This is a genomic window from Pseudomonas sp. KNUC1026 (genome assembly GCF_021650705.1).
Taxonomy (GTDB): Bacteria; Pseudomonadota; Gammaproteobacteria; order Pseudomonadales; family Pseudomonadaceae; genus Aquipseudomonas.
Window position 1 is genome coordinate 1,143,557 of record NZ_CP087138.1, and the last position, 57,671, is coordinate 1,201,227.

Genomic DNA, 57,671 nt, shown 5'->3' on the forward strand with positions numbered 1-57,671 from the left:
CATCATCTATCGCCTGTCGATGCTCGACCTGGTCGAGGGCGGCAGCGACTGGCCGGAGATCGTGCAACTGGCCCAGGCTATCGAGCAGGCCGGTGCGAGCCTGATCAACGCCGGCATCGGCTGGCACGAAGCGCGCATCCCCACCATCGCCACCAAGGTGCCACGCGCCGCGTTCGCTCAGGTGACGGCAAAACTGCGGGGCGCGGTGAAGCTGCCGCTGATCACCACCAACCGCATCAACACGCCGGAGGTGGCCGAGCGGGTTCTGGCCGAGGGCTGCGCCGACATGGTGTCGATGGCCCGCCCGCTGCTGGCCGACCCTGCCTTCATCGCCAAGGCCGCTGCCGGGCGTGCCGATGAGATCAACACCTGCATCGGCTGCAACCAGGCCTGCCTGGATCACACCTTCGCCGGCAAGCTCAGCAGTTGCCTGGTGAACCCGCGGGCCTGCCACGAAACCGAGCTGGTGTATCACCCGGCAAGCCCGGCGCGGCGCATTGCGGTGGTGGGCGCAGGCCCTGCGGGGCTGGCGGCGGCAACGGTGGCCGCCGAGCGCGGCCATCAGGTGGTGCTGTTCGACAGCGCCGCCGAGATCGGCGGGCAGTTCAACGTGGCCCGGCGCATTCCCGGCAAGGAAGAGTTCAACGAAACGCTGCGCTACTTCGGCCGCAAGCTGGCCACCACCGGAGTGAGCGTCCGGCTCGGCCAGCGAGTGGATGCGCAGCAGTTGCTGGCCGAAGGGTTCGACGAAGTGCTGCTGGCCACCGGGATCATCCCGCGCACGCCCGAGATCGAAGGCATCGGCCACCCCAGCGTGCTTACCTACCTTGACGTCATCGTCGGCCAGCGGCCGGTGGGCCAGCGGGTGGCGGTGATCGGCGCCGGCGGCATCGGTTTCGACGTGAGCGAGTTCCTCGTGCAGCAGGGCCCGGCGCCGAGCCTGAACGTTGCGTTGTTCTACAAGGAGTGGGGCATCGACCCCACGCTGCAAGCCCGTGGCGGTGTGGCCGGTGTTGCCGCGCACCCGAGGCGCCGGCGCGCGAGGTGTACCTGCTGCAACGCAAGACGTCCAAGGTCGGCGACGGCCTGGGCAAGACCACCGGCTGGATTCACCGGCTGGGGCTCAAGCACAAACAGGTGCACATGCTTAATGGGGTCGAGTACCTGAAGATCGACGACGCCGGCCTGCATATCAGTGTGCAAGGCAGCGCACCGCAAGTGCTGGTGGTGGACAACATCGTCATCTGCGCAGGCCAGGAGCCGCGCCGCGAGCTGTACGACGCCTTGAAGGCGGCTGGCCAGGCCGTTCACCTGATCGGCGGTGCGGACGTGGCCGCCGAGCTCGACGCCAAGCGCGCCATCGACCAGGGCAGCCGGCTGGCGGCGGTGCTCTGAGCGGTCGAACTGCGCGCCTCACACCGTTCGAGCGCGCCATGTTCCATCTCGCCCCACCGCCCTTGCAGCCCCTTCGCCTGCCGGGGCTAACCGATGCCGCCGTGTTGCGGCTCGACCTGGTCGACCCGCTGATCACCGGCAACAAGGCCTACAAGCTCGAAGGCTACCTGCAGGGGGCCCGGCAGGCCGGGTGCGCCGGGCTGATCAGCCTGGGCGGTGCCCACTCCAATCACCTGCACGCCCTGGCCGCCGCCGGCCAGCGGCTGGGCTTTGAAACCGTGGGCCTGTTGCGTGGTGAGCCCGTCGATACACCTACCGTGCGTGACCTCAAGCGCTGGGGCATGCGCCTGCACTGGCTGGGCTATGGCGGTTACCGGGCGCGCCACCAGCCCGATTTCTGGCAACCCTGGCGCGTACGCTACCCGCAGTTGTACCCGGTGCCGGAGGGGGGCGCCGGCCCGTTGGGCGAGGCAGGCTGTGCGCGGCTGGTTCAGCAGGCGCTCGCGCAGCTGCCGGCACTGGGTTGGGATGATTTCGACGCCTGGTGGTTGGCGGCCGGCACCGGCACCACTGCGGCTGGGATCGCGCGGGCCGATACTCGGCCGGTCTACGCGGCCATGGCCGTGCCGGCCGGGCATGGCGTCGAGCAAGTGGTGCAGGGGCTGCGTGTGACGCTGATCGATGCTGCACGCGCAGGCTTCGGGCGTAGCGATGCAGCGCTGGACGCATTCGTGGCGCAATGCCCGTTGCCGGTGGAGCCGGTGTACACCGGCAAGGCCCTGATGGCGCTGTTGCAGCATCCACTGGCCCGGCAGCGAGTGCTGGTCATTCACACCGGAGGGATTCGAGCGGAGCCATCGGGCACCTGCGAGGGTCTTCTGGCTACTGCCCCTGCTTGAGGTTGCCTGCCACATGCTCCCGAACTGCTCACCAGCCGCCGCCTGTTCTTTGCCCTTGGCGTGCCTGCCCCACAACGCAAGGCCATTGCCCGCTGGCGCGCCGAGCTGCACCTGCGCGCCGGCAAGCCGGTGCCCTCGGAAAACTTCCACGTGACCTTGATGTTCCTCGGCGCGGTGCCGCTGGCCCAGCTCGACGCGATCTGCGACGCCGTCGAGGCGATGGGCAAGCCCGAAGGGCGGGTGACGCTCATGCTCGATCACCTGGACCACTGGCGCGCTGCCGAAGCGCTGGTGCTCGCCTCGCGGCAGCCGCCCAAGGCGTTGTTGCGCCTGGTGTACAACCTTGAGCAGGCATTGCTGCCACTGGGGCTGGGCGACACCCGGCGCGAATACCGCCCGCACCTGACGCTGGCCCGCAAGTACATGGGCCAGGTGCCGGAGGCGGGGGTGGCGCCTGAGTTCATGCTGCGCGCCGGGAGTTCGGGCTGTATGGAGTCGGTGCGTGGGGAATACCGTTTGCTGCGCAGTTGGGCATTGGCCGGTTAAGCCGTTTGCGCCGCCAGTGCCCGCTCCACCGCCGGCCGCTGCGCCGTGGCCTGATGCCAGGCATGCAACCTGGGCCACTGGCTCAACTCCAGCCCCACCAGCTTGAACCACCCCAGCACGGCGAACAGGTAAGCGCCGCTCAGGTCGAACGGCTGCTGCGAGTCCAGGGTGTTCTCCAGATAGTCCACGCGCTTGAACAGTTTCTCGCGCGCTCCTTGCAGCACGGCCTCCGGCCAGTCGCGGTTGAACAGCAGCGCCACCTTGGGGTGCAATTCGCTGCCGATGAAGTTCAGCCGTTCCAGCAGCCGCCAGCGCTCCAGGCTGCCGGCCGGCGGGGCCAGGCCGGCGCCTGGTTTCAGGCTTTCCAGGTACTGCAGGATCACCGGTGCTTCGGTAATCACCTCACCGTCGTCGCGCACCAGCGCCGCTACATGACCTTTGGGGTTGATGGTGAGGTGATCCTCACCGTCGGCGGTGCGCTTGGTCTGGTTGTTCACCTTCACCGCCTGGTGAGGCAGGCCGAGCTCCTCCAGCACGATGTGGCTCGCCAGCGAGCAGGTGTTGGGTGCGAAGTAGAGTTTCATGGCAGTTGGCTCTCATCGAGGATGACGGTTGCGAAACGGTCGTGCAGCGCCGCCAGGGCCGCGCGGTGCACGTCGGTGGCGGCGAGCGCCGGGCCGCCGGTCAGGTCGGGCAGGTCGCGGGTCGCGCAGGCGCTGGCCACCAGGGTTACACGATAGCGCGTGATCCAGCGCCGCGCGCACCGTGGCGCTGCGCGCACCATGTGAGTCTGGAAGCCCGCCACGATCAGCTCCGGCCGGCGCAGAGCCACCAGGCGCCGGGCCAGGTCAGTGCCGGCGAAGCTGTTGGGCAGGGTTTTCTCGACCTGTGCCTCGCCCTCCACTGGTGCCAGGGCTTCGATGAAGCGCCCGCCGCTGGCCGGGTCGAATAGCCCACCGGCAGCGCCTCGGTGGGCCACATGCAGCACCGGCGCGCCGTGCGCTCGGGCCGGCGGCGAGCAGGCGCTGGGCGCTGGCGACGGCGGCGTCCATGCCGCTGAGGGCCAGCGGGCCGCGCAGGTATTCGTCCTGGTGGTCGATCAGCAGCAGCGCAGCGTCTTGCCAGCGGGCGGGGCGCGGCTGGCGCCGGCAAGGTCGAGCAGGGTGGTGGCCATGGGCATCTCCAATGCAGTTGTGCGCTTACGGTAAGCCAGCCTGAACCTGTGCGTGAATTCACTGAACGGAGCACAGCGCCTGTGCAAAAGCGCACTCTCCTGGGACGACCTGCTGACCCTCGCCACGTTGGAGCGCAGCGGCAGCTACACTCAGGCCGCCCGGGAGCTGGGCCTGACGCACGCCACGGTGATCCGCCGCTTGCGCAAGCTCGAAGCCGCCCTCGGCCAGCCCTTGCTCGCACGTGCAGAGGGCGCCTTCGTGCTCACGCCGGCCGGCCACAGCGCGCTGGCGGCGGCCCGGCAGATGGAGCAAGCCGCACGCCAGTTGCAACACCAGTTGGAGAGCGCAGGTGCCGGTGTGGCCGGGCAAATGAGGATTGCGGTGACCGGTGCCCTGGGGGTTGAGGTGTTGGCGCCTGCCTTGCCGGCGTTGTTGGCGCAGCACCCGCAGCTGGAAGTGCGCCTGGAGCTGGACGACCGCATCGCCAGCCTGGCACGCCGTCGCGCGCACATCGGCGTGCGCCTGACGCAGCCTGAAGAACCTGGTGTGGTGGCACGAAGAGTTGGGCAGCTGGGATTCGGCCTGTATCGGGCGCACGCCACCGTTGTGGCGCCGAGCACGCCCTTGTGCGGCCTGATCGACGCGCACCTGCCGCTGCCTGAAGTGGACTGGGCGAAAACCGCACCCCGGCGCCTGGCGTTCCAGGCCAACAGCCTGCTGGCCGTGCGCGAAGCGGTGGCGGCGGGAGCCGGGCTGGCGCTGTTGCCGCATTACCTGGCGGCCGCTGACAGCCGCCTGGCACTGGAGCAGGCGGTGCCGGAGGTGAAACGCGAGCTGTCGGCTGGCCTATCCGCCAGAGTTTCGCGACACCCCGCGCTTCGCGCCGGTGCTGGAGTGGCTGCGCGCCACCTTGGCGCGCATCGTCAGCTGAGCGGCGCGGGCTTGCCGCCGATGCCGGTGCTCACCTGCACATTCAGGCGCGGCGTGGCCAGCTCCATGCCCGCTTCATCCAGCGTGCGCTTGAGCAGCAGGTTGAAGGCACGGGACACTTCGAACTGCTTGAGCGGCGCGGTCTTGAAGCGGGCGCGCAGCATCGCGTTGCCGGCCTCGAAACTCTCCACCCCCTGAAACTCCAGCGGCGACCAGATTTCCCGGCGCAGCAGCGGGTCCTGGCGGATCTTCTGGCTGGCGTCGCGGATCAGCTTCATGGCTGCATCGATGCTCAGGTTGTAGGGGATGGCGATGCGAAAGATCGCGTAGCCGAATTCCCGCGAGTAGTTCTTGATGCTCTTGATTTCGCTGAACGGGATGGTGTGCACGATGCCGTCGATGTCGCGCAGGCGCACGGTACGGATGGTCAGCCCCTCCACGGTGCCCATGTGCCCGCCGACGTCGACGTAATCGTCGATGGCCAGCGAATCCTCGACGATGATGAACAGGCCCGTGATCAGGTCGGCCACCAGCGATTGCGCCCCGAAGCCGATCGCCAGGCCCACCACGCCGAAACCGGCCAGCAGCGGCGTGACGTTCACGCCCATGTTGGCCAGCGCCACGATCGCGGCGATCACGAAGATGGTCACGAACAGCACGTTGCGGATCAGCGGCATCATCGTTTGCGCACGGGCGTTGGCCACGCCCTTGCGCGAGCGGCTCAGCGCATGGTGGATGCCGGTGTCGGCCAGGATCCACACCAGCCAGGCGAACAGCAGCGTGCCGCCCAGGCTCAGCACGCGCAGGCTGATGTCGCGCCCTTCGCCTTCTGCCAGGTGAAAGAACGACAACCCCAGGCGCGCAGGCCCAGCTCGATGAACACGGCCCACACCAGCAGGTGCGCCAGGGTGTAGGTGAAATGCTTGAGCCGCTCGGGGTACAGCGTGTGCCGGCGCGGGCCTTTGGCCGGGCGGCTGGCGTGGCGGCTGACCAGCCCGTTGATGACCATGCACAGCACCAGCAGCACCGTGCAGATCAGCGCCTGGCGCAGCGCCGTGCTGGTGTCGCCCGCCGACACGAAGGTCGACAGCAGCGACACCGCCACCAGCAACAGTGCCGGCACGTACCAGTACAGTGCCCATCACTTCCAGGGTGTCGGTGAACGCGCGCCGTTGCAGGCGCCGCTGCAACGGCTGGTTGCAGATCAGGTGCGCCACCGGCCGGCGGAAGCGCAGGATGAACCAGCCACTGGCCAGCGCCGCCAGCACATTGGCCAGGGTGCCGGCGCTTTGCGCCAGGTGTGGGCCGAGCGCCGAGACCAGCCCGGGGTCGCTCAGCGCCTCGCCGAATGCGGCAAAGCTGCCCACCAGCCACAGCAGCCGGAAGGCCCGGCGCCGCAGGATGTACAGCGCGCGGTGGCGATGCGGGCCATCGAGCAGCGAGAATGCGATCACGCAGATCGCCGAGAAACAGGTGCCCACCACCAGTGCAGTAGGCCAGCGCCACCGCCAGGTCCTTGCCCAGCGAAGAGGGTGCCCAGTAGCCGGCGAACAGCGTGATGACCAACGCCACCAGCCAGGGCCCGAGCTTGCGCAAGGCAAAGCGCAGCAGGTCGAGGGTGCGTGGGTGCTGCGGCAGTTCCTCGGGCAGGCCGAAGCGTTCGCGCAGGCGTTGGCCCAGCCAGATCAGCCCGTAGGCCAGCAGGCTCCAGGCCAGCAGCACCATGGCGAAGATCGCCAGCACCGGCGCCCACTCGCTCACGCTCAGCGAACGCTCCTTGAGCTCGTCACGGGCCAGTGCCAGCTCATCGCTCCAGCGCTTGAACGGGCTGGCCTGGCCGCTGAACTGCTGCTCAAGGCCCTTGATGCCGTTGCCGATCAGGCCCAGCACACCTTGTTCGGGTGTGGGTTGGGCCTTTTGCGTGGCGTCGCGGAGCTTTTCAGGTCATCGAGCAGCTTGGCCCGTTGCTGGTCGTTCTCGAGGCTCTGGATCACCTGGTCCAGCGAAGCGCCCAGCGGCTGGGTGGCTTGCGGCTGGGTGTGCTGCGAGCCGCTGAGCAGGCTCGGCAAGCCTGCGGCGCTGGCCGCCGACGGCAACCACAACAGCAGGCAGAGGGCGGCGAGCAGGCGGCGCATTCAGGGCAGGCTCACGCTGGCGTCGAAGGCCGAGAGCACCTTGACCAGGTGCGCCAGGTCCTGGCTGCCGGCAAGCTCGCGGATCGAGTGCATGGCAAAGGTCGGCAAGCCGATGTCGACGGTGCGCACGCCCAGGTGGCTGGCGGTGATCGGGCCGATGGTGGAGCCGCAGCCCATGTCCGAGCGCACCACGAAGCTCTGCACCGGCACTTCTTCGGCCATGCACAGGTGGCGGAAGAACCCGGCGGTTTCGCTGTTGGTGGCGTAGCGCTGGTTGCTGTTGACCTTGATCGCTGGCCCGGCATTGAGCTTGGGCCCGTGGTTGCCGTCGTGCTTGTCGGCGTAGTTGGGGTGCACGCCGTGGGCGTTGTCGGCGCTGACCATCAGCGAGCGCTGAATGGCGCGCACGTAGTCGGCGTGGTCCGGCAGCAGGCGCTGCAGCGTGTGCTCGAGCATCGGGCCATCGGCGCCGCAGGCCGAGGCCGAGCCGATCTCTTCGTGGTCGGTGCACACCAGCACGCAGGTTTCCTCGCCGTCGGCGTCGATCAATGCCTGCAGCCCGGCGTAGCAGGAAAGCAGGTTGTCGAGCCGCGCGCCGGCGATGAAGTCGGCATTGAGGCCCACCACCGCCGCCGGCTGGGTGTCGTAGAAGGCCAGCTCGTAATCGAGCACCACATCGGCGCTCACGCCGTGTTCGCGGGCGAGTTGATCGGCCAGCAGGGCGCGGAAGTCGAAACGCTCGGTGCCGGCGACCTGCGCCAGGATCGGCGGCAACTCACGCTGGGCATTGATCGCCCAGCCTTCGTTGGCGGTGCGGTTCAGGTGGATGGCGAGGTTCGGGATGATGGCGATGGGCGCCTTGAAATCCACCAGCAGGCTCTCGACCTTGCCGCCTTCGCGGAAGGTGACCCGGCCGGCCAGCGACAGGTCGCGGTCGAACCAGGGCGCCAGCAGGGCGCCGCCATACACTTCAACGCCCAGTTGCAAGAAGCCCTGGGTCTGCAGCTCGGGCTGCGGCTTGACCTTCAGGCACGGGCTGTCGGTGTGCGCGCCGACCAGGCGCAGGCCGGTGCTCACCAGCGGCTGGCGGCCCATGCGCAACGCAATGATCGAGGAGCCGTTGCGGGTCAGGTGATAGCGCCCGCCGGGCTGTACATCCCACGGGTCGCGCTCGTTCAGGCGCTGGTAGCCCGCGGCTTCAAGGCGCTTGGCCAGGCTCGCGGCGGCGTGGAAGGGGGTAGGGGAGGCCTTGAGGAAGTCGATCAGGCCCTGGTTGAGGGTGTCACTCATTGAAGTACTCCAGGCGGCGATTGGGCCGATTTCAGCCCATCGCCAGGGTCAAGGGCTCAGAACGGGGCGGGGCACTCGACGCGCACGCGCGCGCCGGTCACCGGGTGGCCGAAGGCGAGCATGCTGGCGTGCAGGCACAGACGTTCGTGGCGGCCAGCGCCTGTTCGTGGGCATAAAGCCGGTCGCCCAGCAGCGGGTGGCCGATCGAGAGCATGTGCACGCGCAACTGGTGCGAGCGGCCGGTGATGGGCGTGAGCTCGACACGGCAGCCGTATTCGAAACGCTCCAGCACGCGCCAGTAGGTCAGCGCGTGGCGGCCGTGCTCGTGGCACACCACATGGCGTGGCTTGGTCGGCGGGTCGTAGCGCAGTGGCAGGTCGATGCTGCCGCTCTCTTGCTCGGGCTGGCCCCAGCACAGAGCGGTGTAGGCCTTTTCGGTTTCGCGGTCATGGAACTGGCGCGACAGCTCGCGGTGCGCATCGGGGTTGCGCGCCAGCAGGATGATCCCGCTGGTTTCCCAGTCCAGGCGATGAACGATCAGCGCTTCGGGGTAGCCGTTTTGCTGCAGGCGGGTGATCAGGCAGTCTTCGTCGTCGTCGGCCCGGCCGGGCACCGACAGCAGCAAGGTGGGCTTGTCGACCACCAGAAAGGCGGCATCCTCATGCAGGATGCGGATGTTGGACAGCGGCATTGCCAGCCTCTACAAACACGCGCGCCGCGCGCGGGAGGCCCGGGCGCGGCGTGCGATGGGCCGGATCAACGATCCGGCAGGGTGATGTTCAGTTCCAGGATCGAGCAGCTGCCCTGGCTTTCGAGCGCCACATGCACATCGTCGTTGTCGATCGAAACGTACTTGCGGATCACTTCTACCAACTCCTTTTGCAGGGCTGGCAGGTAGTCCGGCGTCGTGCGCTGGCCGCGTTCGTGAGCAACGATGATCTGCAGACGCTCTTTCGCGACCGAGGCCGTGCTGGCCTTCTTGCGGTCCCGAAAGAAGTCGAAAATATTCATTCACGGCCTCCAAACAAACGGGCGATCCAGCCTTTCTTCTGTACATCCAGGAAGCGGTGCGGCAGCTCTTTGCCCAGCAGGCGGTCGACTGCGTCGCTGTACGCCTGGCCGGCATCGCTCTGGTCATCGAGAATCACCGGCACACCGGCGTTGGAGGCCTTGAGCACGGCGGTGGATTCGGGGATCACACCCAGCAGGCGGATCGCCAGGATTTCCTCGACGTCTTCCACGCCCAGCATCTCGCCCTTGCTCACGCGCTCAGGGTGATAGCGGGTCAGCAGCAGATGTTCCTTGATCGGGTCTTCGCCGTTGGCGGCGCGGCGCGACTTGCTGGCCAAAAGGCCGAGCATGCGATCGGAGTCACGCACCGAGGACACTTCAGGGTTGGTGACCACGATAGCTTCGTCGGCGAAGTACATCGCAAGGCTTGCACCTTCTCGATGCCGGCCGGGGAGTCGCAGAGCACGAAGTCGAAATCCTTGGCCAGGTCGTTGATGACCTTTTCCACGCCTTCCTGGGTCAGCGCGTCTTTGTCGCGGGTCTGGCTGGCGGCGAGCACGTAGAGGTTCTCAAGGCGCTTGTCCTTGATCAGTGCCTGTTGCAGGTTCGCTTCCCCGTTGACGACGTTGACGAAGTCATAGACCACACGGCGTTCGCAGCCCATGATCAGGTCGAGGTTACGCAGGCCTACGTCGAAGTCGACGATGACGGTCTTGTGCCCGCGAAGGGCCAGGCCGGTGCCGATGGCGGCGCTGGTGGTGGTTTTGCCCACACCGCCTTTGCCGGAAGTAACCACGATAATCTTGGCCAAGGTGTTTCACCCTAAAAGGACATCAGGGGCATTGGCCCCTGAAACATGACAGTTGAAACTTCTGGCGGCACGTTCTGCCGCTCTTGGAAGTTGCACGTAAAATGGCGGCAGTATCCGTTAAAGGCGGGTGATGTTCAACACATCTTGACTCGAACTGATCTGCACGCTGGCCCCCCAGAGCGGGTCGCGGCGCAGGTCTTCACTGACCTTGTATTGCCCGGCGATGGAAATGAGTTCCGCGCCCAGTTGCTGGCAGAAAATCCTTGCCTTGCTGTCGCCCTTGATACCGGCCAGGGCGCGCCCACGCATTGGGCCGTACACATGGATGTTGCCATCGGCCAGAAGTTCCGCACCACTTGAAACCGAACTGATCACCACCAGGTCGCCGCCCTGGGCGTAGATCTGCTGGCCGCCGCGTACCGGCTGAGTAATCACGCGGGTCGGTTGCACGCTGGGGGTGGGGGTTCTGCAGGTTTTTCCACTGGCTTGGCTTCGGTGGCTGCCGGCAACTCCACCGGGCGCTCGCGCGCATTGGAGGGCGGCAGCACTGGCAGGTCGATGGCGATGGCAGCGGCGATGTCCTCGATGCGGCTGGCGCGGATGGCCAGCGTACGCAGCCCATGGTGGCGGCACACGCGCATCAGGCCGGGCAGGTCGAGGCTGCCTTCGCCGGCCGGCAGTTTGTCGAGTGCCAGCACCAGCGGGGTGTTGCTGAAGAAGTTGGGCGCCTGCGCCACCTTCGCCGCCAGCTGGCGGTCCAGGGCCTCAAGGCTGTTGCGGGCCAGTTCCAGCACCGTGATGGCCAGCATGCTGCCCTTGAGTTGGAACACCGGTTCCTGGTCGACTGATTCGGTTGAGCTCATGTTGGCAAATAGCGTCTTTTCGCGAAAAGTGCCCAGACTTATAACGAGAACGACTGTCGAGTCGCAAGCCGCGTCATACGTTGTACGAACGCACGGCTTTGCTCATCGCCCAGGAATTCCCATGGCCCGCACCCGTTTCCGCCGCGCTTACCTGCACCCGCGTTTCTGGCCGCTGTGGCTGGGTGTCGGGCTGCTGTGGCTGGGTGGTGCAACTGCCCTACGCCGCACTGCTGCGCCTGGGTGCGGGCGTCGGCGGCCTGATGCGGCTGTTCGCCGGCGAACGGCGGATGATCGTCACGCGCAACCTCGAACCGTGCTTCCCGAACCTGCCCGCCGCCGAGCGCGAGCGATTGGTGCGCGACAACTTCGCCTCCACCGGCATCGCCTTTTTCGAGATGGCCATGAGCTGGTGGTGGCCCAAGGCGCGGCTGGCACGGCTGGCGCATGTGGAGGGGCTCGAGCATCTGCAGGCGGCGCAGCAGGCCGGCGAAGGGGTGATCCTGATGGCCGCGCACTTCACCACCCTTGAGATCGGCGCTGCGCTGCTGGGCCAGTTGCACACCATCGACGGCATGTATCGCGAGCACAAGAACCCGGTGTTCGACTTCATCCAGCGCCGTGGCCGCGAGCGGCACAACCTCGACTCGCTGGCGGTCGAGCGCGAGGACGTGCGCGGCATGCTCAAGCTGCTGCGCAAAGGGCGGGCGATCTGGTACGCGCCCGACCAGGATTACGGCGCCAAGCAGAGCGTGTTCGTGCCGCTGTTCGGCATCCCCGCCGCCACGGTCACCGCTACCAGCACCTTCGCCCGGCTGGGCAAGGCGCGGGTGGTGCCTTTCACCCAGCAGCGCCTGCCGGGCGCGCAGGGTTATCGGCTGGTGGTGCATCCGCCGCTCGAGGGCTTTCCGGGTGAGACCGAAGCTGAAGATTGCCTGCGCATCAACCAATGGGTGGAGGCGGCGATCATCGATTGCCCGGCGCAGTACTCGGCGCACCGCCGCTTCAAGTCGCGCCCGGAGGGCGAGCCTCGCCTTTATCCGAAGCGCAAGCGCTGATCGGCACGGGCTCACTGCGTCCGCGCGCTGCGTTCACGCCTGCCTTCCCACATGCCCGGCTGCCAGCCTCGGCCCGGCCCCGAACAGTTTGTGCCGCAGGCTGCCCTCGGCATATTCGGTCTTGAACAACCCTCGGTTCTGCAATTCCGGCACGACGTGCTCGATGAAGTCGGCATAGCTTTCCGGGGTGACGGTGCGGGCCAGGTTGAAGCCGTCGATGCCGGTGTCTTCCACCCAGGCTTGCAGCGCATCGGCCACCTGCACGGCGCTGCCCACCAAGGCCGGGTAACGGCCGCCCAAAGCGTTCTGTTCCAGCAGCCGGCGTACGGTCCACTGGCCGTTGGTGAGCGTTTGCCGTGCTGATTCGATGGCGTTGGTCTGTTCATCGCGGATCGGCTCGTCCAACCCGTAGCGCGCAAGGTCAATGCCGGTAGACGCCGAGTATGCGCCACGCCTGCCTCTGGGCTGGCGTAGCGCAGGTATTCGCCGTGCTTGTCACGCGCTTCGGCTTCGCTGCCGGCGACCACCACGCTGATGCCCATGAACACCTTTATCGCCTCCGGCGTGCGGCCGGCGGCCTGTGCTGCGGCGCGCACCTTGGCCACCTGTGCGGCGGTGGCGGGCGGCGTCTGGCCGGAGATGAACACGCATTCGGCATGCTGCCCGGCAAAGCGCAGCCCGCGCGTGGACGAGCCGGCCTGAAACAGCACTGGGGTGCGCTGGACCGAGGGCTCGCTCAGGTGGTAACCCTGAACCTGATAGAACTCGCCACGATGGTCGATCGGATGCACCTTGGCCGGGTCGGTATAGCGGCGCCCGGTGCGATCGGCCAGCACCGCACCGTCTTCCCAGCTGTGTTCCCAGAGTCTGTAGAGCACTTGCAAATACTCATCGGCCTGATCGTAGCGGCGGTCATGGGCCACCTGCTTCCGCCGGCCCATGGCGCGGGCAGCGCTTCGAGGTAGCCGGTGACGATGTTCCAGCCCACCCGGCCCTCGGTGAGGTGGTCCAGCGTCGAGAAGCGCCGCGCCAGCAGGTAGGGCAATTCATAGGAAAGGTTGGCGGTCAGGCCGAAGCCCAGGTGGGAAGTGACGGCGGCCATGGCCGAGACCAGCATCAGCGGGTCATTGACCGGCAACTGGATGCTCTCGCGCAGGGTCAGGTCGACGTTGCCTTGCCAGGTGTCGTATACCCCGACGATGTCGGCCAGAAACAGCCCGTCGAACAGGCCCTTCTCCAGCAGTTTGGCAAGGTCGGTCCAGTAGCTGAGCTTGTGGTAGTCGCTGGAGCGGTCCCGCGGGTGCGCCCACAGGCCGTGGTTGATGTGGCCCACGCAGTTCATGTTGAAGGCGTTGAGCAGGATCTGTTTACGCTGAGGCATGGTCGGGCTCGCGAGGGGCGCGGCCCGGGAACGGGCCTGGCTGGGTGAAATAAAAGCAGCGAAGTCCGGAGGCCCGGTGCGCAGAGCCTAACCCGCTAGCGAGCAGGCTGCCCAATAGCGCGCGGGCATATGCTTAAGCCCGCAAGGCGCCGCGCTGGCCTGCCCCGTGGGGCTCAGGCAAGATGCAGCCTTTCCCGTCCAAGGCCGCCACCATGCTCATTGCTGCTGCTCGAACTCGCGCCGTTGCCAGGGACCTGGCCGCCAACCTTCAAGCGCACGTGCGTTTGATGCACAAGGCGCATGCTCTGGGCGTTCGATTGCTGGTGTTCCCGGAATTGTCGTTGACCGGTTACGAGCCCGAGGCGGCCGCAGCGCTGGCCTTGGACCAAGAGGACGAAGCCCTGCGGCCGCTGCGCGAGCTGGCCGAGCGCTGCGAGATGGTGTGCATCGTCGGGGCGCCGCTGCGCACGCCAGGCGCTGGCAAGCCGGTGATCGCGGCCTGGATCTTCGGCCTCCCAGGCGGGCCGCAGGTGTACGGCAAGCAGCACCTGCACCCGGGCGAGGAGCGTTTCTTCAGTGCCGGGCAGGGCGGTGCCGGGTTCACCGTGGGCGAGCTGCCCGTGGCGTTGGCGGTGTGCGCGGATTTCTCCCACGCCAGTCACCCGGCCGCTGCCGCCGCTCAAGGCGCCGGCCTGTACGCGGTCAGCGCCTTGGTCAGCGAGGGTGGCTATGGGCACGACAGCGAATTGCTGGCCGGTTATGCCCGTCAACACCGCATGCCTGTGCTGCTGGCCAATCACGGCGGCGAGAGCGGTGGCTGGCACTGCGCCGGGCGCAGTGCGCTGTGGGATGCCGAGGGGCGCTGCGTGTCCGAGGTCCCCGGGCCGGGTGAGGCGTTGCTGCCGGTCGAGATCAGCGGTGGCCTGTGGCGCGCCTTGCCGGTTGTGGTGCTCGGCTGAATCAGTCCTGGTAAAACCGCAGGCGGTTGCCAAATGGGTCGGCCACCTCCAACGTGCGGCCCGAACCCTGGTCGACGATCTCTGGCCGCGCATAACCATAGGCCTTGCCCTGCAGTTCATCGCGCAGGGCCTCCAGGCCCTGCACCGGGATCAGCACCGTTGCCCCGGGCATGCATCGCCGTGGTGCTCGGACAGGTGCAGCACCAGCGGCCCGCGGCGAATGCCCAGGTACAAGGGCAGGGCGGCTTCGTAGCGGTGTTCGGAACTCGACACTGAAGCCAAGAAAGTCCAGGTAGAACTCCCGGGCCTTGGCTTCATCGAACGAGCGCAGCACGGGCACGGCGCGCTCGAAGGCTATGGAAGGGGTGGTTTCGGTAGCGGGTGTTGTCATCGTGTCGATCCCTGATGAGCGTTGACGGAGCTGACAGCCTTTTACTTGAGCCGGGCGGCTCCGGCAACTCATCGCCAGCCGGCAGGCACGCGATTGCGTTGCTCAGGCCCCCATGTTTTCCCTATAACCCCACCACAAATTTGCTGCTTCCGCCCCCCGCGCAGCTTCGGCCAAGATCGGCGCCATTGAGCACGTTCTTCCGAAGGAGGGCTTTCGATGCCCCTGCACGATACTGAAATCGACACCCTCGTCATCGGCGCCGGCCAGGCTGGCATCGCCATGAGCGAGCACCTGAAAAGCCACAACGTGCCGCACCTGGTGCTGGAGCGCAGCCGCATCGCCGAAGCCTGGCGCAGCGGCCGCTGGGATTCGCTGGTGGCCAATGGGCCGGCCTGGCACGACCGCTTCCCGGGGCGCGATTTCGACATCGCCCCGGACGGCTTTGCCGGCAAGGAGCAGGTGGCTGACTATTTCGAAGCCTATGCGGCGCAGATCGATGCGCCGATCCGCACGGGGGTTGAGGTCAAGCGGGTGGCGCGCAATACCGGCCGCCCGGCTTCACCGTGGAAACCTCCGAGGGCACTGTGCAGGCACGCCGAGTGGTGTGCGCCACCGGGCCATTCCAGAAGCCGGTGATCCCGCCCATCGCACCCAAGGATCCTGGCCTTTACCAGATTCACTCGGCGCAGTACTTCAACCCCGAGCAGTTGCCGGAGGGCGCGGTGCTGGTGGTGGGCGCCGGCTCTTCCGGCGTGCAGATCGCCGAAGAGCTGATGCGCGCCGGCAAGCAGGTGTACCTCTCGGTGGGCGCCCGACGACCGCCCGCCGCGTGCCTACCGCAACCGTGATTTCTGCTGGTGGCTGGGGGTGCTGGGCCTGTGGGACACCGAAACCCTGCAGCCGGGCCGTGAGCACGTGACCATCGCCGTGAGCGGTGCGCGTGGCGGCCACACCGTGGATTTCCGCCGCCTGGCGCTGGAGGGCATGGTGCTGACCGGCCTCACCCACGCCTTCGACGGCCACACCGTGCGCTTCGCCCAGGACCTCAACGACAACCTCGACCGGGGCGATGCCAACTACCTGGCCGTGCTCGACGCCGCCGATGCCTGGATCGAGCGCAACGGCATCGACCTGCCGCTGGAGCCGCAGGCCCGCGAGCGCGTGGCCGATGCGGCGTGCATCACCGACCCGCTGCACGAACTGGACCTGGCCGCCGCCGGCGTCAACGCGATCATCTGGGCCACCGGCTATGCCACCGACTACAGCTGGCTGGAGGTCGACACTTTCAAGGACAACGGCAAGCCCCAGCATCAGCGCGGGGTAGGGCAGGAGCCGGGGATCTGATTTCGTCGGCCTGCCGTGGTTGTCGCGGCGTGGCTCGGCGTTCATCTGGGGCGTGTGGCACGACGCCAAGCACGTTGCCGGGCACATCGCCACTCAACGCCAGTACCAGCATTACCGCGCGGCCGGCGAACCTGCCAGCCGCTGACTTCCCCTTTTCGATCAGGAGCGCCGACCATGGCCAGCCCCACTCACACTCGCATTCGCATGTTCAACACCAAGGACACCTACCCCAATCAGACCCTGGACAACGACCTGTGCCAGGCCGTGCGCGCCGGCAACACGGTTTACGTGCGTGGCCAGGTAGGCACTGACTTCGACGGCAACCTGGTGGGCCTGGGCGACCCGGCTGCACAGGCCGAGCAGGCCATGAAGAACGTCAAGCAGCTGCTCGAAGAGGCCGGCAGCGACCTTTCTCATATCGTGAAAACCACCACCTATCTCATCGACCCGCGTTACCGCGAGCCGGTGTATCGGGTGGTCGGCCAGTGGCTCAAGGGCGTGTTCCCGATTTCCACGGGGCTGGTGGTGTCGGCCCTGGGCCAGCCGCAGTGGCTGATGGAAATCGACGTGATCGCCGTGATCCCCGACTGATTCGACGCAGGAGCTTCGCCATGACCTTTTCCATCGCCGCCCGCTGCGAACACACCGGCCAGCTCGGCATTGCCATCAGCTCATCGAGCATCGCCGTGGGCGCGCGCTGCCCGTGGTTGCGCCCGGGTGTGGGCGCGGTCTCGTCGCAGAACATCACCTTGCCCGCGCTGGGCCCGGAAGCCCTCGACTGGCTCGAGCAAGGCCTGGCCCCGGCCGAGGCGCTGAGCAAGGCGCTGGCGCGCAATGGCTTTGGCCAGTACCGGCAGATCACCGCCATCGATCACCTGGGCCGCACCGCGCATTTCAGCGGTGCCAACACCCTGGGCACCCACAACGCCCAGAGCGGTGAGCAATGCGTGGCGGCCGGCAACATGCTGGCCAGCGCCGAGGTGGTGCCGGCGATGGTGCAGGCGTTCGAGAACGCCCAGGGCCACCTGGCCGAGCGCCTGCTGGCTGCGATGCAGGCGGGCATCGCCGCAGGCGGCGAGGCGGGGCCGGTACATTCGGCGGCACTGGTGGTGGTCGGCGAGCTGACCTGGCCGATCGTCAACCTGCGGGTGGACTGGGCCGAGCATGACCCCATCGGCGAGCTGAGCAAACTCTGGGGCGCCTACCAGCCGCAGATGCAGGACTACATCGACCGCGCCCTGAACCCCGCCCAGGCCCCCGGCTACGGCGTGCCCGGGGACGACCGATGAGCCGCGCCCGCCAGTTGCTGGCCGAGCTGGTGGCCTTCGACACCACCAGCCGCGAGCCGAACCTGGCGTTGATTCATTTTGTGCGCGACTACCTGGCAAGCTTCGGTGTTGCCAGCGAGCTGGTGCACAACGACAGCGGCAGCAAGGCCAACCTGTTCGCCACGGTCGGCCCTGTGGATGTGCCCGGCATCGTGCTCAGCGGCCACACCGACACGGTGCCGGTGGACGGCCAGGCCTGGACCCATCCACCCTTCAGCCTGACCGAGGCCGGCGGCAAGCTCTACGGCCGCGGCACCGCCGACATGAAGGGCTACATCGCCTGTGTGCTGGCGTTGGTGCCGGCGCTGGCCAAAGCCGAGTTGCAACGCCCGGTGCACATCGCGCTGTCGTTCGACGAGGAGGTCGGCTGCCTGGGTGTGCGCTCGTTGCTGGAGGTGCTTGGCGGCAAACCGGTGCGCCCCTTGCTGTGCGTGATCGGCGAGCCGACAGAGCTCAAACCGGTGCTGGGCCACAAGGGCAAGCTGGCGATGCGGTGCGACGTGCACGGCGCGGCCTGCCATTCGGCCTATGCGCCGCAGGGGGTGAATGCCATCGAATACGCCGCGCGGCTGATCGCCGAGCTGAGCCGGCTGGGCGAGGCGCTCAAGGCGCCGGCGCTGCACGACGCGCGCTTCGACCCGCCGTTTTCCACGGTACAGACCGGCGTGATCAATGGCGGCAAGGCGCTGAACATCGTGCCGCAGGATTGCCGTTTCGACTTCGAAGTGCGGGCGCTGCCGGGCACCGACCCTTGGCAAGTGGCTGAGCAGTTGCGGGCTTACGCCGAGCAGAGCCTGTTGCCAGCGATGCGTGCGGTCAGCGGGCAGAGCGACATCCGCTTCAGTGAGCTGTCCAGTTATCCGGGCCTCGCCACCAGCGCCCAGAGCCAGGCTGCCGAATGGCTGGCGCAGTTCTGTGGCTCGCGGGAATTCGGCACGGTGGCATTCGGCACCGAGGGCGGCCTTTTCGATGAAGCGGGCGTGCCGACCGTGGTGTGCGGGCCGGGCAGCATGGAGCAGGGGCACAAGCCTGACGAGTTCGTCAGCCTCGCTCAGCTCGAGGCCTGCGACGCGATGCTTGCGCGGGTGCTGGCGTTCGCGTGCCAGCCTAGCCTTTGAGGCGGGCGAACTCGCTCACGCAATGCTCCACGAACAGCTGCGCCGGGCGAGTCAGTTGCGCCCGGCGCAGCCAGGCCGCCGCCAGCCCCGAGCCGGTCACGGTCTCGGCCAGCGGCACGCACACCACTGCGCGGCCATCGTAGCTGTAGTCGGCGAACGGCCGTGTCACCAGGATCGAAAAACCAAAACCCTGCGCGACCATCCCTCGCACCATTTCGATGGAGGGCGAGCTGAAGGTGATGTGCGGCGCCAGCCCGCGTTCGGTGAAGATGCTCATGAAGTAGGTGCGGCTGGGCAAGGTGTCGAGCAGGATCATCGGCTCCAGCACCAGGTCCTGCAGCGACACCTGCGCCTGGTTGGCGAAGCGATGCCCGGCTGGCAGCAGGGCATAGGGCTGTTGCGGTGGCATCAGCGGGGTGGTTTCGATGCTTCGATCGAGGTCGTGCTCGAACAGCATGGCCAGGTCGATGCTGCCGCCGGTCAGGGCCTGGATCAACTCCTGCTGGTCGCCGTCGCGGATGCGCACTTCCACACCGGGCCAGCGTGGCGCGAAAGCCGGCGATCAGCATGGGCAGGTACAACGGCGCCACGGTTTCGTAGCAGCCCACGTCGATCTGCCCGGCCACCACGTCGTCGTCGGCCAGCGCGTTCTGCTCGAACTCGTGGGCCATGCGCAGCAGCTCCTGGGCCTTGCGATAAAGCGCGCACCCGCCGGTGTGAGCGCCATGCCGTTTGCGTGCTGGCGGATGAACAGCTGCACGTTGAAGCTTTCTTCGAGCTGGCGGATGGCGGTGGAAACCGAAGGCTGGGCGACGTACAGCTTGCGTGAGGCCTCGGCCACGCTGCCGCATTCCACGACTGCGGTGAAGTATCGGAGCTGGCGGAGGTTGTAGGCGGCCACATCGTGCCTCGGACGCTGAAGGAGAGACCAGAATGCCCGGTGGGAGGGCGGCTTGCCGCGCGACGCAGCGAAGGTGTGGAGGTTACCTTGGCTAGCTTTTGCAGGTAAACAGCAACTCGGCGGGCAAGCCTGCAGATTCGCGCGTCGCGCGGCAAGCCGCGCTCCTACAGGTGATACCGGAGTGGGCCGCGCGACGCGCCTGTCGCCATCGACTCCTTGGCTTCCTCCAGCGCGAACCGCCGGCAATGGTTCAGGTAGGCGCGCTCATGGTCCCCCACCAGTTGCACCACGCTGGTCCACAACCACGACGGTGCGTCCAGGGTGCGGCTGCGGTTGCCCTGCAGCTCTTTCATCCACGCCACGCGGGTAGCCATGTCCATCTGCCGTGCATGGGCCTGGCCGACCACTTCGGCCAGGTAACCGGCAGCGGCCACGGCTTCATGCTGAGTGAGTTCATCGAGCTCAAGCTTCATGTCCTGAGGCAGCAGCTCGCGCACGAAGAACGAGTTTTCCAGCAGCCGCGTCGCAACCATCCGGTTACCCAGGCCAGGCGACAACCGCCTGGCCCCCTCGAGCCACGCGCTGGCCGTTGTCGCGAGGCATGCGCGCCCGTGGGACGCGCGGGGCCGCCGCGGCGATGGCTTGCTTGACGTCGAGCAGGCAGAAATCCTGCTCGCGCGCATCGCCCACGCCCAGCAATACGGCATAGCGACGCAGGCCCAGCGAGCTGCAGCCCTTGACCCAGTAGCCGAGTCCAGCAGCTCGACTTCGTCCTCCGGGGAACGGCCTTTGAGCGAGGTCACCAGTGCGTGGATTTCCGGCGTCTTGCACAGCGCCTTGATTGCGTTGCGCTCATCCTTGCCCAGCTGCCAGAAATGCTTGCCCAGCTCGATGGTCGGCTTGCCACCTTCGAGCCGCTCCTTGGCCAGGTGCTTCCAGGTACGGCGCACGGCACTGCGCATGCCCGCCTTGACCTGCGCCGGGCGCTCGGGCTCTTCCTCGACGTTGTGTTCGAAGGCCAGCTCATAGCCACGCATCATCTCTTCCAGCATCAGCGCAGTGATTACGCCGGGCAGGTCCGAACCTCGCGCGGCGGTCGCCAGCGACAGCGCCAGGCGTACCAGGTCGTGCGCGGGGTTGCCGATCACGGTCTGGTCCAGGTCGCGGATGTGGATGTCGATCTTGCCCTTCAGGTCGCCGGTCGGCCCGAGTTTCCCGCATGGCAATCGCCGCAGATCCACACCGCCGGCCCCTGCGGCAGGCGCCGGCCGGGCAGGCTGTGCAGCCATTCATAGAACTGCACCGTGCTGCCACGGACATAAGCGTGGGCAGAACGGGCCATCTTCAGGTTGCGCAGGTGGGTGAGGGGGGCGAGGCGTTGATCGGGGCGGGGTGTCTTCATGACGGGACCTTGTGAACTGTGATCGGTTGACCCTGGGCCGTTGCGCTTGTTTCAAATTGTTGCGGAGCTTTCATGTTTCAGATTCGGCCTTCCAGAGCGGGCGTCGAAGCAGCCAGGCGATCAGGCAACTGGCGGCCGCCATCAGCGCCAGCCAGTAACCCAGACACTGATCGCCCCAGCCCAGCAGCGTGGTGGCCACCCAACTCAGGCTGCCTCCTGCGACAAAGGTGACGGTCCCCAAGGTTGCCGCCGCACGTGCGGGCCGTCGGGGCCGGGCGTCCATGGCCAGGCAAGTTGCAGCGGGGCGCACCAGGCACACCCCGCAAACGCTCACCAGCGCCGGCAGCAGGATGGCCAGCACCTGCCAGCGGCCATGGCTTTGCAAAAGCACCATTGCCAGCCCACCGGCCAGCATCAACGCACAACCCCAACCGACCTGCCGATGGGCCGGTATTCGTCCGCAGGCTTTGGCCGCAAGCCAGCCACCTGCGACGTAGCAGGCACCGTAAACCAGCAATAACCAGGCATACGCCCAGGAGCTCAGCGCGTAACGCTCCATGAACAGCAAAGGTGAAGCGACGATGAAACTGAAATGCACGCTGAACGCCAAAGCGCACAACACGCTGTTGAGCCAGAACGCGCCAGTGGCATGCGTGGTGGGCAGGGCAGCCGTTGATGCAGCGACGGGCGGGTGGCCGGAGGGCGCACGGTATGCACACCAAAGCACTACGCCAACCAGTAACGCGTACACCGCAAAGCTCGCGCGCCAACCGGCCAAGCCTTGCAGCATTGCCCCGAACAACGGTGCAGTGGAAATGAAAACCCCGCTGGCCGTCGTCATCACCACGCGCGCCTTGGCCCGCATCGCAGGCTCCAGTTGCACCTGCACCATCGCATTGGAAAGCCCGTAGCCTGCGCAGCCGAGCGCCTGCAAGCCACGCAGCCATTGAAACTGCCAGGCGTGGGTGGCGCAGAGGATGCCGAGGGTGGCCAGCAAGGTCAGCGCCCCGCAACACAGAAACACCGGCCTCAACCCCCAGCGCTCAGCGGCCTGGCCCGCCAGCAACTGGCCAACCGCAACGATGACAGGGAATGCCGCCAACTGAGCGCTGAGTGCCTCAGGGGCTATCTGGAACCGGGAGGCGATTTCAGGAATGGACGTCAACAGCACGTCCAGCGGAAAGACCGCGACCAGGCTGATCAGCAGCAGCAGGTGCATCAGCCTTGGCTGTGTAAGATAGGCCGGTTTCATCGTGTCAGGTGTGCTCGCCAAAAGACTGGAGGCGCGCAAGCGCCGCCGTTGGCTGAGTATTGAAGAGGCGAGTGAAGGGCCCGGCAAGGCAATCCTGCCGGCGATTATTCCGATCTTTGCGTAGGAAAGTTACCCGCATTCACCCCGCTGCCAAAGGCGCCTCCACACTGAGCCAATACGCCTGACATTGCGCCAGCACCTGGGCCGCCTGCGCCGTGTCGCTCTGCCACAGCCGGGCAAAGGCACGCAGGCAGTTGCTGTGGCGCAGGCCCGGGTCGTCGACCTTGTCGATCAGCTTCAGGTGCAGCGCGCTGGCGTTGCCTTTCGCGCGCGCTTCGAACGCCGGGCCGAACAGGGTGATCATTTCGGCGCGTTCGCGCAGCAATTGTTCGCGCTTGTTCAGCTCGAAGAAATCGATGATGACTCGCCCGCGCAGGTGGCCTTCGCCCTCTGCCTGGGTGGGCACGGCGATGTTGGCGACGAAGGTGATCAGCGTTTCCGGGTCTTGGGCACTGTCGCCGATGGGGTAGCAGAGGTAGGGGTGCTCGCTTTCGAGTTCCAGAGGGCTGGCGGGCGGGGCGCCGCGCCCACCGGCGATGGGAAAGTAGTTGAGCTTGAGGATGCTGTTGCACACCTTGCAGGAGGCGGCGTAGTTCAGCGGCTGGTAGGCGAGCCAGTAGTAGCCGCCGGGCAGGCCGGCATCGGGCTGCACATAGTCGACGCCGCTGTGCCGGCGCGCATCCGGCCAGGGCAGCACCGACGACTTGGGCCGGAAGTGCTCGACATCGAATTCGATGGCGCCGTAGTCGGGGGTTTCGAATTGCCGCTCGCAGAAGGCGCATTTGTTGCGCTGCAGGCGGATGTAGACCGGTTTGACCTGGCTCCAGATCGCCGCTTTTTCCTCGAAACGGCCCTGCTTGAGCAATGCCTCGGTACGTTTGGCGGCGTTGGCGGGCCAGCGCGGCACCTGTTCGATGATCGCGGCGTTCAGGGCCTCAAGGCTTGAGCCGTACTTGATCATGCCAGCTCGCTGCCAGGGCCGGTGAGGCGGGCGAGGTAGTCCAGCGCGGCCTGGGTATCGCCCTCGGCGGCCTTGCGCAGCAGTTGCTCGCCTTCGGCCTGGAAGGTTTCGGCGCGTGCTGCGCAGGCCGAAGTAGGACGACAGCAGCAGCTGCTCCATGCTGCGGCCGTAGGCATGTTCTTCGAGTTGCTTGAGGCTGGCGCTGCCGTCGGGCTCGGTTTCGGTGACGAAGATGTTCTCGCGCATCACCGTGCTGGCCACCAGCGGGCTGTGTGAGGTGAGCACGAACTGCAGCAGTGGAAAGGCGGCGGCCAACGAGGGCACTACCGTGCGCTGCCACTGTGGGTGCAGGTGCAGGTCGATCTCGTCCACCAGCACCATGCCTGCGACCTGATCCAGCACGGTGCCTGGCGGTGCCACGTCGCACAGGTGCCCGAGCAGGTCGCCGACCCAACCGATGAAGGCCCGGTAGCCGTCGGACAGCGCACTGAACGGCGTGGGCACCCCGTCGAACAGGAACAGGTATTGCTCGTCCTCTTCACTGTGTTCACCGGCAAAGCGCACGTTATCGGGCAGCACTTTATTCAGCAGTTCCAGCACCTGACTGAAGCGCTCGGGATCACGGGCCTGCAAGCGTTCAAGCCAGGCCTGAAGCGGGCGCAGCGCAACCTGGTCTTCGAACAGCCCGGCAATGCGTTGATAGCGCAGGCCGCGTGAGCGGCGGGCGCTGCCGGAGAGTAATCGGCGGTCTCGACACGCCGGGTGGCGCCGTAGCCTGCCACGAAGAACGCCGGCGAATAGTCGTCATCGAGCAATTCGGTGATCGGCGAGCGCGGCGTGCTGTTCAGGTGCAGCCGGTCCTGGCCGCCGCTCGGGCCCTTGGGCTCCAGGCGCGCCAGCAACTCCAGCTTGCGGCTCTTGCCGGGGGTGATCGAGTGCTCACCGTCGGTTGCCACGGCGTCGAGCTTGAGCAGGCAGGCGCTGGCGGCGCCTGCGCTGTCGCGGCGCACCAGCCGATAGGGCACGAAGCCTGAGTCCAGCAGGGCAGGGGCCAGCGCTGCGATCGCCAGGGCACGCAGCACCGAGGATTTGCCCCCGCCGTTATCGCCCAGGATCAGGTTGACGTTGGCCAGCGCCGAGGTGCCCGCACCTTTGCGGCCGGGATACTGCAAGTGCGCCACGGCCTTGCGATAGCACTTGAACTCATAGAGGTGCAGCGATTTGGCGTACAAGCGGCAGGCCCCCTGGGTGTTGAACGATGCCGGGATTGTGCGGCGCAGCGCCTGGGCGCTGCAAGCACAGAGCCTACTGCGCGAACAGGTCCGCCTGCCGGCAATACTCAATGAACAAACGCGTGGCGCGGGTAGGTTCGGTGTTGCGCAGGTAGGTCATCACCAGCGTGGAGGCGGGCATCCGGTCTTCGATGTCGACCTGCGCCAGCTGCGTGCCGTCGTAGGTGATGTCGGTGCGCGGGCGAGTCACCAGTACCGAGAAACCCAGCTCGCGGCCGACCATGCAACGCACCATTTCGATCGACGGCGAGCTGTAGGCCACCTTCGGGTAGTAGCCGTTCTCGCGGAAGATGTCGATGAAGTAGTTACGGCTGGGCACCACGTCGAGCAGGATCATCGGCTCCTGGCTCAGCTCGCGCAGTGTGACTGTGGGCTGCTGCGCCAGGCGGTGGTTGGCCGGCAGCAGCGCGTAAGGTTTGTGCGGCGCATTGAGAGCTTCCTTGACGATGGAATTGCCCAGCTCCAGGTCGTACATGAACGCCAGGTCGAAGCGCCCGCGGTGCAACCCCAGCATCAGTTCGTGCTGTTCGCCGTCATACAGTTGCAGGGTGATGTCGGGTATTGTTTCTTGAAGCCGGCTACCAACTTCGGCATGTACAACGGCGCGGCCGATTCGAAACAACCAATGGCGATGGTACCCGACACCAGTTCATTTTCGGTGCGTGAGTTCTGCTCAAGTTCTTCCGACAACCTGAGCAACTCCCTGGCTTTTTCATACATGCGCCGCCCGCTGGGCGTCAATGAAACACCTTGTGCATGATGGCGAATAAGAAGTTGCTGGCTGAGCGCCTCCTCAAGGTTTTTTATACCCACGGAAATCGACGGCTGCGAAACATGCAGTTTGCGCGCTGCTTCGACGATACTGTCTTCTTCCACCACGCTCACGAAGTACTTCAGTTGTTTCAAGGTGAAATGCATCGTTAACCTGGTTCATAGCCTGCGCCTTTTCAGGCGGATAATCTGAATAGCCTGTTCGTATGTAAGCGAATGCCGTGCCAATACTGAAAATCCATATAAATCAGTTCATTGGATTCGATTAAAGCTTTTTGATAGCTATCAAAAATGCACCACCAGGCAGCCTCCTCAACCAGGTCGCCCCAAAAGCGTGCGCCCTTTCCCTGCATAGGCCAGTCCTATTCAGAACTCGAAAATTTACTAATTGACGCTTATGCCTTGCGGCTCTCATTCTGGTTTCAATCCGTGAAGCGGCACGTTCAGAAAGCCGCCATGCTGCCCTCCCGATCCCTTTGCCGAGCGATGCGAATATGACCTTCGATTGGAACTACCTGATGGGTCTGCTCAGCTACCAGGCGTTTTGGCTGGCGACCTGGACGGTCATCAAACTGAGCGTTCTGACCTGGTTGATCAGTATTGTCCTGGGCTTTGCCCTGGCCTTGGCGAAACAGTCTCCGCGGTTTTTTCTCAATGCCCCGGCCAGAAGTTACATCTGGTTGTTTCGCAGTGTGCCGTTGTTGGTTTTGCTGATCTTCACCTACAACTTGCCGCAGGCGATCCCGGCCACTTCCGCGCTGCTCAGCGACCCGTTCTGGGCCGGCCTGATCGGCATGGTGATCTGCGAAACCGCCTACGTGGCGGAAATCCACCGGGTGGCTTGCTGGCCATTCCCAAGGGGCAGAGCGAGGCCGCCCGTGCGCTGGGCCTGCGCTTTTTCGGCACCCAGTGGCGGGTGGTGATTCCTCAGGCGCTGCGGGTGGCATTGCCCTCGCTCACCAACGAATTCATCTCTATCGTCAAGCTCAGCTCGCTGGTGTCGGTGATTTCGCTCACCGAGATCCTGATGGTGGGCCAGCGGCTGTATTCGCAGAACTTCCTGGTGATGGAGACCATGGCGGCGGTGGCGTTCTATTACGTGCTGATCGTCACGGTGTTCGATTTTCTGCTCAAGCGGCTGGAAGTGTTCCTCGACGTCGGCCAGCGCAAGCTGCGCAAGGCGCCGGGCGTTGAAGTGCTCGACGGCAGTGCCGTGCCCAGGCCGCGCCCGCTGCCGGCCGGCACCGGCCCTGCGCTGCAGGCCACTCGGCTGCACAAGGCCTACAACAACATCGAGGTGCTCGGCGCGGTGAGCCTGGCGATCCAGCCGGGGGAAGTGGTGTCGGTGATCGGCCCGTCCGGCTCGGGCAAAACCACGCTGATTCGCCTGCTCAATGGCCTGGAGCGCATCGACAACGGCGACATCAAGGTCAACGGCCAGCCGTTCATTCACCTCACTCGCCAGGGCGCGCAAAAGCCAAGGCTGGTCGAGCACAGCAAGCATCGCCTGAACATCGGCATGGTGTTCCAGAGTTTCAACCTGTTTCCGCACCTGAGCGTGCTCGACAACCTGCTGCTGGCCCCGCGTTACCACCGCCTGGCGCCCACCGCCGAGCTGCGCCAGCAAGCCTTCGCGCTGTTGCACAAGGTGGGCATGCTCGAACACGCCTACAAATACCCGCAGCAGCTTTCCGGTGGCCAGCAGCAGCGCGTGGCGATCGCCCGTGCGCTGATGATGCGCCCGCAGATCATGCTGTTCGACGAGCCCACTTCGGCGCTGGACCCGGAGAAGGTCAACGAGGTGCTGCAGGTGATGGAGGCCCTGGCGCAGGAGGGCATCACCATGGTGATCGTGACCCACGAGATGAACTTCGCCTTCAAGGTCTCCGACCGCATCGTGTTCATGGAAAAAGGCCGGGTGGTGTGCGACGACGCTCCCGCTGCACTGCGTGCTGGCCAGCATGCGCGGGTGCAGGACTTTCTCAAGGACGTTTCCCTGGCCTGATCCTTTTCCTTTCAAGGTTGCCCACAGGAGCTCACATGATTTCCCAAGCGCAGATCGATCAGTTTCACGAGCAAGGTTTTCTGGTGGTGGAGGGCGTGCTCAGTGCTGCCGAAATCGCCAGCCTGGAGCAGGATTTCGACCGCTGGGTAGGCGACAGCCGCAGCCAGGTCGCCGCCTGGGGCCAGACCCAGGACGGCCGCCCGCGCTTCGATGTGGAGAGCGACCACCGCGCCGACCACCCTTCGCTGCGCCGAGTGGCCTCGCCCACCGAGATTTCCCCGGCTTACGCCCATGCCGGCCTGCACTCACGCATGGCCGCGGTGGCCGCGCAATTGATTGGCGGCGCCGGTACGCGGTTTCACCACAGCAAGATCAACTCCAAGCTGCCGCACACCGCCACCCAGGTGAAGTGGCACCAGGATTTTCTGTTCACCCCGCACAGCAACGACGACATCGTCACGGCGCTGCTGATGGTCAGTGACGTGACCCCGGAGAACGGCCCCTTGCAGGTCATCCCCGGCAGCCACAAGGGCCCGCTGTGGTCGCACTGGCAGGACGGGCGCTTCACCGGTGCGGTCGAGGCGGCGGTGGAGCAGGAGCATTGCCAGGCGCCGGTCGCCTGCTTCGGCCCCAAAGGCTCGGTGTGCTACATGCACACGCGCCTGCTGCACGCCTCGGCACCGAACGAAACCGAGCATCCGCGCACGCTGTTCATCAGCGTGTACGCCGCCGAAGACGCCTTGCCCTTCGGTGAAAACCCGCTGCCCAGCGAACACGCAGGGATTCTGGTAGCGGGCGAGGAGAGCGGCCTGGTGCGCAGCACCAGCAACCACATCCGCCTGCCGCAGAAGCCGCGCGGCGCCTCGTTCTTCGTGCAACAAGCCGGGCAAGACCTGGCCACTGCCTGACACCTTCGACCGATCGATTAGCGGGGATTCGCCATGAACAGCATCAAACGTATCGCACGCCCTCTGGCCCTCGGCGCACTGGGCGCAGCCCTGGCCCTGGCGGCCCAGGCCTCCCAGGCCTTCCAGCAACCCGGCAAGATCATCGCCGGATCCGACCTGACCTTTTTCCCTTATGAGTACATGGACAAGGACACCCCGGCCGGCTTCGACGTCGAGCTGCTCGATGGCCTGGCCAAAAGCATGGGGCGCACTGCACAGAACATCGACACACGCTTTCCGAACCTGATCACCGGCCTGCAGGGCAATCGCTTCGACATCGTCAACTCCTCGATGTACATCACCGCCGAGCGACTGAAGGTGATCGACATGGTGCCGTACCTCAAGAGTGGCGATTCGATCCTTTCGGTCAAGGGCGCGGCCTACCAGCCCAAGGTGCCGGAGGACTTCTGCGGCCACAAGATCGGTTCGATGGGCGCCACCTCGTGGCTTGCGCAGATTCGCAAGCTGTCGGATGAGTACTGCGTGAAAAACGGCAAGGGTGCGATCGAGGTGAGCGAGTTCGCCACCGACCCGCAAACCACCCAGGCACTGCTGGCCCACGCGGTCGAAGCGCAGATCACTGACGCTGCCGTGGCGCGTGGGGTGATCGACAAGCTCGGGGCCAAGGTGCAGATCTCCTCGGAAACACTGATCTACCCGGTGCTCAACGGCTTTGGGGTGAAAAAGGGCAACGACGAGGTCAAGGCGGCGCTGGAGCAAGCCCTGGCCACTTACAGCAAAACACCGGAGTACGCGGCGCTGCTGAAGAAATACAACTTCCAGGCGCCGACCGAGGCCGACATCGCCGAGATGATGCCCAAACCGTGAGGCGTTGATTTCAGGTAGGGGGCGCCTCTTCAGTGGGAGGGCGGCTTGCCGCGCGACGTGCAGATCTTCGCGTCGCGCGGCACAGCCGCTCTCCTACAGACCGACCCCCGCAGGCCATTACCGGAGTACACCCCATGCCACTGTCCTTTGAAGAACAAACCCGCGTCGACCTGGCCGCCTGCTTTCGCATCATTGCCCAGCAGAACCTGCACGAAGCGGTGGCCAACCATTTCAGCGCTGCCGTGTCGGCCGACGGCAAGCGCTTTCTGCTCAACCCCAAGTGGAAGCACTTCTCGCGCATCCGCGCCAGCGACCTGCTGCTGCTGGACGCCGATGACGCCAGTTGCGCCGAGCGCGACGACGTCGACAGCACTGCCTGGTCGATCCACGGGCAGATCCATCAGCGCCTGCCGCAGGTCAAGGTGGTGCTGGCATCTGCACCCGGTCTACACCACGGCGGTGGCGTGCCTGGCCAACCCGCACATCCCGCCGATCGACCAGAACACTGCGCGCTACTTCAATCGCGTGGCGGTCGACGAGCTCTATGGCGGCATGGCCGACACCGTCGCCGAGGGCGCACGCCTGGCCAGCCTGCTGGGCGATAAGAGCCGCCTGCTGATGGGCAATCACGGGGTGATGGTCACCGCGCCCACGGTCGGTGAGGCGTTCGATGACATCTGGACCCTGGAGCGGGCCTGCCAGATCCTCGTCACGGCCTGGTCCACTGGCCAGCCACTGAAGGTGCTGGGCGATGAGGTGGCGGAGAAAACTGCGCGGGACTGGACGAAGATTGCGGACTTCTCGCGGCGGCATTTCGAGGAGATGAAGGCGATGGTGATCGAGCAGGATCGTTCGGTGCTGGATTGAAGGGTCTTGATCTTCATCTTCCCGTCGCGCGGCAAGCCGCCCTCCCACCGTTTGATCTGCACTCCCACCATCAGCCTGGGGGGCAGTTCATATGGTAGGCAGATCACTTGGTGGGAGGCCGGCTTGCCGGGCGACGTTTAACGGGCGACGCTGACGCTTCGGGCTAATGGAGCCTGTCGCGCGGCAGGCCGCCCTCCCACCAGAAAGTTCAGCGGCATGCCCCGCGCGACGCATTGCCGTTTCAGCTCGCGGTTTCGCGCTTCAGGCGCTGGACCACTGCCTGCGCGGCCGCTTCGGACGAGGCCGGGTTCTGCCCGGTGATCAGGTGGCCGTCTTCCAGCACGTGAACAGCCCAGTCATCACCTTTGCTGTAGGCACCGCCCAGCTCCTTGAGCGAATCCTCCACCAGAAATGGCACCACGTCGGTCAGGCCGACGGCATCTTCTTCGGCATTGCTGAAACCGGTGACTTTCTTGCCCTTGACGATGGAATCGCCGTCCGGCGCCTTGGCGTGCTTGAACACACCCGGTGCGTGGCACACCGCAGCCACCGGCTTGTTGGCTGCATAGAAGGCCTCGATCAGGGTTTTGCTGTCGGTGCTTTCGGCCAGGTCCCACAACGGGCCATGGCCGCCGGGGTAGAACACTGCGTCGAAATCGTACGGGTCGATCTCGCCCAACGGCAGGGTGGAGGCCAGCGCTTTTCTGGCATCGGCATCCTGGCTGAAGCGGCGGGTCGCGTCGGTCTGCGCGTCGGGCTCGTCGCTCTTGGGGTCCAGCGGTGGCTGGCCGCCCTTGGGCGATGCCAGGGTGACGGTGGCGCCAGCGTCGACGAACACGTAGCAGGGGGCTGCGAACTCTTCCAGCCAGAAGCCGGTTTTCTTGCCGGTGTTGCCGAGCTGGTCGTGCGAGGTGAGGATCATCAGAACATTCATCGAAGCCGATCTCCGTTGGGCAGTGGCAGGAAAATGCGAAAACGTACCCAAGTGAGAAAGCTCACCTGGGCAGACGTTCCTCTTTTCAAACCTTGCGTAAACGGCGGGCCAATGCGGCTCAGTAGTTGTAGGTCACCGACATCAGCGCCGTGCGGTCGTCGCCCAGTGCTACGGCGCTAGCCAGGCCGCCGGCGTAGTAGTGCTGGTCGAACAGGTTCTTGACGTTCAGTGCGGTGCGCCAGTGCGGGGTGGCGTAGGCCACGCCGACGTTGGCCACGGCGTAGCCCGGCAGGTAGTAGCCATTGGTGTAGCGCTCGCTTGCGGCATTGAAGCCACCGTTGAGTTCCCAGCCCAGCGGGGTGCCGTTGAAGCGATAGCGGGCGAACAGGTTGGCGGTGTGGCGCGGCACGTTGGCCAGGCGGTCGCCTTCGGTGGTCGCGGTTTGCCCGCCGTCATCGGTGATGGTGGCCCAGGTGTAGGCGTAGCCGGCGATCAGGCTGAGCTTGTCGGTCAGGTCGCTGTTGAGCTCGACCTCCAGGCCCTGGCTGCGTTGCTCGCCCACCGCGATGCTGGAACCGGTATTGGCCGGGTCGGCTTGCAGCACGTTCTTGCGGCGCAGGTCATAGGTGGCCACCGTCAGCAGGGTGCGGCCGGGCACCAGGTCGAACTTGATACCGGCTTCCCACTGTTCACCTTCTTCAGGCTTGAACGTATTGCCGTTGATGTCGGTGCCGCTGTTGGGGAAGAACGAGGTGGCGTAGCTCAGGTAAGGGCGCACGTTGGGCACTACTTCGTACATCACCGCCACGGCGCCGGTGGTGGCGTTGGCGGAGGTCGCGATGCGCGAGGGCCTGTTCAGCGGCAGGTGGTTCACGCCGTAGGTGTCGGTGACGTCGCGGCGCAGGCCGGCGGTCACCAGCCAGCGGTCGTTGAGCTTCCAGTTGTCGCGCACGTACACACCGGCCATGCGCGTGGTGATGTCGGTCCAGGTGCGCGGCGTGCTCGGGCAGTTGATGCGCTGGCCATACACCGGGTTGTAGGCATTGAGGTTGCCGACGGTGCAGGTGTAGTTCAGGTTGCTCTCGCGCATGCGCAGGTAGTCCACGCCCGCCGTCACGTCATGGCTGCCGAAAGCCGTGTCGAAGACGTTCTGCAGGTTGTTGTCCAGGCTCAGGGTGTCGCCGTCGTAGTGCTGGTCCTGTGCACTGCGTCGCAGGGTGGTGTTGTTGTTGGTGAACGCGGTGTTGCTCACCAACTGCCCATCCAGCCGGAAATCCTGCCAGCGCAGGTTCTGGTTGAAGGTCCAGCCGTCGCCGAAGCGGTGCGCCAGGCTGTAGCCCACGCGGTTCTCGACGCCATGGTAAGGGCTCTGATCCGGCTCGCCGGTGAAGCGCGAGCGCGGCAGGCTGCCATTGGGGTTCGGGTTGATCGAGCCGGACAACGGCAGGCCTTGCTGGCGGATGTAGGAGCGGTCCTGGTGGCTGGTCAGGATCGTGAAGTCGGTGTCTTCGCCCAGGTCCAGCGACAATGACGGAGCGATGTAGTTGTTCTTGAACCAGACGTGGTCGGTGGCGTCGTTGGAATCCGACAGCAGCCCGTTGACCCGCAGCGCGGCCTTGCCGTTGTCCGATAGCGGCGTGCCGACATCGAAGGTGCTCTGGCGCAGGTCGTGGCTGCCGTAGGTCACGCCCAGGCGGGCGAAGGCCTCGGCCTGCGGGCGCTTGCTGACCATGTTCACCACCCCGCCCGGCAGCACCAGGCCGTACTCCATCGACGCCGGGCCCTTGAGCACTTCGACCTGCTCCAGGCCGAACACCTGCTCGGCGACACGGTTGGAGCTGGCGGTGCGCAGGCCGTCGAGAAACAGCGAGTCGGAGGCGACTTGCCCGCGGATGATCAGGTCGTCCCAGCCACGCCGCCCGTACTGGCCCGCAGTCACCCCCGGCACATTGTTCAGCGCATCGGTCAGGCTCTGTGCCTGGGCGCTGTCGAGCACCGCGCGCGACACCACCTGTACACTGCGCGGCGTTTCGGCCACCGGCAGGTTGCTCTTGCCTACCTGAGCGTGAGTGGGGGCGAAGGTTTCCTGGGCGCTGGTTTCACCCTGGCCGCTCACCTGGGTGGTGGGCAGGGTCATTGTGTCGTCGGCAACGGCTAGGGCAGGGGTGAACAGAACCGCGCAGAGCGTGGCTGCGCGGGTGGCGGAAGGATTCATGGAGAGCCTTGGCGTGAATGGGAAGCTGTGGCGGATGATAATCTTTCTCTGATGCGACAGCTAGCATCATCCCGACACATTTTCAAGCCCATTCACGCGGGCATCATTGGCTCATTGGGCCTTGCCCAGCTCAACGAGCATGCGCGTGAGCAGGTACGCCCTTGGGGCGATGCTGTCGACCTCGGCGTATTCCTCGGGCGTGTGGGTATTGCCGCCGACCATGCCGAAGCCGTCCAGCGCTGGCACGCCTTCGCCGGCGGCAATGCTGATGTCGGCCGCGCCGCCCGTGCCGATCAGCTCCAGCTTGCGCCCCAGTTCCCCGTAAATGCCTTGGGCCTGCGCCACCAGCTTGTCGGTGGCCGGTGTCTGCGGCATCGGCGGCAGGCCGCGCTCCAGCCGGGTGCTGACCTCGACATCGGGCACCAAGGTGTTGGCCGAGACGCGCTTGAGATCCGCCTCGACGCGGTCGAACTCTTCGGGGTTGCGGCGCGCACGTCGGCCTTGGCAACGGCGTGGTCAGGGATCACGTTGATGCGGTCGCCAGCTTCGATGCGGGTGAAGTTCACCGTGGTCTTTTTCCTTCATCGCCCAGCTTGCCCAACTGCAGCACCTGGTGCGCGACCTCAGTGGCGGCGTTGCGGCCCAGCTCGGGGGCGACGCCTGCGTGCGACGCCTTGCCTTTGACTTCCACCACGGCGTTGGCGCTGCCTTTGCGCCAGATCACCAGGCCATCGCCAGGCCGGCCGGGTTCGAGGTTCAGCGCCACATCGTGCTGTTTGGCGGTGCTGGCGATCAGTGCGGTGGCTGCTTGCGAGCCGGTCTCCTCACTGGCGTCGAGCAGCAAGGTGATTTGCCCGTAATCCTTGAGGTCCAGGGCTTTCATGATTTTCAGCGCGGCCAGGGCGATGACGATACCACCCTTGTCGTCAGCCACGCCCGGCCCGTAGGCGCGGTTGCCTTCGACGCGGAAAGGCCGCTCCTTGGCCGTGCCTTCCTTGAACACGGTGTCCATGTGCGCCAGCAGCAGGATGCGCGCCTTGCCGGTGCCCTTGAATGTGGCGACCAGGTGCTTGCTCGGGTCCGGCGCGCTGTTGGGCACCTCTTGTACGCTGGCGCCGAGCTTTTCCAGCTCGGCCTTGACCAGCGCGCTGACCTGGCCGATGCCCGGGGCGTAGCCGGAGCCGGAATCGATGTTCACCAGTTGTTCGAGCAGGGCCATCGAGGGGGCCTGGGCCTGGTCGGCGGCGGCCTTGATGCGCTCATCGAGCGCGGCGTAGGAAGGGAGGGCGATGCAGCAGCCAATGAGAGTGGCGAGCAGCGTACGGGGCATTGGAGCGTCCTTATCGTTTTGCATGAGTGCCTTGGCCAGTAAAGCAGCTCTTATCGGTCAGGCGGCCATAAAGCTCCGTCAGCTGCCGCCGATAGCCCACATGCAGGGCCGCGAATCAGCGCAGCCCATCACTTGCCGGGTCGCCCTCCATGAGCTGGTTCAAAAATCTCAAGCTAAAGCCAAAATTGCTCTCTGCCTTCGGCCTTTGTGCCCTGATCACCTTGGGTGTGGCCGGGCTGGGTGGCTCGGGCATTTCCACGCTGTATGGCCAGTTGCAGGACATCGTCAGCAACAACCTGTTCTCGATCCAGAAGACCGACCTGGTCAAGGCCAACGTCATCGCCACCAACCGCGACCTCTACAAGGCCGTGGCGTTAGCGTCGGTGAAGGCTGACCCCAAAGACATCGACGCCGCCATCGCGTCGTTCAAGGACAACCAGGCCGAAGCGCTGAGCAACTTCAAGCTCTACCGCGCAACCCCCCTGGAGCCGGACGAGCGCGCGGCAGGTGATGCTTTTGAAAATGACTGGCCTGCCTACGTGGCCCAGACCGACAAGGTGTTCCAGGCCCTGCAGGCCGGCGACATGCCACGCGCCACTGAGTTGCTGATGACGGCCGTGACCCCGGCGTACAAGACCGCCGTTGCCGAAGTGAAGGTGATGACCGAATCCAACGCGCGGCAAGCGGGTGAGGTCGCCACCGAGTCTGACCAGACCAGCGCCAGAGTCACCCGTGCGCTGGTCATCGGCAGTGCCGTGGCAGTGTTGCTGGGCATGATCCTCGGGCTGTTGATTACCCGCGCCATCACCCGCCCGCTGTACCAGTCGGTTGAAAGCGCCCGCCATGTGGCCAAGGGTGACCTGACCCAGACCATTCCGGCCGGTGGTAAGGACGAGGTCGGCATGCTGCTGCGTGCGCTGGGCGAGATGCAGGGCAACCTCAAGAACCACCGTTCGGCAGATCGCCGATGCGTCCGATCAACTGGCCTCGGCTGCTGAAGAGCTCACCGTGGTGACCGACGACAGCAGCCGCGGCCTGGTGCGCCAGAACGACGAGATTCAGCAGGCGGCCACCGCCGTCAACGAAATGACCGCAGCCGTCGAGGAAGTCGCGCGCAACGCCGCTGGTGCCTCGCCAGGTGTCGACCCAGACCGCCGAGGAGGCGCTCCAGGGCCAGCGCAAGGCGCGTGAGGCAGTCGACGCCATCGATAGCATGACCCACGGTATCAATGACTCGACCCAGCGGATCGAAGCGCTGGCCGGGCAGATTCGTGGCATCAGCAAGGTGCTGGACGTGATTCGCGGCATCGCCGAGCAGACCAACCTGCTGGCGCTCAACGCTGCTATCGAAGCCGCCCGGGCGGGCGAGCAGGGCCGCGGCTTTGCGGTGGTTGCCGATGAAGTGCGGGCGCTGGCGCACCGTACCCAGTCCTCGACCGGCGAGATCGAGAGCATGATCAATTCGGTGCAGAGCAGCGCAGACGGCGTGGTGCAAGCCATGGCCAGCAGCCGCAGCACGGCACAGTCGACCCAGGCGTTGGCCGCCGAAGCGGGCAGGGCACTGGAGCGCATCAGCGAAGGCGTCGGCCAGATCAACGAGCGCAACCTGGTGATCGCCACGGCTGCCGAGGAGCAGGCCCAGGTGGCCCGCGAGGTGGATCAGAACCTGGTGAACATCCAGGACCTCTCGACCCAGACGGCCGCTGGCGCCAACCAGACCAATGCGTCGAGCCAGGAGCTGTCGCGGCTGGCGGTATCGTTCGGGGCGATGGTGGGGCGGTTCAAGCTCTGATCGGTGCCTGCCAGGCCTGGGCAGAAAATACGCCCAGGCCTTACCCTTGTGTCATCTGGCAATGACACAAGGAAATACCCCATGACCCTGCATATCCGCCCGGCCACACCTTCCGACGCCGCGACCATCCTGCACCTGATCACTGAACTGGCGCGCTACGAAAAGGCCGAGCACGAGGTCAAGGCCAGCGTCGCCGACATCGAGCGCGACCTGGCAGACGACACCTCGGCCGCCAAGGCATTGATCTGCACCTTCAACGGCGAGCCGATCGGCTATGCGCTGTATTTTTTCAGCTATTCCACCTGGCTCGGGCAGCACTGCATGTATCTGGAAGACCTCTATGTTTCCAGCGAGCATCGTGGCGTGGGTGCAGGCAAGGCGATGCTGCAGCACCTGGCGCGCATTGCGGTGGAGCGTGGCTGCGGCCGGCTGGAGTGGAGCGTGCTGGACTGGAACGAGCCGGCGATCAAATTTTACGAGAGCATCGGTGCGCGGGCGCAGGATGAGTGGGTGAAGTATCGGTTGGCGGGGGTGGAGTTGGTGGCGTTGGCTGAGGGGACCTAGGTCCGCGCTTTTCAATGAGGGGCTGCACGTCGCCCGTTGCACGTCGCCCGGCAAGCCGGCCTCCACTCCTTGATCTACGCCGCTGGTCTGAAGTGGGAGGCCGGCTAGCCGGGCGACGTGCAACGGGCGACGTGCTACGGGGGACTTTCAACATCCAGGCTTCAATGAACCTGATTGCGAGATGCCGCCTCTGTGCCACCTGAAACCTGAGCGATCACCTCATCGGCCGACATCACCTCGGCATATTCCCCACCCAGAATGGCCAAGGTCATGTCATAGACCGTCTGGGCGTCCCAGTGCAGGCCGTGCTCATATTCGAAATAAATGAAATTAGCAATATTCGAAACGAAGCGGTCCCAACTCGCTCGGCCACTGCGCAGAACCGCCCTTCAAGAGCCGGCCGTTGTTTCCTGCCGGCGGCACCTGCCCGGATTTTCGGTATGCCATCCCCACCGAATGCGGCGCCGTCTGGGTGAAGCCGAATTGTGCGTAGAGGTGTTGCGCCGGGCCATCGGCAATCAGGCTCACATACCCGCTTTCAGGAACTTGGGCGTCGATGTACTTAAGGATCTCGGCCATGATTCGCTTGCCAAGGCCTTTGCCCTGATGGTCGGGGAGCACAGCGATGTCCACTACCTGAAAAAAACAGCCCCCGTCACACCCCAAACAACGCCTCGATATCCTCCGCCTGCCAGCGCCACTCACCGGCCTGGCCACCCTCCAGCACTCCAGCCGCCAGTGCAGCCTTCTCCCGTTGCAACTGGGCGATCTTCTCTTCCACCGTGCCGCGGGTGATGAGCTTGTAGACGAACACCGGTTTGTTCTGCCCGATGCGATAGGCGCGGTCGGTGGCTTGCTGTTCGGCAGCGGGGTTCCACCAGGGGTCGTAGTGGATCACGGTGTCGGCGGCGGTGAGGTTAAGGCCCACACCGCCGGCCTTGAGGCTGATCAGAAACACCGGCAGCTCGCCTTGCTGGAAGGCCTTGACCGGCGCGCTGCGATCGCGAGTGGCGCCGGTGAGCAGGGCGTAGCGAACCTGGCGCGCCTGCAGTTCGCGCTCGATCAGCGCCAGCATCGAGGTGAACTGCGAAAACAGCAGCACGCGCCGGCCTTCGCTGAGCAGGCGTTCGAGCATGTCCATGAGGCTGTCGAGCTTGCCCGACGCGCTGCCCTCGGTCGGCGCCTGGCCGGCCAGGCGCAGGTCGCAGCACACCTGGCGCAGCTTGAGCAGCGCTTCGAGGATGACGATCTGGCTGCGCGCCATGCCTTCGCCTGCGAATCTCCTCGCGCACCTTGTGGTCCAGGGCCAGGCGCACGGTTTCGTATACGTCGCGCTGGGCGTCGTTGAGTTCGACCCGATGCACGATCTCGGTCTTGGGCGGCAGCTCGGTCGCCACCTGGTCCTTGGTGCGACGCAGCAGGAAGGGGCCGATGCGGCGGTTCAGGTCGGCCAGGCGCTGGTCGTCGGCATGGCGCTCGATGGGCACGCGATAGGTGGCGGTGAAGGCCTTGGCGTCGCCCAGCCAGCCGGGCATGAGGAAGTGGAACAGCGACCACAGCTCGCCCAGGTGGTTTTCCAGTGGCGTGCCGCTCAGGCACAGCCGCTGGCGCGCCTGAAAGCGTCGCGCGGCCTGGGCGGCCTTGGTGTTGGCGGTCTTGATGTACTGCGCCTCATCGAGCACCAGCAGGTGCAGCTGCAGGCTGGCGATCTGCTCGATGTCCTTGGGCAGCAGGGCATAGGTGGTCAGCAGCAGGTCGTAACGGTGCAGGTCGGCGAAATGCTGCTTGCGGCCGGTGCCTTGCAGGGCCAATACCTTCAGTGAAGGGGCGAAGCGTGCGGCCTCATCGAGCCAGTTGGGCACAAGGCTGGTGGGCATCACCACCATGGCCGGGCGATCGAGGCGGCCGGCTTCCTTTTCACACAGCACGTGGGCCAGGGTTTGCAACGTCTTGCCCAGCCCCATGTCGTCGGCCAGCACACCGCCAACGCCCAACGCGCGCAGGTTCTGCATCCAGGCCAGGCCTTGCAGCTGGTAGGGGCGCAGGGTGGCGTGCAAGCCCTGCGGCGGCGCCTGGCTATCGCCCAGCGGTGCGCGCAGGCGCTCGGCCAGTTCGCGCAATTGCTCGCCGCCTTGCCACTGCAACGGCAGGGCATGAAGCGCGCTCAGCTGGGGGCGTCCGGGGTTGCCAGGCGCAGCTTCTGTTCGTGGCCTTCCAGGCGGTAGAGGTCGCCGAGTGCGGCCACCACGGGTTTGAGCCGGCCCCAGGGCAGCGCCACCTGGCGAACCCGGCCATTGCCTGCGCCGTTGCCGGGCAGCGGCACGATCAATTGCTCGTCGTCACGCCGCCGCGCCACGCTCGCCGGGCGCAACAGCTCGGGGTTCAGGCGCAGCAGGTTAAGCAGGATCGGCAGCAGGCTCAGGCGCTGGCCGTCCACCTCGATGCCCAGCTCCAGTTCGAACCAGTCGCGTTCGCTGGCGTCTTCTACCGTGGCGTACCAGCCCTGAACCGGCATCAGGTCGAAGGCGAAGTTTTCTGCGTATTCGATCTGCCAGCCCTCGCCGCGCAGGCGCGGCAGCTCGCTTTGCATGAAGCGCAGCCAGGCGCCGTCACCGGCCAGCTCGTACAGTTCGCCGGCGCTTTCAGGCAACGCCTTGCTCTGGCGGGTCGCCAGTTTGAAGCCAAAGCTTTGAAGCACCTCGCGCAGCTGGCGCTCGCGTGCCGGTTGCCGTGCGACCGCCGAGCCGCGCGCGGTGATGCTGCCACTGACGAACTGGCCGTCATAGCCGAACGCCAGGGCTGCACGGTGCTGCACCTGGCGCTGCATGCGGCCGTTGCGCGGCTCGAAGGCGCTGAATTCAACGCTGCCCAGCCACAAACGTGGCTGGGGGCAAGGGCGCGAAGGGCTTAGCGGTTCGTCCATGGGCGCTTAGCCGGCTTCGGGGGCCAGGCGTTCGAGCAACGCCTCAAGGGTATTGAAGCGCTCGTCGGCGCGCTCCATCGGCACGCTGAAACGGAACAGCGTGGCACCTTCGAACTTGTAGCGGTTCGGCTGGCCCTGGATGAGCTTGATCAGCACCAGCGGGTCGACCGGAGTTTGCGCACCGAACTCAATGCGACCACCCTGCGGGCCGGCGTCGATCTTGACGATGCCCAGTTGCCTCGGCCTTGAGCTTGAGCAGCGTCAGGCGCATCAGGTTCTTGGTCGGGTCCGGCAGCAGGCCGAAGCGGTCGATCATTTCCACCTGCAGGTCCTTGAGGCCTTCTTCATCGGCGGCCGAGGCAATGCGTTTGTAGAGAATCAGCCGCGCATGCACATCGGGCAGGTAGTCGTCGGGGATCAGCGCCGGCAGGCGCAGGTTGATGTCCGGCCCGCCGCCCAGCGGTTGCTCAAGGTTGGGCTGTTCGCCCTTCTGGATGGCCTTGACCGCGCGCTCGAGCATTTCCATGTAGAGGGTGAAGCCCACCGCCTGGATCTGCCCGCTCTGGCCGTCGCCGAGCAATTCGCCGGCGCCGCGGATTTCCAGGTCGTTGGTGGCCAGCACGAAGCCTGCGCCCAGGTCCTGGGTGTTGGCGATCGCCTCCAGGCGCTTTTCGGCGTCCGGGGTGATGGCCTGGCGCGACGGGGTCAGCAGGTAGGCGTAGGCCTGGTGGTGGCTGCGGCCCACGCGCCCGCGCAACTGGTGCAACTGGGCCAGGCCGAACTTGTCGGCGCGCTCGATGATGATGGTGTTGGCGCTGGGCACGTCGATGCCGGTTTCGATGATGGTCGAGGCCACCAGCACGTTGAAGCGCTTGTGGTAGAAGTCGCTCATCACCTGTTCGAGCTCGCGCTCGCGCATCTGCCCGTGGCCGATGCCGATACGCGCTTCGGGCACCAGTTCGGCGAGGTCTGCCGCGCATTTCTCGATGGTTTTCACATCGTTGTGCAGGAAGTACACCTGGCCGCCACGCAACAGCTCACGCAACAGCGCCTCCTTGATGGTGCTCTTGTTCTGCTCCATGACGAAGGTGCGCACCGACAGGCGCCGGGCCGGCGGGGTGGCGATGATCGACAGGTCGCGCATGCCCGACATGGCCATGTTCAAGGTGCGCGGGATGGGCGTGGCGGTCAGGGTGAGGATGTCGACCTCGCTGCGCAGCGCCTTGAGCTGCTCCTTCTGGCGCACGCCGAAACGGTGTTCTTCATCGATGATGGCAAGGCCCAGCTGCTTGAACTTGACGTCTTCGGACAGCAGCTTGTGGGTGCCGATGACGATGTCGATCTTGCCCTCGGCCAACTCCGCCACCGCAGCGTCGACTTCCTTGGCCGACTTGAAGCGGCTCATCACCTCCACCCGCACCGGCCAGTCGGCGAAGCGGTCGCGGAAGCTGTTGTAGTGTTGCTGGGCGAGCAGGGTGGTGGGCACCAGCACTGCCACCTGGCGGCCGCTGTGCACGGCGATGAACGCTGCGCGCATGGCCACTTCGGTCTTGCCGAAGCCGACGTCGCCGCACACCAGGCGGTCCATCGGCCTGGGCGCAAGCATGTCGGCACGCACGGCTTCGATGGCGCTGTACTGGTCGGGGGTTTCCTCGAAGGCGAAGCCTGCGCTGAAGGTCTGGTAGTCCAGCGCCGGGTCGGCGAAAGCGTGGCCTTTGCGTGCAGCACGGCGCGCATAGATGTCGAGCAGCTCGGCGGCCACGTCGCGCACCTGCTCGGCCGCCTTGCGCTTGGCCTTTTGCCAGGTTTCCGAGCCCAGCCGGTGCAAGGGGGCCAGGGCATCGTCGCTGCCGGTGTAGCGCGCGATCAGGTGCAGGCTGGCCACCGGCACGTAGAGCTTGGCTTCGTCGGCGTAGGCCAGGGTGAGGAATTCGGCAGCCTGGCCATCGATCTCCAGAGTCGCCAGGCCCAGGTAGCGGCCCACGCCGTGGTCGATGTGCACCACCGGGGCGCCTTCGCGCAGTTCGGTGAGGTTCTTGATCACCGCGTCGCTGCTGGCGTCGTTGCGCTTGTCGCGGCGCCGGCGCTGCATCACTCGTTGGCCGAACAGCGGGCTTTCCGGAACCAGCGCAAGGGCCGGCTCGTGCAGGCACAGGCCTTCTTCCAGCGGTGCGAGGGTGATGGCCAGGCGATCATCGCTGCTGACGAACTCTTCCCAGCTGTCTACGCCCTTGGGCCGCAGCTTCAGGCGTTCGAGCAGTTCCAGCAGCACCTCACGGCGGCCAGCCGACTCGGCGGTGAACAATACCCGGCCAGGGAACTGGTCGAGAAAGGTCGCCAGCGCACTCATGGGCTGGCTGGCCTTGGCTTCGATGGCCAGGTTCGGCAGCGGCTCGCAGGGCACGCTTGCCTTGCCGCCTTCGACTTCGCGCCCTGCAACTACCCGCGGCCAGGCTTTGAGGCGAGCGAAGCAGTCTTCGACCGGAAGAAACAATTCAGCAGGCGGTAATAAAGGCCGCATGGGGTCGATCCGGCGCTCTTCGAAGCGGCCGCGCACATCGCTCCAGAACTGCTCGGCCGCCTGCTCGATACCAGGCAGGGAAATCACCTGCGTGCCTTCAGGCAGGTAGTCGAACAGCGTTGCGGTGCTTTCGAAGAACAGCGGCAGGTAGTACTCGATGCCGGCCGGGGTGATGCCGCTGTTGAGATCCTGGAAGATCGGGCTCTTGCGGAAGTCCACGTCGAAGCGTTCACGAAAGCGCGCCTTGAAGCGGGTGACCGCGTCTTTCTGCAGCGGGAACTCCCGCGCCGGCAGCAGCCGCACCGACTCGACCTTGTCCACCGAGCGCTGGGTCTCGGGGTCGAAGGTGCGCAGGGTTTCGATCTCGTCGTCGAACAGGTCGATGCCGGTAGGGCAGGCGGCTGCCCATGGGGAACAGGTCGATCAGCGCGCCGCGCACGGTGAATTCGCCGTGCTCGTAGACTGTGTCCACGTAGCGGTAGCCGGCCGCTTCCAGGCGCGTGCGAGTCTGCTCCACGTCGAGTTTCTGGCCCACGTCCAGCACCAGGCTGCTGCCCAGCAGGAACTGCGTCGGTGCCAGGCGATGGAGCGCCGTGGTGATCGGCACTACAAGCACGCCGTGGGCGAGTTCAGGCAGGCGATAAAGGCTGGCGATGCGCTGCGAGACGATGTCCTGGTGCGGGGAGAACAGGTCGTACGGCAGGGTTTCCCAGTCGGGAAAGTGCAATACCGGCAGCTGCGGTGCGAAGAAGCGCAGCTCCTGCTCGAGGCGGTCGGCGCTCTGGCTGTCGGCGGTGAGCAGCAAGGTGAAGCGCTGCGCAGCACTTGCAGCTTCGGCGATGGCCAGGGCAGGGCCGCGCCGTGCAGGCCGCTCCAGGTCTGTTTGCCAATGGACGCGGCAGCGGCCGCAGTGGGCAGGGGCGGAAGGCGCAATACAGGCACGGTCAGGGTGCACTCCTGGCGAACGAACGGGCTTTCAGAAGAGATCAACCACTATACCGGCCAGGAGTGCCGGCTGTCAGGCCTGGCAGGCGCATGCGAGCTTCCGCGGCCCTGGCGCGGTCTATGCAGCCGTCGTCAGTGCGGTAGATTGCTATTCAAACAGGGGCACGTTCATAATGTAGCCCCGTTTTTCATCCCCTACATGTGGAAGGTTCCCCGTGACTCAGAAGCCCGACCAGTGCCTTGGTGAATGGATTGATCGTGAAGCGCTCGCGGAGGCGATGATCCCGCTCATTGGCCAGCTTTACCGCAACAACAACGTGGTGAGCTCGATTTTCGGCGTAAGCCTGATCAACCGCTCTGTCATTCAGATCCTCAAGGCCCACCCGCTTCGCCCGCCACCGCCAGGCTGACGAGCACGAGCTGTCGGTGCATGAAACCTTCCCGCTGATCAAAGCGATGAGCGAGCTCAAGCTCGGCGCCGCCTCGGTCGACCTGGGCAAGCTTGCAGAAAAATTCAAGGCCGAAGGCAACGGCCGCAGCGCCGACCAGTTCGTGCGTGAAGAGCTGGCCGAAGTCGTCGGCAAGCAGACCACCACCCTGGGCGTGCGCAAGGGCCAGGACGTCGTGCTGTACGGTTTCGGCCGCATCGGCCGCCTGCTGGCGCGCATCCTGATCGAAAAAACCGGCGGCGGCGACGGCCTGCGCGTTCGCGCCATCGTGGTTCGCCAGGGCTCCAAGGACGACCTGGCCAAGCGCGCCAGCCTGCTGCGCCGCGACTCGGTCCACGGCACCTTCGAAGGCACCATCCAGGTCGACGAAGAGCACAACACGCTCAACGTCAACGGCAACCTGATCCAGGTGATCTACGCCAAGAGCCCGGCCGAGGTGGACTACACCCAGTACGGCATCGAGAACGCGCTGATCGTCGACAACACCGGCGTATGGCGTGACGCCGAGGGCCTGCAACAGCACCTGGCCTGCCCAGGCGCTGCCCGCGTGGTGCTCACCGCGCCAGGCAAGGGCAAGCTCAAGAACATCGTGCACGGCATCAACCATGGCATCATCGAAGACAGCGACCAGATCATCTCGGCGGCGTCCTGCACCACCAACGCCATCGTGCCGGTGCTCAAGGCAGTGAATGATCAATATGGCATCGTCAACGGCCACGTCGAAACCGTTCACTCCTACACCAACGACCAGAACCTGATCGACAATTTCCACAAGGGGTCGCGCCGTGGCCGCAGCGCCGCGCTGAACATGGTCATCACCGAAACCGGTGCTGCCACCGCAGCCGCCAAGGCCCTGCCTGAACTGGCCGGCAAGCTGACCGGCAACGCCATTCGCGTGCCCACGCCGAACGTGTCGATGGCCATCCTCAGCCTGAACCTGGAAAAGGCAACCAGCCGCGAAGAGATCAACGAGTACCTGCGCGATGTGTCGCTGCACTCGGAGCTGTCCAAGCAGATCGACTACGTGGATTCCAGCGAAGTGGTTTCCACTGACTTCGTCGGCTCGCGTTACGCCGGTGTGGTCGATGCCCAGGCCACCATCGTCAACGACAACCGCGTGAACCTGTACGTGTGGTACGACAACGAGTTCGGCTACAGCTGCCAGGTGGTGCGCGTGCTCGAGGACATGGCGAAGGTCAACCCGCCAGCGTTCCCGCATTGATGCACGGCTGATGCAATGACGGCGCCCCGGTCATTGACCGGGGCGTTTTCGCTTCTGGTCAGGCGTCGCCCGTTACACGGCCTCCCGCTGGTTTTTTGTGGTGTGATGGTTTTGCTCCGTCGTCGCGCGGCAAGCCGCCCTTGTATGGTGATACTTGAAGGGGGAGGAGGGACAAGCCGCCCATCTGATTGCTCTGACCAGCAATACAGCCAGTGAGAGAAAACGTCCCTCCCCCTTCACCCAAGCGCCGATAAAGAATGCTTCGGTCGTAAACGACGATAGCGACAAGGCTGCGCCACTGGGTGCCCCCTTCAAGTATCGTCAAAGCTAACCGGAGTGGCCGACCATGGCAAACCGTGTGCAACGTACCGAGTTGGGTGTCGATGTCGCCAAGGACGAACTGGTGATCTACCGCAGCGATTGCGACAGCCTGACGCGCATCCCCAATACAAAACCTCAAATCAAGGCCTGGCTCAGATCACTGCCCGCCCAGGCCGTGATCGCACTCGAGCCTACCAATGCCTATCACTACGATGTGACGGAACTGGCTCATGCAGCCGGCTTCGACGTGTTTGTGATCGACGGCTACCGCTTGAACAATTACCGTAAGGGAATCGGCCAGCGGGCCAAGACCGACCCTTGCGATGCGCGTTTGCTGGCGCGTTATCTGAAAAACGAAGGTGACGAACTGCGCCCCTGGTCGCCACCCCCACCGGCCTACCGCAAGCTTCAAAGCCTCTTGCGCCGGCGCGCGGTGGTGGTTAAAAGCCTGCAGTGCATGCAGCTGAGCCTGGACGGCGAGCCGGCACTGAAAGCCGAACTTGCGCAGATCAAGCGGCAGCTGGGGCTTGCGCTTCGCAGCATGGAAAAGAAGATCCACGAGGCGCTCAGAGAGGCCAACCTGCTGAGTCACGCCAAACGTATTCAGGCCATCGAGGGCATAGGCCCGTTGACGGCTGCTGGCTTGATCATGGCCTTCATCCGCGGCGACTTGACGTCTTCCGACGCCTTCATCGCCTTCCTCGGCCTGGACTTGCGCGTGTCGGACTCAGGCAGGAAACAGGGCCAGCGATGCCTGAGCAAGCGAGGCTGTGGTGAGATCAGACGCCTGCTCCACAACGCTGGAATGAGTGCCAGCCGCACCGCACAGTGGAAAGGGTTCTACGAACATCACCGGGCCAGAGGGCTGGCAACGACACAGGTACTGGTCATGCTCGCGCGAAAGCTGGCGCGTGTGGCATTCGCGTTGATGAAGGGTGGCACCGAGTACCAGGCCGTCACGAGAAGTTATGGGGCCACCGTTAGCGCCTGAAAAAGCTGCTGGAGGTTCGAAGCGGTGATGAACCAACCGAGGCGATTCTGTCACCTCGGCGCTTACGGCTGGGCGCGAGTACAGCTGTGGGCCCCGCATCGCCCGGCAAGCCGGCCTCCCACGCATTGGCAGCGTGACCCCGGCGCTACGCCGGGGCTGCAAGATGGTCAGAGACAGGGGTTGCAAAAACCATAGAATCTCCCACCAAAGCTTCGGAATCACGCCTCAAAGTGGGAGGGCGGCTTGCCGCGCGACATAGCAACAGCTTTCAACTACCTCTTTATTGATACTTTTAAAATATCCCTTTCCTATCTTTTATATATTTTTAATTATTACCCCCGTTCCGTAATCTCCGGCCAAGGGCCACCCGTGCCCCATCTGCACCCCTCCAATAACAACAGGCGATCCCACGACAGTGACCATCGCCAGCCCCCTCGGAGCCTGAAATGCCCTACAAAAGAGCCTGCTTCGCCTGGCCGTGGTATTGGCGCTGTTCAACAGCCAGGTAACCCTCGCAGCCAACACCGCCGACCTACCCTGCAAGACCACCGAGGAGTGCGCCGCGCAGGCCGCGAAGATCGGTGCCACGGTCGACAAGCCCAAGCCCCGAGGCAACGCAGGCGACAGCCAGTTCGCCTGGCTCAACCGGATCAACAAAGCCTCGATCGTAATGCTCACCGAAGAGGGCATCGTCAAACCCGAGATGGGCCAGAAGATCGCGACCGGGGTGCGCTATGCCATCGACCAGGGCGAGCAGCCCAATGGCAAGCGGCCCAGCGATGTGTTGCAGCTCGAAGAGATCATGATCGAAAAGATCGGCCCCGAAGCCTCGCTCATCCACTCCGGCCGCAGCCGCCAGGACATGCTCGCCACCTACCGCCTGGCGACGCTGCGTTCCGATGTGCTCGCCTACAGCCAGGCGCTGAATGCCACGCGCGGGCGGCTGCTGGCGCTGGCCGACAAGAACATCGACACTCTGGTGCCGGCCTACACCAACGGTGTGCAGGCCATGCCCATCACCTACGCCCATTACCTGCTCGCGTTCGAGGCCGCCTTCGACCGTGACGGCCAGCGCATCCGCGAGCTCTACGCGCGGCTGAACCAGAGCCCGATGGGCACGGCAGTGCTGGCCAACTCGGCTTACCCGCTCAATCGCGAACGGCTGGCCGAGCTGCTGGGGTTCGACGGTGTGCGCGAGAACTCCCTGGATTCCAGCCAGGTGTCGACCTATGACATCTCTATCGAGGCGGCCGACATTGCGTCGTCCTCGGCGATCCGCGTGGGCGCGCTGATGGGCGACATCCACACGCAGTACCACCAGATCCGGCCCTGGCTGCTGCTGGACGAAGAAAAAACCTATACCAGCAGCGCCATGCCGCAGAAGCGCAACCCTGGCCTGTTGATGCGCGCCCGCGAAAAAGCCTCCGATGTGGTGGGCCTGGCGCAGGCGGTCACCGTGCGTGCGCACAATGTGACCACCGGCATGACCGACTACAAGTTCGCCTTCGACTCGCTGGGCGTGTTCGACTCGGCCAAGGACATGTTCGCCGCAACCGATGCGGTGTTCGATGCGCTTCAGGTCAACCCGCAGCGCGCCCGCGAGGAGCTGGAAAATGAGTGGACCACCTCCATGGAACTGGCCGACACGCTGGAGCGCACGCACAAGGTGCCGTTTCGCATCGGCCACAGCTTCGCCTCGCTTATCGTGGAGCAGGCACGCGACCAGGGCCTGACGCCCAAGACCTTCCCCTATACCGATGCACAGAAGCTCTATGCCCAGGCTGCGGACAAGTACCAATGGAAGCCCAACAGCCTGCCGCTGGATGAAGCGACCTTCCGCGCCTCGCTGTCCCCGGAGAACATGATCAAGACCCGCAAGGGCACTGGCGGGCCGCAACCTGAAGAGGTCAAACGCATGCTGGCCGAGGCGCACGGGAACCTTGAGGCGGATCAACGCTGGCTGGCCGAGCGCCGGCAGAAGCTGGCGCAGGCCGACGGCACGCTGGATCAAGCGTTCGGCAAGCTGCTGCAAGGCAAGGAGTAGCCGCTCGGCACCCGCCGCTGTTCGGCCAAGCCTGCCAGCGCCAGCAGCCTGTGCCGCCTGGGCATCGACGTTGCGTTGGTGTTGTGGTTATTGTGCGGCCACCATCAAAACTTGCAGCGGGATCGATCACCATGGAGCTTCGTCATCTGCGCTATTTCGTGATGGTGGCCGAGGAGCGGCATTTCACCCGAGCAGCGGCGCGGCTGAACATGCAGCAGCCGCCCTTGAGCCAGCAGATCCGGGCGCTGGAAGACGAACTGGGTTTCGAGCTGTTCAGGCGCCACCCCAAAGGCGTAGACCTGACCGCAGGGGGCCAGGTGTTCCTGCACGAGGCGCAGGGGATCCTCGCTCGTGTGGAGGAGGGGGCGCAAAAGGCCGCGCGCGCGGCCCACGGCATCGAGGGCCAATTGGCGGTGGGCTTTACCAGTTCCGCTGCGGCGCACCCGCTGATCCCGCGGATCATCCGCGCCTACCGTGAACGCTTCCCGGGCGTGGCGGTGTCGCTCAAGGAAGGCAGTGCGCAGGAACTTACCGAGGCGGCCATCGAAGGTGGGGTGGATGTGGGCATCCTGCGGGCGCCGGTGAGCCGGCACCCGGGCATCGAATTCCATCGCCTGCTCAATGAACCCATGCTACTGACCCTGCCGGTGGGGCACCCCTTGCTGGCCGGGCATCAGCCCGTCGGCGAGGCCCCGGTCATCTCGCTCAAGGCCCTGGCCTGCGAGAGTTTCATCTGGTGCGCAGGCCCGGTGCTCCGGGCATGTACGCCAACCTCATCAAGGCCTGCCAGCACGCCGGCTTCAACCCCCGCATCGCCTTCGAAGTCGAGCGCATGCTCACCAACGTCAGCCTGGTCGCGGCGGGGGCGGGGGTGTCCATCGTGCCGGCGTCGATGAAGGGTGTGCACAAGGACAGCGTGGTGTACTGCCCCATCGCCGATGCGCGGCCTCGTTTGCAGGCGCCGATCACGCTAGTGTGCCGTGGCTTCAATCAGCTGCCACCGCTGCGCAATTTCGTAGCGCTTTCCCGTGAGCTGTGTGGGCGACGTGCTGCAGCCCCTGAAACACAAATGCCAGTCAGCAGAGCTGACTGGCATTTGTGTTAGCGGCCGGGTACTTCGCTCAGGCGTTGGCCGGGTCAGCCATGCGCAACTGATGGCGGTTGCCGCGGAACAGCACCAGGGTCGCGATCAGGCCCATGATCGCCGCGCCGGTGAGCCACAGGCCGGGGGCTGCGTCGTTGGCCAGGGTGTGGATCAGCCAGGTGCAGGCCGCAGGCGTGAAGCCGCCGAAGGTCGCGGTCGCCAGGCTGTAGGCCAGCGAGAAACCAGTGGTGCGCACGTCACGCGGCATCACTTCGGTCAGCGCCACGACCATCGCGCCGTTGTACGAGCCATACAGGAACGACAGCCATAGCTCGACCATCAGCAGGTGGGCAAAGCTCGGCGAGCTGGTCAGCCAGCTCAGCAACGGGTAGGCGGTGAGAATCGCCAGCACGGTGGTGGAAACCAGCAGCGGCTTGCGGCCGATACGGTCGGACACCGCGCCCATCACCGGCAGCCAGATGAAGTTGGAAATGCCCACGCACACCGTCACCAGCAGCGCATCCAGGTCAGTCAGGTGCAGCACGGTCTTGCCGAAGGTCGGGGTGTAGGCTGTGATCAGGTAGAACGACACGGTGGTCATCACCACCATCGCCATGCCGGCGATCACCAGGCCGAAGTTCTGGCCGATCGAACGCATCACTTCGGAGAAGCTCGGGCGGTGGGTGCGCGCTTCGAACTCGGGGTTTCTTCCAACGAGCGGCGGATGATGAAAATCGCCGGCACGATGGCGCAGCCGACCAGGAACGGCACGCGCCAGCCCCATTGGGTCATGTCTTCAGGGGTGAGCCAGTGATTGAGTGCCACGCCCAGCAAGCCTGCGAACACCACGGCCACTTGCTGGCTGGCCGATTGCCAACTGACGAAGAAGCCCTTGCGGCCCGGGGTCGCGATCTCGGAAAGGTACACCGACACACCGCCCAGCTCGACGCCTGCGGAAAAGCCCTGCAACAGGCGGCCCGCCAACACCAGCAGCGGCGCAGCCACACCGAGCGTTGCGTAGCCCGGCACCAGCGCGATCAACAACGTTCCCGCAGCCATCAGCGCAAGCGTCACGATCAGGCCTTGACGGCGGCCGTGTTTGTCGATGTAGGCACCGAGGAAAATCGCACCCAGCGGGCGCATGAGAAAGCCGGCACCGAAGGTGGCCAGCGAGAGCATCAGGGATGCGAATGGATCGTCGGAGGGGAAAAACGCCTTGGCGATGGCGGTGGCGTAGTAGCCATACACCATGAAGTCGAACATTTCCAGGAAGTTGCCGCTGACAACGCGAAAGATCGCCTTGCCCTTGCCGGTGGTTGAGGCCATGAATGCACCTTGTTTGTAGTTGTTTGGCGGGTTCGAATCCCTGAACCAGACAGCCCGGTAGGCCGGTGCGCGCTCACGCGCAGTTTGCGACGACGCTGATCGACGGTATTTGTAACGATATGCGTATCGAAGGTGGCAAGCAAGCCGAATCCGTTCAGCGGTGCTCTGCGATGAGGGCTGGCGCACATTCCCGTGGCACGTTGTCGCAGCAAGAAATGGCATTTCTGTCGACCAAGGGGTAATGTGCGCGTCACTCGCTGTTCATTAAAATGCACAAGCCAGCTTTAAATAAGTGCCGCCCATGGCATGTGAAGCCCGGCGCAAACCGTGCGCCAGGGCCTGTTCTGAGGAGTACGCATGGCTGTCTATAACTACGACGTAGTGGTGCTGGGCTCGGGCCCGGCGGGTGAGGGCGCGGCAATGAACGCCGCCAAGGCCGGGCGCAAGGTGGCCATGGTCGACAGCCGCCGCCAGGTCGGCGGCAACTGCACCCACCTGGGTACCATTCCGTCCAAGGCGTTGCGCCATTCGGTCAAGCAGATCATCCAGTTCAACACCAACCCGATGTTCCGGGCCATCGGTGAGCCGCGCTGGTTCTCCTTCCCCGATGTGCTGCGCAGCGCCGAGCGGGTGATCGCCAAGCAGGTGGCTTCGCGCACCAGCTACTACGCCCGCAACCGGGTCGACGTGTTCTTCGGCACCGGCAGCTTCGAAGACGAACAAACCGTGAGCGTGGTCTGCGCCAACGGCGCGCAAGAGCGCCTGGTGGCCAACCAGATCGTCATCGCCACGGGCTCGCGCCCCTATCGCCCGGTCGATATCGACTTCAGCCACGACCGCATCTACGACAGCGACACCATCCTCAGCCTCACCCACACCCCGCGCAAGATCATCATCTATGGCGCCGGCGTGATCGGCTGTGAATACGCCTCGATCTTCAGCGGCCTGGGTGTGCTGGTCGAGCTGGTCGATACGCGCGACCAGTTGCTCAGCTTCCTGGACTCGGAAATCTCCCAGGCGCTGAGCTACCACTTCAGCAACAACAACGTGATGGTGCGCCACACCGAGGAGTACGAGCGGGTCGAAGGCACTGAGCACGGCGTGGTGCTGCACCTGAAATCCGGCAAGAAGATCAAGGCCGATGCCTTGCTGTGGTGCAACGGCCGCACCGGCAACACCGACCGCCTGGGCCTTGAGAACATCGGCGTGAAAACCAACAGCCGTGGCCAGATCGACGTCGACGAGGCTTACCGCACCAGCGTGCCGAACATCTATGGTGCAGGCGATGTGATCGGCTGGCCGAGCCTGGCCAGCGCCGCGTACGACCAGGGCCGCTCGGCCTCGGGCAGCATCGTCGAGAACGGCAGCTGGCGCTTCGTCAATGACGTGCCGACTGGCATCTACACCATTCCGGAGATCAGCTCTCTGGGCAAGAACGAGAGCGAACTCACTCAGGCCAAGGTGCCCTATGAAGTGGGCAAGGCGTTCTTCAAGGGCATGGCGCGGGCGCAGATTTCCGATGAGCCGGTGGGCATGCTGAAGATCCTCTTCCACCGCGAAACGCTGGAAGTGCTCGGCGTGCACTGCTTCGGTGACCAGGCCTCGGAGATCGTGCACATCGGCCAGGCGATCATGAGCCAGCCGGGTGAGCAGAACACGCTCAAGTACTTCGTCAACACCACCTTCAACTACCCGACCATGGCCGAGGCTTATCGGGTGGCGGCGTACGACGGGCTCAACCGGCTTTTTCGAGCGGCTCCGGCTGGCGGCCTGAGCCGGCCGGAGGTATGCCTTTCAGCGATTCCCGAGGGTGGCGCTGGCCAAACCGGGAAAGTCTGTGATCAGGCTGTCGGCGCCGAAATCGGCGAGCCGGCGCATCAGCGCCGGTTCGTTCACCGTCCACACCGACACGTGCAGCCCCTGGCGCTGCGCTTTTTGCAAGCGTTCGGGCGTGCACAGCGTCCAGTTCAGCGCCAGCAACTCGCAGCCGTAGCTCTGGGCGACCTTCAACGGGTCGAGCCAGGCATATTCGGCCACCAGCCCGCGGCTGATATCCGGCACCAGCTCTTGCGCGGCGCGCAGCACCACGCGCGAGCTGGAGGTAATGGTGACTTTGCCCAGCAGGCCGTGGCGCTGAGCCAGCTCACGAATCGCCAGCACCGTCGTGGTGGCGCGCACCCGCGAGGCGCTCTTGACCTCAAGCTGCCAGTGCTCGAACGGGCAGGCCTCGAACAGCTGCTCCAGCGTCGGGATCGGGCAGGGGCTTACCCAGCCCGGCCCACCCTGGCGCGCGTCCATGGCAGTGAGTTCGGCAGCGGTGTAGGCCGCGACCTTGCCGCGGCGCTCGGTGGTGCGCTGCAAGGTAGGGTCGTGGATCACCATCAGTTCGCCGTCGCGTGACAGATGCAGGTCGAGCTCGCAACGGGTTACCCCGTGGCTCAGGCATTGCTGGAAGCTGGCGAGCGTACTCTCAGGGGCTTCGCCTTCGGCGCCCCGATGGCCGTAGAGAAGGGTCACGGTCTGTCCTTGGTCGCGGGAGGAAAGGGCAGCGCTCAGGAAAGGGCCTGCAGCGCCTGGGTCTCGTTGAGCTTTCTACGCTCGGCGGCCTGATGCTGCAAGACGTAACGCGCCAGCAGTTGCCGCTGCGCGTCAGTGGCGTTCTCGAATTCGGTCCCCACGTCGAAAGTGCCCTCGGCGTTGCTGTCGCAGCGCACCACCCGTGCGCGCAGCATCACACCCAGCGCCTGCGGCATCAGTGCCATCTTCACATCCAGCGTGCTGCCGACCGCCAGCGGGCGAGGGTAGCTGAACTCAAGGCCTGCCTCGGACATCACCACCGGCTGCGGCGCGCCGATGCTGCCCAGGATCGACTGCGCCATCACCTGAGTCAGCAGGTCGATGCGTTTGTTCTGCGCGCGCAAAAAAGCCGCCAGCGCGCGATTGCCTTCACCCACCTGGCGCAGCAGGTGCTGCGATTCGAAGTCTGAAAGGTGCAGTTCGCAGAGCATGGCGAACAGCGGCGCCTGCTGCGAGGCTGAATCGGCAGAGGGGGTTAAACCTGTTTCATAGGGGGTGATTTCCAGTGCGACCCGGTCACTGATGCGGTAGTATTCGCGGCGTTCCGCGTCGTCTGTCGTCTGCATGGCGAACCCAATCTGGCAGTGATGGTCCGAGTGTAAGGTCGCGCGGGCAGCCACGCCACACGGGCGACCTCTACCACTGCGAACAAGCCCCTTACATGTTCAGACCTCTTTTCGTTTACATCGGCGCTCGTTACACCCGCGCCAAGCGTCGCAACCACTTCGTGTCGTTCATTTCCCTGACTTCCATGATCGGCCTCGCCCTGGGCGTGGTGGTCATGATCGTGGTGCTCTCGGTAATGAACGGCTTCGACCGCGAGATGCGTACCCGCGTGCTCGGCATGGTCCCGCACGCCACCATCGAATCGCCCACGCCCATCGACAACTGGCAGGCCCTGGCGAGCAAGGTGCAGGCCAACCCGCAAGTTGCCGCGGTTGCGCCGTTCACCCAGATGCAGGGCCTGCTCACTCATGATGGGCAGGTACAGAAAGTGCTGCTCAACGGTATAGAGCCTGCGCTCGAAGATAAGGTTTCGATCATCGATGCCTTTATTCGCGAGGGCAAACTCAGTGACCTGGCACCGGGTGAGTTCGGCATCATGATCGGCGACAAGGCGGCCAGCAAACTGGGGGTGAAGGTCGGCGACAAGGTCACCTTCGTCGCCCCGGAAGTCGCGATCACACCCGCTGGTGTGTTCCCGCGCATGAAGCGGTTCACCGTCGCCGGCATCTTCCACGTCGGCGCCGGTGAGATCGACGGCTACCTGGGCGTGACCAACCTGGAAGACCTCGGCCGCCTGCACCGCTGGAAACCCGGCCAGGTGCAGGGCATCCGCCTGAAGTTCGACGACCTGTTCCAGGCGCCCAAGCTTGCCTGGGAGCTGGCAGGGCAGCTGCACGGCGATTACTACGCCCGCGACTGGACCCGCACCCACGGCAACCTCTACCAGGCCATCCGCATGGAAAAGAACATGATCGGCCTGCTGTTGCTGCTGATCGTGGCGGTGGCGGCGTTCAACATCATTTCGACCCTGGTGATGGTGGTCAACGACAAGCGCGGTGACATCGCCATCCTGCGCACCCTTGGCATGACACCCCGGCAGATCATGGGCGTGTTCATGGTGCAGGGCACCGTGATCGGCGTGGTCGGCGTGGCGGTGGGGGCGGTGCTGGGCATTCTGGCTGCGCTCAACGTCAGCAGTGCGATTGCCGGGCTCGAGCGCCTGATCGGGCATGAATTCCTCAACCCGGACGTCTACTTCATCGACTACATCCCTTCGCAGGTCATCGCCCAGGACGTTTACCTGGTCTGTGGCGCGGCGCTGGTGCTGAGTTTCTTCGCTACCCTCTACCCGGCCTGGCGCGCAGCGCGCACGCAGCCGGCGGAGGCGCTTCGCTATGAGTGAGCCACGCATGAACGATAAAGCCGTGCTGAGTTGCCGCAACCTGGGCAAATCCTACGACGCAGGGCCCGGCGTCGGTGACGGTGCTGCACAACCTGCAGCTGGAACTGCACGCGGGTGAGCGTGTGGCCATCATCGGCAGCTCCGGCTCGGGCAAAAGCACGTTGCTGAACCTGCTGGGCGGCCTCGATACGCCTACCACCGGCAGCGTCTGGCTGGCCGGCGAAGAGCTCTCGGCGCTCAACGAGCGCGACCGTGGCCTGTTGCGTAACCGCGCCCTGGGCTTCGTCTACCAGTTTCACCACCTGCTGCCGGAATTCACGGCACTTGAGAACGTCTGCATGCCCTTGGTGATCGGCAAGGTGGCCATCCCCGAAGCCCGCCAGCGCGCCACCGCGCTGCTGGAGCGCGTCGGCCTGGGGCATCGCCTTTCGCACAAGCCGGCCGAGCTGTCCGGCGGTGAGCGCCAGCGCGTGGCGATCGCCCGCGCACTGGTCAACCGCCCGGGGCTGGTGATGCTCGACGAGCCCACCGGCAACCTCGACCAGCACACCGCCCAAGGCATCCAGGAGCTGATGCTGGAGTTGAGCCAGTCGTTGCGAACCGCCTTCCTGGTGGTCACACACGACACGGCGCTGGCGCGGCAGATGGACCGCACGCTCAAGCTCGACGACGGCCACCTGGTCGCGCTCTGATCCCGAGGCATTCATGTTCAGACCCTTGATCTTCTTCATCGGCGCCCGCTACACCCGCGCCAAGCGGCGCAACCATTTCATCTCGTTCATCTCCATGACCTCGATGATCGGCCTGGCGCTGGGCGTGCTGGCGATGATCGTGGTGCTGTCGGTCATGAACGGCTTCCAGCGGGAAATGAGCTCGCGGATCCTCGGCATGGTGCCGCATGCCACGGTGGGCGCTACCGCCCCGCTCGATGACTGGAAGCCAGTCGCCGCCGCCGCATTGAAGAACCCTGAAGTGCAGGCTGCAGTGCCCTTTACCCAGCTCGACGGCATGTTCTCCTATAAAGGCTCGATGCAGCCGATCCAGGTCAGCGGGATCGAGCCGGGCGAGGAGGGCAAGGTGTCCATCGCTGCGTCGCACATCGTGGCCGGTAACCTGCAGGCGCTCAAGCCGGGCGAGTTCGGTGTGGTGATCGGTGAAATCACCGCCCGGCGCTTTCGCCTGGCACCGGGCGACAACATCACCCTGATCGTGCCGGAAGTCAGCAGCGCGCCCGGGGGCATCACCCCGCGGTTGCAGCGGCTGACGGTGGTGGGCATCTTCAAGGTGGGCGCCGAGCTCGACAGCAGCCTGGCGCTGATCAACGTACAGGATGCAGCCAGCCTGCAGCACTGGGCGCCGAACCAGGTGCAGAGTGTGCGCCTTAAAGTGCGAGACCTGTGGATGGCGCCCGAGGTTGCCAAGGACGTGGCGCAAGGCCTCGGCCCGCAGTACCGGGCCGATGACTGGACCCACACTCAAGGCAGCCTGTTCGCCGCCATGAAGATGGAAAAGACCATGATCGGCCTGTTGCTGCTGATGATCGTGGCAGTGGCAGCGTTCAACATCATCGCCACACTGGTGATGGTGGTGAACGACAAGGGCACCGATATCGCCATCCTGCGCACCATCGGTGCCACGCCGCGGCAGATTCTCGGGATCTTCGTGGTGCAGGGCTCGCTGATCGGCGTCGTCGGCACCTTGATCGGTGGCGTGCTCGGGGTGTTGGCCGCGCTCAACGTCAGCCAGATCGTCGGCTGGCTGGAGCGGGTGAGCGGGCAGCATATCTTTACCTCGGATGTGTATTTCATCAGCAACCTGCCGTCCGAGCTGCAATGGGGCGACGTCGGCATGATCTGCTTCGCAGGCCTGGTGATGAGCTTTCTGGCAACGCTGTACCCTGCCTGGCGTGCCGCGCAGGTGGAGCCTGCACAGGCGCTTCGCTACGAGTGAGGCGGCAGGCGCAGCTCGAAGCGCGCGCCGCCCGCCCAGGGCACGCAGGCAAGTTCGCCGCCATGGGCACGCAGGATCGAGCGGGCGATCGCCAGGCCCAGCCCTGCGTGCTCCGCGCCGCCTTCGTTGCGAGCGCTGTCGGCGCGGTAGAACCGGTCGAACAACCGCTCGCAGTGCTCGGGTGAAATGGGCGCTCCGCTGTTGCTCACGGCCAGGCGCCCATTGCTCACCTCGATCACGATTTCTCCCCCGCTGGCAGTGAAACGCAGAGCGTTGTCGAGCAGGTTCGCCAACGCTCGGCGCAGCAGCATTCGGTCACCCAGCCCCTGGCCTTGCCCTTTGCGCGTGAGCCGCACGCCAGCATCCTCGGCGAGCAGGGCGTAGTAGTCGAGCAGGGCGTCTGCTTCAACCTCCAGCGCCAGGGGTTCGGCCTGGGTAGGCAGCAGGCCGTTGTCAGCCTTGGCCAGCAGCAGCATGTCGTTCACCAGCTGTGCAAGTTGCTGCAGTTCCTCAAGGTTGCCGTGCAGCGCTTCACGGTAGTCGGCCAGCGCCCGAGGCTGGCTGAGGGTCACTTGAGTGTGAGTGAGCAGGTTCGACAGCGGCGTGCGCAATTCGTGGGCGATGTCGGCACTGAAGCTGGAAAGCCGCTCGAACGCG

Annotated in this window: 31 protein-coding genes and 22 pseudogenes (2 of these 53 running past the window's edge); 27 read left to right on the forward strand and 26 right to left on the reverse strand. The window is 65.3% G+C overall.

The window, feature by feature from the left end; all coding sequences use genetic code 11:
- The 4 genes in view from LN139_RS25430 to thpR are tightly spaced (at most 38 nt apart) and all read left to right on the forward strand, a layout consistent with a single transcriptional unit that may run on beyond the window.
- Positions 1-1,168, forward strand: the 3' portion of a protein-coding gene (locus LN139_RS25430; RefSeq protein WP_442964412.1) for an oxidoreductase. Its footprint begins 470 nt before the window's first position; only the last 1,168 of its 1,638 coding nucleotides appear in the window; the start codon falls outside the window, past its left edge; the stop codon is at positions 1,166-1,168.
- A complete protein-coding gene (locus LN139_RS25435) occupies positions 1,144-1,395 on the forward strand; it encodes a hypothetical protein (protein ID WP_442964382.1) in 252 nt (83 codons plus the stop codon). The genes LN139_RS25430 and LN139_RS25435 overlap by 25 nt, the downstream gene beginning before the upstream one ends.
- Positions 1,396-1,433: 38 nt before the next feature.
- Positions 1,434-2,294 carry a 1-aminocyclopropane-1-carboxylate deaminase/D-cysteine desulfhydrase gene (locus LN139_RS05060; RefSeq protein WP_236359034.1) on the forward strand — a complete coding sequence of 287 codons (861 nt, stop codon included), beginning with the start codon at positions 1,434-1,436 and terminating at the stop codon, positions 2,292-2,294.
- 6 nt (positions 2,295-2,300) lie between these two features.
- Positions 2,301-2,840: an RNA 2',3'-cyclic phosphodiesterase gene (gene thpR, locus LN139_RS05065; protein WP_442964413.1), complete on the forward strand. Its 540-nt coding sequence runs from the start codon at positions 2,301-2,303 to the stop codon at positions 2,838-2,840.
- Here the strand turns inward: thpR and LN139_RS05070 are convergent.
- Both LN139_RS05070 and LN139_RS05075 read right to left on the reverse strand, forming a co-directional pair.
- The gene (locus LN139_RS05070) at positions 2,837-3,424 is read right to left on the reverse strand and encodes a glutathione S-transferase N-terminal domain-containing protein (protein ID WP_236359036.1); all 588 of its coding nucleotides are present in this window, start codon (positions 3,422-3,424) and stop codon (positions 2,837-2,839) included. The genes thpR and LN139_RS05070 overlap by 4 nt on opposite strands.
- Complete coding sequence (locus LN139_RS05075; RefSeq protein ID WP_236359037.1) at positions 3,421-3,828, reverse strand: isochorismatase family protein; 408 nt, start codon at positions 3,826-3,828, stop codon at positions 3,421-3,423. The genes LN139_RS05070 and LN139_RS05075 overlap by 4 nt, the downstream gene beginning before the upstream one ends.
- 238 nt (positions 3,829-4,066) lie before the next feature.
- Between LN139_RS05075 and LN139_RS05080 the strand changes: the two are divergent.
- Positions 4,067-4,888, forward strand: a pseudogene (locus tag LN139_RS05080) (LysR family transcriptional regulator); the annotation flags it as partial.
- Between the two features lie 50 nt (positions 4,889-4,938).
- Here LN139_RS05080 and LN139_RS05085 read toward each other — a convergent pair.
- The 6 genes and pseudogenes from LN139_RS05085 to minC form a co-directional block, all read right to left on the reverse strand.
- Positions 4,939-7,080, reverse strand: a pseudogene (locus tag LN139_RS05085) (mechanosensitive ion channel domain-containing protein).
- Positions 7,081-8,370 carry a M18 family aminopeptidase gene (locus LN139_RS05090; RefSeq protein ID WP_236359038.1) on the reverse strand — a complete coding sequence of 430 codons (1,290 nt, stop codon included), beginning with the start codon at positions 8,368-8,370 and terminating at the stop codon, positions 7,081-7,083.
- Positions 8,371-8,426: 56 nt separating this feature from the next.
- Positions 8,427-9,061 (reverse strand): annotated as a pseudogene (locus tag LN139_RS05095) (RluA family pseudouridine synthase).
- Positions 9,062-9,126: 65 nt separating this feature from the next.
- A complete protein-coding gene (gene minE / locus LN139_RS05100) occupies positions 9,127-9,381 on the reverse strand; it encodes a cell division topological specificity factor MinE (protein ID WP_097084881.1) in 255 nt (84 codons plus the stop codon).
- Positions 9,378-10,192, reverse strand: a pseudogene (minD, locus tag LN139_RS05105) (septum site-determining protein MinD). Before minD ends, minE begins: the two are co-directional and overlap by 4 nt.
- A 117-nt stretch (positions 10,193-10,309) precedes the next feature.
- Positions 10,310-11,055 (reverse strand): annotated as a pseudogene (gene minC, locus LN139_RS05110) (septum site-determining protein MinC).
- 121 nt (positions 11,056-11,176) lie between these two features.
- Here minC and LN139_RS05115 point away from each other — a divergent pair.
- Positions 11,177-12,110, forward strand: a pseudogene (locus tag LN139_RS05115) (lipid A biosynthesis lauroyl acyltransferase).
- Between the two features lie 33 nt (positions 12,111-12,143).
- On the opposite strand, the pseudogene LN139_RS05120 reads toward LN139_RS05115, so the two are convergent.
- A pseudogene (locus LN139_RS05120) lies at positions 12,144-13,491 on the reverse strand (LLM class flavin-dependent oxidoreductase).
- A gap of 212 nt (positions 13,492-13,703) precedes the next feature.
- On the opposite strand from LN139_RS05120, the gene LN139_RS05125 reads away from it, so the two are divergent.
- Positions 13,704-14,450 (forward strand): carbon-nitrogen hydrolase family protein, encoded by a 747-nt coding sequence (locus LN139_RS05125; protein WP_236359039.1) that lies wholly within the window; start codon positions 13,704-13,706, stop codon positions 14,448-14,450.
- Between the two features lies 1 nt (position 14,451).
- Here LN139_RS05125 and LN139_RS05130 read toward each other — a convergent pair whose 3' ends face one another.
- Positions 14,452-14,841, reverse strand: a complete 390-nt coding sequence (locus LN139_RS05130) for a glyoxalase superfamily protein (RefSeq protein ID WP_442964383.1) — start codon at positions 14,839-14,841, stop codon at positions 14,452-14,454.
- Positions 14,842-15,057: 216 nt separating this feature from the next.
- Between LN139_RS05130 and LN139_RS05135 the strand changes: the two are divergent.
- From LN139_RS05135 to argE, 4 genes and pseudogenes are all read left to right on the forward strand, one after another.
- A pseudogene (locus tag LN139_RS05135) lies at positions 15,058-16,330 on the forward strand (flavin-containing monooxygenase).
- A gap of 29 nt (positions 16,331-16,359) precedes the next feature.
- On the forward strand, positions 16,360-16,776 hold the full coding sequence (locus LN139_RS05140) for a RidA family protein (RefSeq protein ID WP_236359040.1): 417 nt from the start codon (positions 16,360-16,362) through the stop codon (positions 16,774-16,776).
- A gap of 20 nt (positions 16,777-16,796) precedes the next feature.
- The gene (locus tag LN139_RS05145; RefSeq protein ID WP_236359041.1) at positions 16,797-17,474 is read left to right on the forward strand and encodes a DUF1028 domain-containing protein; all 678 of its coding nucleotides are present in this window, start codon (positions 16,797-16,799) and stop codon (positions 17,472-17,474) included.
- The gene (gene argE, locus LN139_RS05150; protein WP_236359042.1) at positions 17,471-18,631 is read left to right on the forward strand and encodes an acetylornithine deacetylase; all 1,161 of its coding nucleotides are present in this window, start codon (positions 17,471-17,473) and stop codon (positions 18,629-18,631) included. The genes LN139_RS05145 and argE overlap by 4 nt, the downstream gene beginning before the upstream one ends.
- Here the strand turns inward: argE and LN139_RS05155 are convergent.
- The 6 genes and pseudogenes from LN139_RS05155 to LN139_RS05180 all read right to left on the reverse strand — a co-directional run bounded on the left by LN139_RS05155 (position 18,621) and on the right by LN139_RS05180 (position 25,417).
- Positions 18,621-19,532, reverse strand: a pseudogene (locus tag LN139_RS05155) (LysR family transcriptional regulator). The gene argE and the pseudogene LN139_RS05155 overlap by 11 nt on opposite strands.
- 299 nt (positions 19,533-19,831) lie before the next feature.
- Positions 19,832-20,934 (reverse strand): annotated as a pseudogene (locus LN139_RS05160) (DUF2252 family protein); the annotation flags it as partial.
- Positions 20,935-21,004: 70 nt separating this feature from the next.
- Positions 21,005-22,153 (reverse strand): MFS transporter, encoded by a 1,149-nt coding sequence (locus LN139_RS05165; RefSeq protein ID WP_236359043.1) that lies wholly within the window; start codon positions 22,151-22,153, stop codon positions 21,005-21,007.
- Positions 22,154-22,325: 172 nt separating this feature from the next.
- On the reverse strand, positions 22,326-23,840 hold the full coding sequence (locus LN139_RS25095) for an AAA family ATPase (RefSeq protein WP_329611012.1): 1,515 nt from the start codon (positions 23,838-23,840) through the stop codon (positions 22,326-22,328).
- The gene (locus LN139_RS05175) at positions 23,792-24,439 is read right to left on the reverse strand and encodes a hypothetical protein (protein WP_236359044.1); all 648 of its coding nucleotides are present in this window, start codon (positions 24,437-24,439) and stop codon (positions 23,792-23,794) included. Before LN139_RS05175 ends, LN139_RS25095 begins: the two co-directional genes overlap by 49 nt.
- Positions 24,440-24,512: 73 nt before the next feature.
- A pseudogene (locus LN139_RS05180) lies at positions 24,513-25,417 on the reverse strand (LysR family transcriptional regulator).
- A gap of 347 nt (positions 25,418-25,764) precedes the next feature.
- Between LN139_RS05180 and LN139_RS05185 the strand changes: the two are divergent.
- From LN139_RS05185 to LN139_RS05200, 4 genes and pseudogenes are all read left to right on the forward strand, one after another.
- A pseudogene (locus LN139_RS05185) lies at positions 25,765-27,275 on the forward strand (amino acid ABC transporter permease/ATP-binding protein).
- A gap of 35 nt (positions 27,276-27,310) precedes the next feature.
- The gene (locus LN139_RS05190) at positions 27,311-28,183 is read left to right on the forward strand and encodes a phytanoyl-CoA dioxygenase family protein (RefSeq protein WP_236359045.1); all 873 of its coding nucleotides are present in this window, start codon (positions 27,311-27,313) and stop codon (positions 28,181-28,183) included.
- Positions 28,184-28,216: 33 nt separating this feature from the next.
- On the forward strand, positions 28,217-29,050 hold the full coding sequence (locus tag LN139_RS05195) for an ABC transporter substrate-binding protein (protein ID WP_236359046.1): 834 nt from the start codon (positions 28,217-28,219) through the stop codon (positions 29,048-29,050).
- Between the two features lie 134 nt (positions 29,051-29,184).
- Positions 29,185-29,917, forward strand: a pseudogene (locus LN139_RS05200) (class II aldolase and adducin N-terminal domain-containing protein).
- 241 nt (positions 29,918-30,158) lie between these two features.
- Here the strand turns inward: LN139_RS05200 and LN139_RS05205 are convergent.
- The 3 genes and pseudogenes from LN139_RS05205 to LN139_RS05215 all read right to left on the reverse strand — a co-directional run bounded on the left by LN139_RS05205 (position 30,159) and on the right by LN139_RS05215 (position 34,396).
- Positions 30,159-30,851 (reverse strand): type 1 glutamine amidotransferase domain-containing protein, encoded by a 693-nt coding sequence (locus LN139_RS05205; RefSeq protein ID WP_236359047.1) that lies wholly within the window; start codon positions 30,849-30,851, stop codon positions 30,159-30,161.
- A 118-nt stretch (positions 30,852-30,969) separates the two neighbouring features.
- The gene (locus LN139_RS05210; protein ID WP_236359048.1) at positions 30,970-33,066 is read right to left on the reverse strand and encodes a TonB-dependent siderophore receptor; all 2,097 of its coding nucleotides are present in this window, start codon (positions 33,064-33,066) and stop codon (positions 30,970-30,972) included.
- A gap of 111 nt (positions 33,067-33,177) precedes the next feature.
- Positions 33,178-34,396 (reverse strand): annotated as a pseudogene (locus LN139_RS05215) (glutamate carboxypeptidase).
- A 149-nt stretch (positions 34,397-34,545) separates the two neighbouring features.
- Between LN139_RS05215 and LN139_RS25440 the strand changes: the two are divergent.
- The 4 genes from LN139_RS25440 to LN139_RS05225 all read left to right on the forward strand — a co-directional run bounded on the left by LN139_RS25440 (position 34,546) and on the right by LN139_RS05225 (position 36,752).
- Complete coding sequence (locus tag LN139_RS25440) at positions 34,546-35,394, forward strand: MCP four helix bundle domain-containing protein (RefSeq protein ID WP_442964384.1); 849 nt, start codon at positions 34,546-34,548, stop codon at positions 35,392-35,394.
- 10 nt (positions 35,395-35,404) lie between these two features.
- On the forward strand, positions 35,405-35,587 hold the full coding sequence (locus LN139_RS25445; protein ID WP_442964385.1) for a hypothetical protein: 183 nt from the start codon (positions 35,405-35,407) through the stop codon (positions 35,585-35,587).
- The gene (locus LN139_RS25450; protein WP_442964386.1) at positions 35,535-36,188 is read left to right on the forward strand and encodes a methyl-accepting chemotaxis protein; all 654 of its coding nucleotides are present in this window, start codon (positions 35,535-35,537) and stop codon (positions 36,186-36,188) included. The genes LN139_RS25445 and LN139_RS25450 overlap by 53 nt, the downstream gene beginning before the upstream one ends.
- A gap of 81 nt (positions 36,189-36,269) precedes the next feature.
- A complete protein-coding gene (locus LN139_RS05225) occupies positions 36,270-36,752 on the forward strand; it encodes a GNAT family N-acetyltransferase (RefSeq protein ID WP_236359049.1) in 483 nt (160 codons plus the stop codon).
- 330 nt (positions 36,753-37,082) lie between these two features.
- Here LN139_RS05225 and LN139_RS05230 read toward each other — a convergent pair whose 3' ends face one another.
- From LN139_RS05230 to mfd, 3 genes and pseudogenes are all read right to left on the reverse strand, one after another.
- A complete protein-coding gene (locus LN139_RS05230) occupies positions 37,083-37,385 on the reverse strand; it encodes a GNAT family N-acetyltransferase (RefSeq protein WP_236359050.1) in 303 nt (100 codons plus the stop codon).
- 22 nt (positions 37,386-37,407) lie between these two features.
- Positions 37,408-39,675: pseudogene (locus tag LN139_RS25455) on the reverse strand (DEAD/DEAH box helicase).
- A 6-nt stretch (positions 39,676-39,681) separates the two neighbouring features.
- Positions 39,682-43,138, reverse strand: a pseudogene (gene mfd / locus LN139_RS25460) (transcription-repair coupling factor).
- A 218-nt stretch (positions 43,139-43,356) separates the two neighbouring features.
- Between mfd and LN139_RS05255 the strand changes: the two are divergent.
- From LN139_RS05255 to LN139_RS05270, 4 genes and pseudogenes are all read left to right on the forward strand, one after another.
- Positions 43,357-44,812 (forward strand): annotated as a pseudogene (locus tag LN139_RS05255) (glyceraldehyde-3-phosphate dehydrogenase).
- Between the two features lie 346 nt (positions 44,813-45,158).
- Positions 45,159-46,124, forward strand: a complete 966-nt coding sequence (locus LN139_RS05260) for an IS110 family transposase (protein ID WP_236359052.1) — start codon at positions 45,159-45,161, stop codon at positions 46,122-46,124.
- Positions 46,125-46,602: 478 nt separating this feature from the next.
- Positions 46,603-48,168, forward strand: coding sequence for an argininosuccinate lyase (locus tag LN139_RS05265; RefSeq protein ID WP_236359053.1), 1,566 nt, complete (start codon positions 46,603-46,605; stop codon positions 48,166-48,168).
- A gap of 131 nt (positions 48,169-48,299) precedes the next feature.
- A pseudogene (locus LN139_RS05270) lies at positions 48,300-49,273 on the forward strand (LysR family transcriptional regulator).
- Between the two features lie 16 nt (positions 49,274-49,289).
- Here LN139_RS05270 and LN139_RS05275 read toward each other — a convergent pair.
- Positions 49,290-50,578, reverse strand: a pseudogene (locus LN139_RS05275) (MFS transporter).
- A 357-nt stretch (positions 50,579-50,935) separates the two neighbouring features.
- Between LN139_RS05275 and sthA the strand changes: the two are divergent.
- Positions 50,936-52,327: pseudogene (gene sthA, locus LN139_RS05280) on the forward strand (Si-specific NAD(P)(+) transhydrogenase); the annotation flags it as partial.
- Between the two features lie 45 nt (positions 52,328-52,372).
- On the opposite strand, the gene LN139_RS05285 reads toward sthA, so the two are convergent.
- Both LN139_RS05285 and LN139_RS05290 read right to left on the reverse strand, forming a co-directional pair.
- A complete protein-coding gene (locus LN139_RS05285) occupies positions 52,373-53,095 on the reverse strand; it encodes a glycerophosphodiester phosphodiesterase (protein ID WP_236360278.1) in 723 nt (240 codons plus the stop codon).
- Between the two features lie 35 nt (positions 53,096-53,130).
- On the reverse strand, positions 53,131-53,721 hold the full coding sequence (locus LN139_RS05290; protein ID WP_236359054.1) for a PilZ domain-containing protein: 591 nt from the start codon (positions 53,719-53,721) through the stop codon (positions 53,131-53,133).
- A 95-nt stretch (positions 53,722-53,816) separates the two neighbouring features.
- Here LN139_RS05290 and LN139_RS05295 point away from each other — a divergent pair, with 95 nt between their 5' ends.
- The 3 genes and pseudogenes from LN139_RS05295 (at position 53,817) to LN139_RS05305 (ending at position 57,014) form a co-directional block, all read left to right on the forward strand.
- Positions 53,817-55,064, forward strand: coding sequence for a lipoprotein-releasing ABC transporter permease subunit (locus tag LN139_RS05295; RefSeq protein WP_236359055.1), 1,248 nt, complete (start codon positions 53,817-53,819; stop codon positions 55,062-55,064).
- Between the two features lie 7 nt (positions 55,065-55,071).
- Positions 55,072-55,756 (forward strand): annotated as a pseudogene (lolD, locus tag LN139_RS05300) (lipoprotein-releasing ABC transporter ATP-binding protein LolD).
- Between the two features lie 13 nt (positions 55,757-55,769).
- Positions 55,770-57,014, forward strand: a complete 1,245-nt coding sequence (locus tag LN139_RS05305) for a lipoprotein-releasing ABC transporter permease subunit (protein WP_236359056.1) — start codon at positions 55,770-55,772, stop codon at positions 57,012-57,014.
- Here LN139_RS05305 and LN139_RS05310 read toward each other — a convergent pair.
- Positions 57,005-57,671, reverse strand: a pseudogene (locus LN139_RS05310) (heavy metal sensor histidine kinase) (it continues 667 nt past the right edge of the window). The gene LN139_RS05305 and the pseudogene LN139_RS05310 sit on opposite strands and share 10 nt — an antisense overlap.

What these genes read in the sequence shown, in the direction of transcription:
- LN139_RS05060 (WP_236359034.1), top strand. Translation starts at nt 1,434, where the DNA reads ATGTTCCATCTCGCCCCACCGCCCTTGCAGCCCCTTCGCCTGCCGGGG.
- LN139_RS25435 (WP_442964382.1), top strand. Translation starts at nt 1,144, where the DNA reads ATGCTTAATGGGGTCGAGTACCTGAAGATCGACGACGCCGGCCTGCAT.
- LN139_RS25440 (WP_442964384.1), top strand. Translation starts at nt 34,546, where the DNA reads ATGAGCTGGTTCAAAAATCTCAAGCTAAAGCCAAAATTGCTCTCTGCC.
- LN139_RS05090 (WP_236359038.1), bottom strand. Translation starts at nt 8,370, where the DNA reads ATGAGTGACACCCTCAACCAGGGCCTGATCGACTTCCTCAAGGCCTCC.
- LN139_RS05195 (WP_236359046.1), top strand. Translation starts at nt 28,217, where the DNA reads ATGAACAGCATCAAACGTATCGCACGCCCTCTGGCCCTCGGCGCACTG.
- LN139_RS05140 (WP_236359040.1), top strand. Translation starts at nt 16,360, where the DNA reads ATGGCCAGCCCCACTCACACTCGCATTCGCATGTTCAACACCAAGGAC.
- LN139_RS05125 (WP_236359039.1), top strand. Translation starts at nt 13,704, where the DNA reads ATGCTCATTGCTGCTGCTCGAACTCGCGCCGTTGCCAGGGACCTGGCC.
- LN139_RS05210 (WP_236359048.1), bottom strand. Translation starts at nt 33,066, where the DNA reads ATGAATCCTTCCGCCACCCGCGCAGCCACGCTCTGCGCGGTTCTGTTC.
- LN139_RS05190 (WP_236359045.1), top strand. Translation starts at nt 27,311, where the DNA reads ATGATTTCCCAAGCGCAGATCGATCAGTTTCACGAGCAAGGTTTTCTG.
- LN139_RS05130 (WP_442964383.1), bottom strand. Translation starts at nt 14,841, where the DNA reads ATGACAACACCCGCTACCGAAACCACCCCTTCCATAGCCTTCGAGCGC.
- LN139_RS05145 (WP_236359041.1), top strand. Translation starts at nt 16,797, where the DNA reads ATGACCTTTTCCATCGCCGCCCGCTGCGAACACACCGGCCAGCTCGGC.
- LN139_RS05165 (WP_236359043.1), bottom strand. Translation starts at nt 22,153, where the DNA reads ATGCACCTGCTGCTGCTGATCAGCCTGGTCGCGGTCTTTCCGCTGGAC.
- argE (WP_236359042.1), top strand. Translation starts at nt 17,471, where the DNA reads ATGAGCCGCGCCCGCCAGTTGCTGGCCGAGCTGGTGGCCTTCGACACC.
- LN139_RS05205 (WP_236359047.1), bottom strand. Translation starts at nt 30,851, where the DNA reads ATGAATGTTCTGATGATCCTCACCTCGCACGACCAGCTCGGCAACACC.
- LN139_RS05295 (WP_236359055.1), top strand. Translation starts at nt 53,817, where the DNA reads ATGTTCAGACCTCTTTTCGTTTACATCGGCGCTCGTTACACCCGCGCC.
- LN139_RS05070 (WP_236359036.1), bottom strand. Translation starts at nt 3,424, where the DNA reads ATGAAACTCTACTTCGCACCCAACACCTGCTCGCTGGCGAGCCACATC.
- minE (WP_097084881.1), bottom strand. Translation starts at nt 9,381, where the DNA reads ATGAATATTTTCGACTTCTTTCGGGACCGCAAGAAGGCCAGCACGGCC.
- LN139_RS05225 (WP_236359049.1), top strand. Translation starts at nt 36,270, where the DNA reads ATGACCCTGCATATCCGCCCGGCCACACCTTCCGACGCCGCGACCATC.
- LN139_RS05260 (WP_236359052.1), top strand. Translation starts at nt 45,159, where the DNA reads ATGGCAAACCGTGTGCAACGTACCGAGTTGGGTGTCGATGTCGCCAAG.
- LN139_RS05305 (WP_236359056.1), top strand. Translation starts at nt 55,770, where the DNA reads ATGTTCAGACCCTTGATCTTCTTCATCGGCGCCCGCTACACCCGCGCC.
- LN139_RS05290 (WP_236359054.1), bottom strand. Translation starts at nt 53,721, where the DNA reads ATGCAGACGACAGACGACGCGGAACGCCGCGAATACTACCGCATCAGT.